Annotated in this window: 50 protein-coding genes (2 of these 50 running past the window's edge); 26 read left to right on the forward strand and 24 right to left on the reverse strand. The window is 58.0% G+C overall.

The features are described 5' to 3' along the window. The 3 genes in view from tamA to BN3796_RS07490 are tightly spaced (at most 2 nt apart) and all read left to right on the forward strand, a layout consistent with a single transcriptional unit that may run on beyond the window. Window positions 1-80, forward strand: partial view of an autotransporter assembly complex protein TamA gene (tamA, locus tag BN3796_RS07480; RefSeq protein ID WP_061707750.1) — the end only. It extends 1,654 nt beyond the left edge of the window; the window shows 80 of its 1,734 coding nt (coding positions 1,655-1,734); its start codon lies off the left edge, out of view; it ends in the stop codon at window positions 78-80. Then, a complete protein-coding gene (tamB, locus tag BN3796_RS07485) occupies window positions 77-3,856 on the forward strand; it encodes an autotransporter assembly complex protein TamB (RefSeq protein WP_061707751.1) in 3,780 nt (1,259 codons plus the stop codon). The genes tamA and tamB overlap by 4 nt, the downstream gene beginning before the upstream one ends. Window positions 3,857-3,858: 2 nt before the next feature. Further along, complete coding sequence (locus BN3796_RS07490) at window positions 3,859-4,203, forward strand: gamma-glutamylcyclotransferase family protein (RefSeq protein ID WP_061707752.1); 345 nt, start codon at window positions 3,859-3,861, stop codon at window positions 4,201-4,203. 94 nt (window positions 4,204-4,297) lie between these two features. On the opposite strand, the gene ppa is transcribed toward BN3796_RS07490, so the two are convergent. After that, entirely contained in the window at window positions 4,298-4,828 is a 531-nt protein-coding gene (gene ppa, locus BN3796_RS07495; RefSeq protein WP_061707753.1) for an inorganic diphosphatase, read from the reverse strand. A gap of 308 nt (window positions 4,829-5,136) precedes the next feature. Between ppa and ytfQ the strand changes: the two genes are divergently transcribed. The 5 genes from ytfQ to BN3796_RS07520 all read left to right on the forward strand — a co-directional run bounded on the left by ytfQ (window position 5,137) and on the right by BN3796_RS07520 (window position 11,589). Further along, window positions 5,137-6,093, forward strand: coding sequence for a galactofuranose ABC transporter substrate-binding protein YtfQ (gene ytfQ, locus BN3796_RS07500; RefSeq protein WP_061707754.1), 957 nt, complete (start codon window positions 5,137-5,139; stop codon window positions 6,091-6,093). Window positions 6,094-6,406: 313 nt separating this feature from the next. Continuing rightward, window positions 6,407-7,909: a galactofuranose ABC transporter, ATP-binding protein YtfR gene (gene ytfR, locus BN3796_RS07505; RefSeq protein ID WP_061707755.1), complete on the forward strand. Its 1,503-nt coding sequence runs from the start codon at window positions 6,407-6,409 to the stop codon at window positions 7,907-7,909. A gap of 10 nt (window positions 7,910-7,919) precedes the next feature. Then, the gene (ytfT, locus tag BN3796_RS07510) at window positions 7,920-8,945 is read left to right on the forward strand and encodes a galactofuranose ABC transporter, ATP-binding protein YtfT (protein ID WP_148381772.1); all 1,026 of its coding nucleotides are present in this window, start codon (window positions 7,920-7,922) and stop codon (window positions 8,943-8,945) included. Further along, window positions 8,932-9,933, forward strand: a complete 1,002-nt coding sequence (yjfF, locus tag BN3796_RS07515) for a galactofuranose ABC transporter, permease protein YjfF (protein WP_061707757.1) — start codon at window positions 8,932-8,934, stop codon at window positions 9,931-9,933. Before ytfT ends, yjfF begins: the two co-directional genes overlap by 14 nt. A gap of 93 nt (window positions 9,934-10,026) precedes the next feature. After that, window positions 10,027-11,589: a methyl-accepting chemotaxis protein gene (locus BN3796_RS07520; protein WP_061707758.1), complete on the forward strand. Its 1,563-nt coding sequence runs from the start codon at window positions 10,027-10,029 to the stop codon at window positions 11,587-11,589. A 54-nt stretch (window positions 11,590-11,643) separates the two neighbouring features. On the opposite strand, the gene fbp is transcribed toward BN3796_RS07520, so the two are convergent. After that, window positions 11,644-12,642: a class 1 fructose-bisphosphatase gene (gene fbp, locus BN3796_RS07525; RefSeq protein WP_061707759.1), complete on the reverse strand. Its 999-nt coding sequence runs from the start codon at window positions 12,640-12,642 to the stop codon at window positions 11,644-11,646. 196 nt (window positions 12,643-12,838) lie between these two features. Here fbp and mpl point away from each other — a divergent pair, with 196 nt between their 5' ends. Then, on the forward strand, window positions 12,839-14,212 hold the full coding sequence (gene mpl / locus BN3796_RS07530; RefSeq protein WP_061707760.1) for a UDP-N-acetylmuramate:L-alanyl-gamma-D-glutamyl-meso-diaminopimelate ligase: 1,374 nt from the start codon (window positions 12,839-12,841) through the stop codon (window positions 14,210-14,212). Between the two features lie 487 nt (window positions 14,213-14,699). On the opposite strand, the gene yjgA is transcribed toward mpl, so the two are convergent. Then, window positions 14,700-15,251: a ribosome biogenesis factor YjgA gene (gene yjgA / locus BN3796_RS07540; protein WP_061707762.1), complete on the reverse strand. Its 552-nt coding sequence runs from the start codon at window positions 15,249-15,251 to the stop codon at window positions 14,700-14,702. 94 nt (window positions 15,252-15,345) lie between these two features. Between yjgA and pmbA the strand changes: the two genes are divergently transcribed. From pmbA to BN3796_RS07600, 12 genes are all read left to right on the forward strand, one after another. After that, the gene (gene pmbA, locus BN3796_RS07545; protein WP_061707763.1) at window positions 15,346-16,698 is read left to right on the forward strand and encodes a metalloprotease PmbA; all 1,353 of its coding nucleotides are present in this window, start codon (window positions 15,346-15,348) and stop codon (window positions 16,696-16,698) included. 37 nt (window positions 16,699-16,735) lie between these two features. Continuing rightward, window positions 16,736-17,122, forward strand: a complete 387-nt coding sequence (gene cybC / locus BN3796_RS07550; protein WP_061707764.1) for a cytochrome b562 — start codon at window positions 16,736-16,738, stop codon at window positions 17,120-17,122. A 313-nt stretch (window positions 17,123-17,435) separates the two neighbouring features. Next, on the forward strand, window positions 17,436-17,774 hold the full coding sequence (locus BN3796_RS07555) for a glycine dehydrogenase (RefSeq protein ID WP_148381773.1): 339 nt from the start codon (window positions 17,436-17,438) through the stop codon (window positions 17,772-17,774). Window positions 17,775-17,784: 10 nt separating this feature from the next. Next, entirely contained in the window at window positions 17,785-18,147 is a 363-nt protein-coding gene (locus BN3796_RS07560) for an SFCGS family glycine-rich protein (RefSeq protein ID WP_061707766.1), read from the forward strand. Window positions 18,148-18,149: 2 nt separating this feature from the next. After that, window positions 18,150-18,449: a DUF4312 family protein gene (locus BN3796_RS07565; RefSeq protein ID WP_061707767.1), complete on the forward strand. Its 300-nt coding sequence runs from the start codon at window positions 18,150-18,152 to the stop codon at window positions 18,447-18,449. 23 nt (window positions 18,450-18,472) lie between these two features. Beyond that, window positions 18,473-19,249, forward strand: coding sequence for a DUF4311 domain-containing protein (locus BN3796_RS07570; protein WP_061707768.1), 777 nt, complete (start codon window positions 18,473-18,475; stop codon window positions 19,247-19,249). 13 nt (window positions 19,250-19,262) lie between these two features. Beyond that, window positions 19,263-19,904, forward strand: coding sequence for a DUF4310 family protein (locus BN3796_RS07575; RefSeq protein WP_061707769.1), 642 nt, complete (start codon window positions 19,263-19,265; stop codon window positions 19,902-19,904). Window positions 19,905-20,008: 104 nt separating this feature from the next. Beyond that, the gene (locus BN3796_RS07580) at window positions 20,009-21,142 is read left to right on the forward strand and encodes an amidohydrolase/deacetylase family metallohydrolase (protein ID WP_061707770.1); all 1,134 of its coding nucleotides are present in this window, start codon (window positions 20,009-20,011) and stop codon (window positions 21,140-21,142) included. Then, window positions 21,126-22,244, forward strand: coding sequence for a DgaE family pyridoxal phosphate-dependent ammonia lyase (locus BN3796_RS07585; protein ID WP_061707771.1), 1,119 nt, complete (start codon window positions 21,126-21,128; stop codon window positions 22,242-22,244). The genes BN3796_RS07580 and BN3796_RS07585 overlap by 17 nt, the downstream gene beginning before the upstream one ends. Then, window positions 22,241-22,978, forward strand: a complete 738-nt coding sequence (gene dagF / locus BN3796_RS07590) for a 2-dehydro-3-deoxy-phosphogluconate aldolase (protein ID WP_061707772.1) — start codon at window positions 22,241-22,243, stop codon at window positions 22,976-22,978. The genes BN3796_RS07585 and dagF overlap by 4 nt, the downstream gene beginning before the upstream one ends. 202 nt (window positions 22,979-23,180) lie before the next feature. After that, window positions 23,181-24,326 carry a lactonase family protein gene (locus BN3796_RS07595; RefSeq protein WP_061707773.1) on the forward strand — a complete coding sequence of 382 codons (1,146 nt, stop codon included), beginning with the start codon at window positions 23,181-23,183 and terminating at the stop codon, window positions 24,324-24,326. A gap of 19 nt (window positions 24,327-24,345) precedes the next feature. Further along, window positions 24,346-26,256 (forward strand): BglG family transcription antiterminator, encoded by a 1,911-nt coding sequence (locus tag BN3796_RS07600; RefSeq protein WP_061707774.1) that lies wholly within the window; start codon window positions 24,346-24,348, stop codon window positions 26,254-26,256. On the opposite strand, the gene nrdG is transcribed toward BN3796_RS07600, so the two are convergent. From nrdG to treR, 5 genes are all read right to left on the reverse strand, one after another. Continuing rightward, window positions 26,253-26,717, reverse strand: coding sequence for an anaerobic ribonucleoside-triphosphate reductase-activating protein (nrdG, locus tag BN3796_RS07605; RefSeq protein ID WP_061707775.1), 465 nt, complete (start codon window positions 26,715-26,717; stop codon window positions 26,253-26,255). The genes BN3796_RS07600 and nrdG overlap by 4 nt on opposite strands. A 328-nt stretch (window positions 26,718-27,045) precedes the next feature. Next, window positions 27,046-29,184, reverse strand: a complete 2,139-nt coding sequence (gene nrdD / locus BN3796_RS07610; RefSeq protein ID WP_061707776.1) for an anaerobic ribonucleoside-triphosphate reductase — start codon at window positions 29,182-29,184, stop codon at window positions 27,046-27,048. 372 nt (window positions 29,185-29,556) lie between these two features. Further along, entirely contained in the window at window positions 29,557-31,212 is a 1,656-nt protein-coding gene (treC, locus tag BN3796_RS07615; RefSeq protein WP_061707777.1) for an alpha,alpha-phosphotrehalase, read from the reverse strand. A gap of 51 nt (window positions 31,213-31,263) precedes the next feature. Further along, on the reverse strand, window positions 31,264-32,682 hold the full coding sequence (treB, locus tag BN3796_RS07620; protein ID WP_061708818.1) for a PTS trehalose transporter subunit IIBC: 1,419 nt from the start codon (window positions 32,680-32,682) through the stop codon (window positions 31,264-31,266). A 122-nt stretch (window positions 32,683-32,804) separates the two neighbouring features. After that, window positions 32,805-33,752: a trehalose operon repressor TreR gene (gene treR / locus BN3796_RS07625; protein WP_061708819.1), complete on the reverse strand. Its 948-nt coding sequence runs from the start codon at window positions 33,750-33,752 to the stop codon at window positions 32,805-32,807. A 191-nt stretch (window positions 33,753-33,943) separates the two neighbouring features. On the opposite strand from treR, the gene mgtL reads away from it, so the two are divergent. The 3 genes from mgtL to BN3796_RS07635 all read left to right on the forward strand — a co-directional run bounded on the left by mgtL (window position 33,944) and on the right by BN3796_RS07635 (window position 39,785). Next, window positions 33,944-33,997: a mgtA regulatory leader peptide MgtL gene (mgtL, locus tag BN3796_RS21160; protein WP_148381796.1), complete on the forward strand. Its 54-nt coding sequence runs from the start codon at window positions 33,944-33,946 to the stop codon at window positions 33,995-33,997. A gap of 141 nt (window positions 33,998-34,138) precedes the next feature. Further along, window positions 34,139-36,847, forward strand: coding sequence for a magnesium-translocating P-type ATPase (mgtA, locus tag BN3796_RS07630; protein WP_061707778.1), 2,709 nt, complete (start codon window positions 34,139-34,141; stop codon window positions 36,845-36,847). 556 nt (window positions 36,848-37,403) lie between these two features. Beyond that, entirely contained in the window at window positions 37,404-39,785 is a 2,382-nt protein-coding gene (locus tag BN3796_RS07635; protein ID WP_061707779.1) for a beta-N-acetylhexosaminidase, read from the forward strand. A gap of 273 nt (window positions 39,786-40,058) precedes the next feature. Here BN3796_RS07635 and gbpA read toward each other — a convergent pair whose 3' ends face one another. From gbpA to arcA, 10 genes are all read right to left on the reverse strand, one after another. Continuing rightward, window positions 40,059-41,510 carry an N-acetylglucosamine-binding protein GbpA gene (gene gbpA / locus BN3796_RS07640; RefSeq protein WP_061707780.1) on the reverse strand — a complete coding sequence of 484 codons (1,452 nt, stop codon included), beginning with the start codon at window positions 41,508-41,510 and terminating at the stop codon, window positions 40,059-40,061. Between the two features lie 134 nt (window positions 41,511-41,644). Then, a complete protein-coding gene (gene ridA / locus BN3796_RS07645) occupies window positions 41,645-42,031 on the reverse strand; it encodes a 2-iminobutanoate/2-iminopropanoate deaminase (protein WP_061707781.1) in 387 nt (128 codons plus the stop codon). Between the two features lie 78 nt (window positions 42,032-42,109). Next, window positions 42,110-42,571: an aspartate carbamoyltransferase regulatory subunit gene (pyrI, locus tag BN3796_RS07650; protein WP_061707782.1), complete on the reverse strand. Its 462-nt coding sequence runs from the start codon at window positions 42,569-42,571 to the stop codon at window positions 42,110-42,112. A 13-nt stretch (window positions 42,572-42,584) separates the two neighbouring features. Then, window positions 42,585-43,517, reverse strand: a complete 933-nt coding sequence (gene pyrB, locus BN3796_RS07655; protein ID WP_061707783.1) for an aspartate carbamoyltransferase — start codon at window positions 43,515-43,517, stop codon at window positions 42,585-42,587. 2 nt (window positions 43,518-43,519) lie between these two features. Then, entirely contained in the window at window positions 43,520-43,711 is a 192-nt protein-coding gene (locus BN3796_RS20050; protein ID WP_073885152.1) for a pyrBI operon leader peptide, read from the reverse strand. 43 nt (window positions 43,712-43,754) lie between these two features. Then, window positions 43,755-44,234, reverse strand: coding sequence for an arginine repressor (locus BN3796_RS07660; RefSeq protein ID WP_061707784.1), 480 nt, complete (start codon window positions 44,232-44,234; stop codon window positions 43,755-43,757). Window positions 44,235-44,337: 103 nt separating this feature from the next. Further along, window positions 44,338-45,741 carry a YfcC family protein gene (locus BN3796_RS07665; RefSeq protein ID WP_061707785.1) on the reverse strand — a complete coding sequence of 468 codons (1,404 nt, stop codon included), beginning with the start codon at window positions 45,739-45,741 and terminating at the stop codon, window positions 44,338-44,340. A 46-nt stretch (window positions 45,742-45,787) separates the two neighbouring features. Further along, window positions 45,788-46,792 carry an ornithine carbamoyltransferase gene (argF, locus tag BN3796_RS07670; protein ID WP_061707786.1) on the reverse strand — a complete coding sequence of 335 codons (1,005 nt, stop codon included), beginning with the start codon at window positions 46,790-46,792 and terminating at the stop codon, window positions 45,788-45,790. A 166-nt stretch (window positions 46,793-46,958) separates the two neighbouring features. After that, the gene (gene arcC / locus BN3796_RS07675; protein WP_061707787.1) at window positions 46,959-47,870 is read right to left on the reverse strand and encodes a carbamate kinase; all 912 of its coding nucleotides are present in this window, start codon (window positions 47,868-47,870) and stop codon (window positions 46,959-46,961) included. 10 nt (window positions 47,871-47,880) lie between these two features. Further along, on the reverse strand, window positions 47,881-49,101 hold the full coding sequence (arcA, locus tag BN3796_RS07680) for an arginine deiminase (protein ID WP_061707788.1): 1,221 nt from the start codon (window positions 49,099-49,101) through the stop codon (window positions 47,881-47,883). Window positions 49,102-49,774: 673 nt separating this feature from the next. Here arcA and BN3796_RS07685 point away from each other — a divergent pair. After that, the gene (locus tag BN3796_RS07685; RefSeq protein ID WP_061707789.1) at window positions 49,775-50,227 is read left to right on the forward strand and encodes a YhcH/YjgK/YiaL family protein; all 453 of its coding nucleotides are present in this window, start codon (window positions 49,775-49,777) and stop codon (window positions 50,225-50,227) included. Between the two features lie 42 nt (window positions 50,228-50,269). Here BN3796_RS07685 and BN3796_RS07690 read toward each other — a convergent pair whose 3' ends face one another. The 3 genes from BN3796_RS07690 to BN3796_RS07700 are packed head-to-tail and all read right to left on the reverse strand — an operon-like array spanning window position 50,270 to window position 54,438. After that, a complete protein-coding gene (locus tag BN3796_RS07690; RefSeq protein WP_061707790.1) occupies window positions 50,270-51,250 on the reverse strand; it encodes a fimbrial protein in 981 nt (326 codons plus the stop codon). Between the two features lie 12 nt (window positions 51,251-51,262). Next, window positions 51,263-53,746, reverse strand: coding sequence for a fimbrial biogenesis outer membrane usher protein (locus tag BN3796_RS07695; protein ID WP_061707791.1), 2,484 nt, complete (start codon window positions 53,744-53,746; stop codon window positions 51,263-51,265). A gap of 14 nt (window positions 53,747-53,760) precedes the next feature. Then, the gene (locus tag BN3796_RS07700) at window positions 53,761-54,438 is read right to left on the reverse strand and encodes a fimbrial assembly chaperone (RefSeq protein WP_061707792.1); all 678 of its coding nucleotides are present in this window, start codon (window positions 54,436-54,438) and stop codon (window positions 53,761-53,763) included. 253 nt (window positions 54,439-54,691) lie between these two features. On the opposite strand from BN3796_RS07700, the gene BN3796_RS07705 reads away from it, so the two are divergent. Then, complete coding sequence (locus tag BN3796_RS07705; protein ID WP_000019450.1) at window positions 54,692-55,672, forward strand: IS5-like element ISKpn26 family transposase; 981 nt, start codon at window positions 54,692-54,694, stop codon at window positions 55,670-55,672. Window positions 55,673-55,772: 100 nt separating this feature from the next. Here the strand turns inward: BN3796_RS07705 and yehD are convergent, their stop codons facing one another. The 3 genes from yehD to argL form a co-directional block, all read right to left on the reverse strand. Next, complete coding sequence (gene yehD, locus BN3796_RS07710; protein ID WP_061707793.1) at window positions 55,773-56,240, reverse strand: fimbrial protein YehD; 468 nt, start codon at window positions 56,238-56,240, stop codon at window positions 55,773-55,775. 340 nt (window positions 56,241-56,580) lie between these two features. Next, on the reverse strand, window positions 56,581-57,585 hold the full coding sequence (gene argF, locus BN3796_RS07715; protein WP_061707794.1) for an ornithine carbamoyltransferase: 1,005 nt from the start codon (window positions 57,583-57,585) through the stop codon (window positions 56,581-56,583). Beyond that, window positions 57,555-57,671, reverse strand: partial view of a putative translational regulatory protein ArgL gene (gene argL / locus BN3796_RS21165; protein ID WP_407681202.1) — the 3' portion only. The gene runs 30 nt beyond the window's last position; 117 of the gene's 147 nt are visible here — the last part of the coding sequence; the start codon falls outside the window, past its right edge; its stop codon occupies window positions 57,555-57,557. Before argL ends, argF (BN3796_RS07715) begins: the two co-directional genes overlap by 31 nt.

Below are 57,671 nucleotides of genomic sequence, written 5' to 3' on the forward strand. Positions count from 1 at the left end.
AGCTCGATTTTGCCGTACCGGTTGGCGATAAAGAGGAGCACGGTTTGCAGTTCTACATCGGTCTGGGGCCAGAATTATGAGTTTATGGAAGAAGATAAGCCTCGGGGTTCTGATTTTTATCGTGCTGCTGCTGGGGGCGGTGGCGTATCTGGTGGGCACCACCTCGGGCCTGCATCTGCTGTTTAAGGCGGCGAACCGCTGGGTGCCGGGGCTGGAGATAGGCCAGGTCACGGGCGGCTGGCGCGATCTGCGCCTCAAAAACGTCCGCTACGAGCAGCCTGGCGTGGCGGTTAAGGCCGGGGAGTTTCACCTGGCGGTAAAGCTGGTCTGCCTGCGCGACAGCAGCCTTTGCGTTAACGATCTGTCGCTCAAAGATCTGTTTGTCACCATTGATTCGGACAAAATGGCGAAATCGGAGCAGGTAGAAGAAGAGGAGGATAGCGGCCCGCTGGATCTCTCCACTCCCTATCCGGTCACGCTTAGCCGGGTGGCGCTCAATAATGTGAATATCAAAATCGACGATACCACCGTCTCGGTCATGGATTTCTCCTCCGGCCTGCGCTGGCAGGAGAAAAACCTGACCCTTACGCCAACCTCCCTGCAGGGGCTGCTGGTCGCCCTGCCGAAGGTGGCGAAAGTGGCGCAGGAAGAGGTGGTGGAGCCGAAAATTCAGAACCCGCAGCCGCAGGAGAAGCCGCTTGGCGAGACGCTAAAAGATCTCTTCTCGAAGCCCGTCCTGCCGGAGATGACCGACGTCCATCTGCCGCTTAACCTCAATATTGAGGCGTTCAGGGGGGAGCAGTTGCGCCTGACCGGCGACACGGATCTGACGGTCTTTAACCTGTTGCTGAAGGTGAGCAGCATCGACGGCAATATGAAGCTCGACGCGTTTGATATCGATACCAACCAGGGGAGCGTGAACGCCACCGGCACCGCCGAGCTGCGCGACAACTGGCCGGTGGATATTACCCTCAACAGCGCGCTCAATATCGACCCGCTCAAGGGCGAAAAGGTGAAGCTGAAGATCGGCGGCGCGATGCGCGAAAAACTGGAGTTCGGGGTGAACCTTTCCGGCCCGGTGGATATGGTATTGCGCGGGCAGACGCAGCTGGCGGAAGCCGGACTGCCGCTTAACCTGGAGCTGGTGAGCGAGCAGCTCTACTGGCCCTTTACCGGCGAGCGGCAGTACCAGGCGGACGATCTGAAGCTGAAGCTCAGCGGCAAAATGACCGACTACACCCTCTCGTTCCGCACGGCGGTGAAAGGGCAGAGCGTGCCTCCCGCCACCATCACCCTGGATGCAAAGGGCAATGAACAGCAGATCAACCTCGACAAGCTCACCATCGCGGCGCTGGAGGGGAAAACCGAGCTGACCGCGCTGCTCGACTGGCAGCAGGCGATAAGCTGGCGCGGCGAGCTGAAGCTCGACGGCATCAACACCGCCAAAGAGGTGCCGGACTGGCCCTCGAAGCTTGACGGGCTGATCAAAACCCGCGGCAGCCTCTACGGCGGCAGCTGGCAGATGGAGGTGCCGGAGCTGAAAATCACCGGCAACGTGAAGCAGAACAAAGTTGATGTGGAAGGTTCGCTGCGGGGCAACAGCTACCTGCAGTGGGTGATTCCGGGGCTGCACGTGGCGCTGGGGCGTAACTCCGCTGATATTAAGGGCGAACTGGGGGTAAAAGATCTCAATCTTGATGCCGTTATCGATGCCCCTAATCTCGACAACGCCCTGCCAGGGCTTGGCGGTACGGCAAAAGGGCTGGTGAAGGTGCGCGGTACGGTAGAAGCGCCGCAGCTTCTGGCTGATATCACCGCGAGCGGCCTGCGCTGGCAGGAGCTCTCTGTTGCCCGCGTACGGGTCGAGGGCGATATCAAATCCACCGATCAGATTGCCGGTAACCTGAACGTGCGCGTGGAGCGGATCGCCCAGCCGAACCTCAACCTCCGGCTGGTGACCCTGGAAGCGAAGGGGAGCGAAAAGCAGCACGATCTTCAGCTGCGGGTCGACGGCGAGCCTGTCTCCGGGCAGCTGCACCTGACGGGCAGTTTCGACCGGCAGGCGACGCGCTGGAAAGGGCAGCTCGATAACACCCGTTTCAGCACCCCGGTCGGGCCGCTGGTCCTCTCCCGCGCGATTGCCCTCGATTATCGCAACGCGGAGCAGAAGATCAGCATCGGACCGCACTGCTGGACCAACCCGAACGCCGAGATCTGCGTGCCGCAGACTATCGACGCGGGGGCGGAAGGGCGCGCGGTGATCAATCTCAACCGCTTCGATCTGGCGATGGTTAAACCCTTTATGCCTGATGAGACGAAGGCCAGCGGTATCTTTAGCGGCAAAGCGGACGTGGCCTGGGACACCACCAAAGAGGGGCTGCCGCAGGGCAGCGTGACGCTCTCAGGACGTAACGTGCGGGTGACGCAGATAATCAACGATGCGGCGCTGCTCGTCGCGTTCGATACGCTTAACCTCAACGCCTCGCTGCAAAATAACCGTGCCGAGCTGGCCTGGCTCGTGCGTCTGGTCAACAACGGCCAGTTCGACGGCAAAGTGGAGGTCAGCGATCCGCAGGGGCAGCGTAACCTCGGCGGCAACGTCAACCTGCGCAATTTTAACCTGTCGATGATTAACGCCATCTTTGAACGCGGGGAGAAGGTGTCGGGGCTGCTTAACGCCAACCTGCGCCTGGGCGGCAACGCGCAAAGCCCGCAGCTGTTCGGGCGGATGCAGCTTGGCTCTATTGATGTCGACGGCAACTTTATGCCGTTTGATATGCTGCCAAGCCAGGTGGCGATGAACTTCAACGGCTCCAGCTCCACGCTTTCAGGGGTAGTACGTACGCAGCAGGGCCAGATCAACCTGAGCGGCGATGCGGACTGGAGCCAAATCGACAACTGGCGGGCGCGTATTGCGGCAAAAGGGAGCCGGGTGCGGGTGACCGTGCCGCCGATGGTCCGTCTGGATCTCTCGCCGGACGTGGTGTTTGAAGCCACGCCGAGCCTCTTTACCCTCGACGGCAACGTGGATGTGCCCTGGGCGCGCATCGTGGTCCATGAGGTGCCGGAGAGTGCGGTTGGCGTCTCCAGTGATGAAGTTTTGCTCAATAATAATCTGAAACCGGTTGAGCAACAGAGCGCAAGCATACCGATCAATAGTAATCTTACTGTGCACGTGGGTAACAACGTTCGCCTGGACGCATTTGGGCTGAAGGCGAGACTCACAGGCGATCTGAAGGTGGCGCAGGATAAACAGGGGCTGGGCCTTAACGGACAGATCACGATCCCGGAGGGGCGTTTCCACGCCTATGGTCAGGATCTGATTGTCCGTAAAGGGGAGCTGCTCTTCTCCGGCCCGCCGGACCAGCCGCTGCTGAACATTGAGGCCATCCGTAACCCTGAAGCGACCGAAAACGACGTTATCGCCGGGGTACGCGTCACCGGCTCTGCCGACGAACCGAAGGCGGAGATCTTCTCCGACCCGGCCATGTCGCAGCAGGAGGCGCTCTCTTATCTTCTGCGCGGGCAGGGGCTCGACAGCCAGCAGAGCGACAGCTCGGCGATGGCCTCCATGCTGGTTGGCCTGGGGGTTGCACAAAGTGGTAAGGTTGTGGGTAAAATCGGCGAGACGTTTGGCGTGACCAATCTGGTACTCGATACCCAGGGTGTCGGCGACTCATCCCAGGTGGTGGTCAGCGGCTATGTACTGCCGGGTCTGCAGGTGAAATATGGCGTGGGGATCTTTGACTCATTAGCAACTCTCACGTTACGCTATCGCCTGATGCCTAAGCTATATCTGGAAGCAGTGTCTGGCGTAGATCAGGCACTCGATCTGCTCTATCAGTTTGAGTTTTAGCAATGCGAATATTTGTCTACGGCAGTTTACGAACGAAGCAAGGCAACAGTCACTGGATGACGAATGCCCAGTTGCTGGGTAATTACAGTATCGATAACTACCAGCTCTACAGTCTGGGCCACTATCCAGGCGCGGTTCCGGGAAACGGGACGGTACAGGGTGAAGTCTATCGTATTGATAATGCCACGCTTGCCGAACTTGATGCCTTACGCACCAGGGGCGGTGAATACGCGCGCCAGTTGATCCAGACGCCCTACGGGAGTGCATGGATGTATGTCTATCAGCGTCCGGTCGACGGCCTGACGCTGATTGAAAGCGGTAACTGGTTGGACAGGGACCCGTCCTGATAACAGAAATCGCCACCTTCGGGTGGCGTTTTTTTTCTGCTGGCCAGAACGTAAAAAGCCCCGACTCGCGGGGCTTTAAAGAGAGGGGGAAGAATTACTTCTTCTTCGCGCGCTCGAAAGAGGCAACGATTTCAGCTTTCGCCGCTTCTGCGTTGTCCCAGCCGTCCACTTTCACCCATTTGCCTTTTTCGAGATCTTTGTAGTGCTCGAAGAAGTGGGCGATCTGCGCTTTCAGCAGTTCCGGCAGGTCGTTCACATCTTTAATGTGATCGTACTCTTTGCTCAGCTTGGTGTGCGGTACCGCAACCAGTTTCGCATCTTCACCGGCTTCGTCGGTCATTTTCAGAACGCCAACCGGACGGCAGCGGATCACGGAGCCCGGCTGCAGCGGATACGGAGTCGGGACCAGCACGTCAACCGGGTCGCCATCCAGAGAGAGGGTGTGGTTGATGTAGCCGTAGTTGCACGGATAGAACATCGCGGTAGACATGAAGCGGTCAACGAAGAGCGCGCCGGTGTCTTTGTCGATTTCGTATTTGATAGGATCTGCGTTAGCCGGGATCTCAATAACCACGTAGATATCTTCCGGCAGTTCTTTACCCGCAGGGACGTTGAGTAAGCTCATGTCTGTTTCCTTAGAATATGTAGCAAACGAGTGGCGAGTATTATAGCCAACTCGCGCGGAATGTCTCCGCCTCTTTTCGCCACAATCGCATCTGGCTGACCTTTTTCAAAGCCGTTCCATAACCGGAAAATCCATAAACTCAGCCGCTTTTTTCATGCAAAAATGAAAGCGATTACAAACATGTGATTAACATTTAATTCACTTTTCTGAAGTGTGATGCAACGCAATTCGCTACATTTTCGATTGTCTATAGTTTCCCCGCAGAACATCTTTTGACCAACAATAACTCACCCTACGAGGACGTTCTTATGTGGAAGCGCTTACTTCTTGTCACAGCAGTTTCAGCAGCCATGTCGTCTATGGCGATGGCCGCCCCGCTCACGGTAGGCTTTTCTCAGGTGGGCTCGGAGTCCGGGTGGCGCGCCGCCGAGACCAACGTCGCCAAAAGCGAGGCTGAAAAACGCGGCATCACGCTGAAAATTGCCGACGGTCAGCAAAAGCAGGAAAACCAGATCAAAGCGGTGCGCTCGTTCATCGCGCAGGGTGTGGACGCCATCTTTATCGCGCCGGTCGTGGCCACCGGCTGGGAGCCGGTACTGAAGGAGGCCAAAGATGCGGAGATCCCGGTCATCCTGCTCGATCGTTCCATTGATGTAAAAGACAAATCTCTCTATATGACCACCGTCACCGCCGACAACGTGCTGGAAGGCAAAATGATCGGCGACTGGCTGGTAAAACAGGTGGGTGGCAAGCCCTGTAACGTCGTGGAGTTACAGGGGACGGTAGGCGCGAGCGTCGCGATCGATCGTAAGAAAGGGTTCGCGGAGGCTATTGCTAAAGCGCCAAACATCAAAATTATCCGCTCGCAATCCGGCGACTTTACCCGCAGCAAGGGTAAAGAGGTGATGGAGAGCTTCATCAAGGCGGAAAACAACGGCAAAAATATCTGCATGGTCTTTGCGCATAACGATGACATGGTCATCGGCGCGATTCAGGCTATCAAAGAGGCGGGCCTGAAGCCGGGCAAAGATATCCTCACCGGCTCTATCGACGGCGTGCCGGATATCTATAAAGCGATGATGGACGGGGAGGCCAACGCCAGCGTCGAGCTGACGCCGAACATGGCCGGCCCGGCTTTCGACGCGCTGGAAAAATTCAAAAAAGATGGCACCCAGCCTGAGAAGCTGACCATCACCAAATCGACCCTCTACCTGCCGGATACGGCAAAAGAGGAGTTAGAGAAGAAGAAAAACATGGGCTACTGATCCAGTGAAATTACCGGGTGGCGCTGTGCTTACCCGGCCTACGATACTGAGGCCATTCCTGCCCCTCACCCCGGCCCTCTCCCCACAGGGGAGAGGGAAAAAAGCGAGCGGCAGAGCATTTATTACAGGCACCGACCATCCCCTCTCCCCTCTGGGGAGAGGGAGAAAAGCGAGTGGCAGAGCATTTATTACAGGCACCGACCATCCTCTCTCCCCACAGGGGAAAGGGAGAAAAGCGAGCGGCAGAGCATTTATGACAGGCACTGACTATCCCCTCTCCCCTCCGGGGAGAGGGTTAGGGTGAGGGGAAATTATGCGCACCGAACAACACCAGGAAATCCTCCGCACCGAGGGTTTAAGCAAGTTCTTCCCCGGCGTAAAGGCGCTGGATAACGTTGACTTCAGCCTGCGGCGGGGGGAGATCATGGCATTGCTCGGCGAAAACGGGGCCGGAAAATCGACCCTGATCAAAGCGCTGACCGGCGTCTACCACGCCGATCGCGGCACCATCTGGCTGGAGGGGAACGCCATTGCGCCAAAAAACACCGCCCACGCCCAGCAGCTCGGGATCGGGACGGTCTATCAGGAGGTCAACCTGCTGCCGAATATGTCAGTGGCGGACAACCTGTTCATTGGCCGCGAGCCAAAACGCTTTGGCCTGATCCGTCGCCGGGAGATGGAGAGGCACGCCGCCGCGCTGATGGCCTCCTACGGTTTCTCCCTCGACGTGCGTGAGCCGCTCAACCGCTTTTCGGTGGCGATGCAGCAGATCGTCGCCATCTGCCGGGCGATCGATCTTTCCGCCAAAGTGCTGATCCTCGATGAACCCACCGCCAGCCTGGATACCCAGGAGGTGGAGATGCTCTTTACCCTGATGCGGCAGCTGCGCGATCGGGGAGTGAGCCTGATCTTCGTAACCCACTTTCTCGATCAGGTCTATGAGGTCAGCGATCGTATCACCGTTCTGCGTAACGGCAGCGTGGTGGGCTGTCGCGAAACGCGCGAGCTGCCGCAGATCGAGCTGGTGAAGATGATGCTGGGCCGCGAGCTGGAGTCCGGTGCGTTGCAGCGCGCGGGCCGCACGTTGTTAAGCGACAAACCGGTGGCCGCATTTCAGGGCTTTGGTAAAAAAGGGCTCCTCGCGCCGTTCGATCTGCAGGTCCGTCCCGGCGAGATTGTCGGGCTGGCGGGGCTGCTGGGATCGGGTCGCACCGAAACCGCCGAGGTGATCTTCGGCATCAACCCCGCCGACAGCGGCAGCGCGTTCATCAGGGGCAAGCCGCAGAGGCTGGGCTCCCCGCAGAAGGCCTCCTCGCTTGGCATCGGTTTTTGCCCGGAAGATCGGAAAACCGACGGTATTATCGCCGCCGCCTCGGTGCGGGAAAATATCATTCTGGCGCTCCAGGCCCAGCGCGGCTGGCTGCGCCCCATTCCCCGTAAAGAGCAAAACGCCATTGCCGAACGCTTTATCCGCCAGCTTGGCATCCGCACTCCCAGCGCGGAACAGCCGATCGAATTTCTTTCCGGCGGCAACCAGCAGAAGGTGCTGCTCTCGCGCTGGCTGCTGACCAAACCGCAATTCCTGATCCTCGACGAGCCGACGCGCGGCATCGACGTGGGCGCTCATGCGGAGATCATCCGCCTTATCGAAACGCTCTGCGCCGACGGGCTGGCGCTGCTGGTGATCTCCTCGGAGCTGGAGGAGCTGGTGGGCTATGCGGATCGCGTCATTATCATGCGCGATCGACGGCAGGTGGCGGAGATCCCGCTGGATGAACTCTCCGTTCCGGCGATCATGAACGCCATTGCGGCGTAAGGAGACAAGGGTGATGCCCCGTTCGCTTTCTCAGACCAGCGCGCCGAAGCGCCGCTTTAGCTGGCCCACCGGCACGCCGCAAATAGCGGCGTTGCTGCTGGTGCTGCTGGTGGACAGCCTCGTTGCGCCGCACTTTTTCCAGATTACCCTTCAGGATGGCCGCCTGTTCGGCAGCCCGATTGATATCCTCAACCGCGCCGCGCCGGTGGCGCTGCTGGCGATAGGCATGACGCTGGTGATCGCCACCGGCGGGATCGATCTCTCCGTGGGGGCGGTGATGGCGATTGCCGGGGCGACCGCCGCGTCGATGACCGTGGCGGGCCATAGCCTGCCGGTGGTGCTGCTCGCCGCGATTGGCTCCGGAGTGGTGGCCGGGCTCTGGAACGGCGTGCTGGTGGCTATTCTTAAAATCCAGCCCTTTGTCGCCACCCTGATCCTGATGGTGGCCGGGCGCGGGGTGGCGCAGCTTATCACCGCCGGTCAGATCGTCACCTTCGATTCACCTGCGCTCTCCTGGATCGGCAGCGGCAAACTGCTGCTCTTCCCGACGCCGGTCATCCTCGTTCTCGTCACCCTGGTTCTCTTCTGGCTTTTCACCCGCAAGACGGCGCTCGGCATGTTTATCGAAGCGGTGGGGATCAATATTCGCGCCGCCAAAAACGCCGGGGTCAGCACGCGGCTGATCGTGATGCTCACGTATGTATTAAGCGGCGTCTGCGCGGCTATCGCCGGGGTGATTGTAGCGGCGGATATTCGCGGGGCGGACGCCAACAACGCCGGATTGTGGCTGGAGCTGGATGCTATTCTGGCGGTTGTTATCGGCGGCGGCTCGCTGATGGGCGGGCGTTTTAACCTGCTGCTGTCGGTGGTGGGGGCGCTCATTATTCAGGGGATGAATACCGGTATTCTGCTGTCGGGCTTTCCGCCGGAACTCAACCAGGTGGTGAAAGCGGTCGTCGTGCTCTGCGTGCTGGTTGTCCAGTCGCCGCGCTTTATCAGCATCATAAAGGGGATTCGCGGACATGATAAAACGTAACCTGCCGCTGATGATTACGCTCGGCGTCTTTGTGCTGGGCTATCTTTACTGCCTGACGCAGTTTCCCGGCTTTGCCTCGACGCGCGTCATCTGCAACATCCTTACCGATAACGCCTTTCTGGGGATAATCGCCGTCGGGATGACCTTTGTGATCCTCTCCGGCGGCATCGATCTCTCCGTGGGATCGGTGATCGCCTTTACCGGCGTCTTTCTCGCTAAAGCGATTGGCTTCTGGGGGTTATCACCGCTGATCGCCTTTCCACTGGTGCTGGTCATGGGGGCCGCCTTCGGCGCCTTTATGGGGCTTTTGATCGACGCTCTGAAGATCCCGGCCTTTATCATCACCCTGGCGGGCATGTTCTTCCTGCGTGGGGTGAGCTATCTGGTGTCGGAAGAGTCGATCCCGATTAACCACCCTGTCTACGATACCCTCTCCAGCCTGGCGTGGAAGATCCCGGGCGGCGGGCGGCTGAGCACCATGGGACTGCTGATGCTCGGGGTGGTGGTGATCGGTATTTTTCTGGCCCACCGTACCCGCTTTGGCAACCAGGTTTACGCCATTGGCGGCAACGCCACCTCGGCCAGCCTGATGGGGATCTCGACCCGCAGCACCACGATCCGGATCTACATGCTCTCCACGACGCTGGCGACGCTGGCGGGCATCGTCTTTTCGGTTTATACCCAGGCGGGCTATGCGCTGGCGGGGGTGGGGGTGGAGCTGGACGCCATCGCCTCGGTGGTGATCGGCGGCACGCTGCTGAGCGGCGGCGTCGGTACGGTGCTCGGTACGCTGTTTGGCGTGGCGATCCAAGGGCTTATCCAGACCTACATCAACTTTGACGGCACCCTCAGCTCGTGGTGGACGAAGATCGCCATCGGCATTCTGCTGTTTATCTTTATCGCGCTTCAGCGCGGGCTGACGGTAGTGTGGGAGAACCGCCAAAGCGCGCCGGTGACCCGCGTTGGAATAGCGCCGCCTGAGAGTTAAACGGCTGAAATTGCATAAAGAGTAAACTTTTTCCGGTAGCGACCGATAACCTTAATTTCTGTCCAGACATCTCTCGCTACCGGAAATAACATCATGCTGAAAACGCTATCGATTCGTACCGGCTTGCTTTCGTTACTGGCCGTTATGACCTTTCTGCTGCTGCTTGTCAGCGGCATTGGCATTTATGCCCTTACCCAAAGTTCATCTGCTCTCCAGCGCATCAACCACCTTCAGGGGGAACAGCTTACGCAGCTTAACGCGGGCTATACCCTGATCCTGCGCGCCCGCAACGAAGCCGGCCAGGCCGTGCGGCTGATGGAGATTGGCATGCTGGACGATGCGGCGAAGTCTGTGAAGAACATCGACAGTGAAGTGGCGCAGGCGCGACAGCGTCTGGCAGCGGTTATTGGCAGCGGGCTGGACGATGCGCAGGGGCAGGCGCTGCTGAAGAAGCTGGCGGCGAGCTTTGCGGCCTATAATACCCAGGGGATCACGCCGATGCTGACGGCGCTGAGCCAGCAGAGCGCGGATGATTATTACGATCTGCTGGAAAATAAGCTTATCCCGGTGTCGCGCCAGTTCGACAACGATATGCAGGCGCTTCAGGCCTGGAGCGAAGCGCGCGGCAGGGCGGAGGTAAAAGCCGTTCACGCCAGTAAAAACCGCGTCATGCTGCTGATTGTTATCGCCGCGCTGCTGACCGCGGGCATCATCGTGCTGGCATGGCTGGCGCTGCGCCATATGTTGCTTAAACCGCTCTCCGCTTCTGTCGCCCAGCTTGAACATGTGGCGGCAGGCGATCTCACCCACGGGCCGAACGAACCGGCCAGCCGGGAGATTAATCGACTCAACGCCGCTATAGAGGGGATGCGGCAGTCGCTGATGAGTTCGGTGATGCGCGTGCGTGATGCCAGCGCGCAGATTGATACCGGCAGCCGCGAGTTGAGCGCCGGCAATATGCATCTGGCCCAGCGCACCGAATCGACCGCCACCTCCCTGGAGCAGACGGCGGCGAGCATGGAGCAGATCACCGCCACGGTGCGCCAGAACGCCGACAACGCCGGGCAGGCGCACGCGCTCGCGAAATCGGTCTCCGATACCGCCGATCGCGGCAGCGAGATGGTCTGCTACGTGATAGAGAAAATGCGCGATATCTCCGGCAGTTCAAACCGTATCGCCGACATTCTCGGTGTGATCGACGGCATTGCCTTCCAGACCAATATTCTGGCGCTCAACGCCTCCGTGGAAGCGGCGCGGGCCGGGGAGCAGGGGCGCGGCTTTGCGGTGGTGGCGGGCGAAGTTCGTAACCTCGCGAGTCGCAGCGCCGAGGCGGCAAAAGAGATCCGCACGCTGATTAGCGATTCGCAGACGCAGGTAAGCGAAGGCAGCGAGCTAGCGCAGCAGGCGGGGGAAACGATGGATGAGATCGCCAGCGAGGTGATGCGGATGACCAGCCTGATGCGCGAGATTGCCAGCGCGTCGCAGGAACAGAGCCGCGGCATTGAACAGGTGAATATCGCCGTCAGCCAGATGGATGAGACCGCCCAGCAGAACGCCGCCCTGGTGCAACAATCCTCCGCCGCGACCCGCTCGCTGGAGGAGCAGTCCCACGCCTTAATCGACGCGATGGCGACTTTTAAACTGCAGACGGCGTAACTTCAAAACGCAGGCCGGATAAGGCGAAGCTCCCCATCCGGCCTGTGAAGGGGATTACGCGTCCGGGAACTCGCGAATAAACCGTTCCACATCGTCCACCATATGGTCATTGCCGACGAAGAACGAGCGGCGCTGATGCAGACTCTGCGGGATAATATCCAGGATACGCTCTTTACCGTCGCTCGCTTTGCCGCCCGCCTGCTCCGCTAAAAAGGCCATCGGGTTGCACTCATACAGCAGGCGCAGCTTCCCTTCCGGGTGGCTGGCGGTGCTGGGGTAGAGATAGATGCCGCCTTTCAGCAGGTTGCGGTGGAAATCCGCCACCAGCGAGCCGATATAGCGGGAGGTGTAAGGCCGCTGGGTGGACTTATCCTCTTCCTGGCAGAACTTGATGTACTTCTTCACGCCGTTTGGAAACCGGATGTAGTTCCCTTCGTTAATGGAGTAGGTTTTGCCCTTTTCCGGGAAGCGCATGCGCTCCTGGCTCAGACAGAATACGCCCAGCGAAGGATCATAGGTAAAGGCGTGAACACCGCAGCCGGTGGTGTAGACCAGCATGGTGGAAGAGCCGTACACCACGTAACCCGCGGCGACCTGCTTGTTGCCAGGCTGCAGGAAATCCTCTTCCGTCACCGGGGTGCCCACCGGCGTGACGCGACGGTAGATAGAAAAAATGGTGCCCACAGAGACGTTGACGTCGATGTTGGAGGAGCCGTCCAGCGGGTCCATCAGCACGACATACTTGGCGTGTTCGCAACCCTCGAAGACGACAATCTCATCTTCCTCTTCTGAAGCGATGCCCGCCACGATATCGCGCGCTTTAAGCGCCGCTTTCAGCTTCTCATTGGCGAACAGATCGAGTTTTTGCTGCACCTCGCCCTGCACGTTTTCGGCGCCGCTGGCACCCAGAATATCGACCAGACCGGCCTTGTTAATATCGCGGTGGATGATCTTTGCGCCGAGCTTTATTGCCGACAGCAAAGCAGTGAGCTCACCGGTAGCGTGCGAAAACTCGTGCTGCTTTTCGACAATAAATTCACCTAACGTTTTCATAACACTTTCCCTGCATTTTATGTGGAGTAAAGCGGTCGGATAATGAGTAAGGCAGAACAGCAACAATCTTAACAAATATTCAAAACATCGCGCAGTGGTGAATCGCGCCAGCAAAATACGGATTTACCCGAAATGCGTTTCTCACAGGCCAGACATGCGGGTAAAATGTGCGGCACTTTAAAGAAGGAAGTGACGTATGCGCATTCATATATTGGGAATTTGTGGCACGTTTATGGGCGGGCTGGCGATGCTGGCGCGTGCTTTAGGCCACGAGGTGACGGGTTCGGACGCCAATGTGTATCCGCCGATGAGCACGCTGCTGGAAAAGCAGGGCATTGATCTGATTCAGGGTTACGACGCGGCCCAGCTCGATCCCGCGCCGGATCTGGTTATCATCGGCAACGCCATGACCCGCGGCAATCCCTGCGTGGAAGCGGTACTGGAACGTAATATTCCTTACATGTCCGGCCCGCAGTGGCTGCATGACTTTGTGTTACGCGACCGCTGGGTGCTGGCGGTGGCCGGTACGCACGGCAAAACCACCACCGCCGGCATGGCGACCTGGATTCTGGAAGCGTGCGGCTATAAGCCTGGCTTTGTGATTGGCGGCGTGCCGGGCAACTTCGAGGTCTCCGCGCGTCTGGGCGACAGCCCGTTCTTCGTCATTGAGGCGGACGAATATGATTGCGCCTTCTTCGACAAGCGCTCCAAGTTTGTCCACTACTGCCCGCGTACGCTGATCCTCAACAACCTTGAGTTTGACCACGCGGATATTTTTGACGACCTGAAAGCGATTCAGAAGCAGTTCCACCACCTGGTACGTATCGTACCGGGGCAGGGGCGCATCATCCTGCCGGAACACGACATCAACCTGAAGCAGGTGATGGCGATGGGCTGCTGGAGCGAGCAGGAGCTGGTGGGCGATCAGGGCCACTGGCAGGCGAAAAAGCTGACCACCGACGCCTCCGAGTGGGAAGTGTGGCTGGACGGTGAAAAAGTGGGTGAGGTGAAGTGGAGCCTGGTGGGCGAGCACAACATGCACAATGGCCTGATGGCGATTGCCGCCGCGCGCCATGTGGGCGTTCAGCCCGCCGATGCGGCGCACGCGCTCGGCTCGTTCATTAACGCTCGTCGTCGTCTGGAGCTGCGCGGCGAAGCCAACGGCGTGACGGTGTATGACGATTTCGCCCATCACCCGACGGCGATCCTGGCCACGCTTGCCGCGCTGCGCGGTAAAGTCGGCGGCACGGCGCGCATTCTGGCGGTACTGGAGCCACGCTCTAACACCATGAAGATGGGGATCTGCAAAGATGACCTGGCGCCGTCGCTCGGACGCGCCGACGAGGTGTTCCTGCTTCAGCCGCAGCACATTCCGTGGCAGGTGGCGGAGGTGGCGGAAGCGTGCGTCCAGCCGGCCCACTGGCATGCGGATGTCGATACGCTGGCGGAGATGGTGGTCAAAACCGCGCAGCCGGGGGATCACATTCTGGTGATGAGCAACGGCGGGTTCGGGGGGATTCATCAGAAACTGCTGGACGGGCTGGCGAAAAAGGCGGCGGCAGCGGAGTAAGGGCTTCCCCTCACCCTAACCCTCTCCCCAAAGGGGAGAGGGAACCGATCGAGCATGTTTTCTCCCTCACCCCAGAGGGGAGAGGGAACCGATCGAGCATGTTTTTCTCCTTCACCCCAAAGGGGAGAGGGAACCGATCGAGCGCGTTTTTCTCCCTCACCCCAGAGGGGAGAGGGAACCGATCGAGCACGTTTTTCTCCCTCGCCCCAGAGGGGAGAGGGAACCGATCGAGCACGTTTTTCTCCCTCACCCCAGAGGGGAGAGGGAACCGATCGAGCACGTTTTTCTCCCTCACCCCAGAGGGGAGGGGGAACCGATCGAGCTTAACGCGGCGTACTTACCACAGTGAGTGGAGCGTGGGGGGTCCCCCTCTCCCCTCTGGGGAGAGGGCCGGGGTGAGGGGCAGTCAGCTACGCTTACCCGTCCCATCACCGCCCGTAGGCCGGATAAGGCGTTTACGCCGCCATCCGGCGCAAAACCGCGGCGCTTACGCCTCGTTCTCCGCCAGTTCGCGCAGATACTGGAAAATCAGGCGCGCAGATTTTGGCGGCTTATTTCCCTCTTTCTCTTTCTTCGCGTTGCGGATAAGCGAACGCAGCTGCTGGCGGTCGGCATCCGGCCAGAGGTTCAGCACCTCGGCCACCGCGTCGTCGCCTTCTGAAATCAGACGGTCGCGGATCTGCTCCAGCTTATGAAACAGCGCAACCTGCTGGTTGTGGCGGTTTTTCAGCTTATCCAGCGCCTGGCGGATCGGCTCCACGTCGCGGTTTCGCAACATCTTACCAATCAGCTGCAGCTGGCGGCGGCGGCCCTCTTTCTTGATGCGTTGCGCCAGCTCGATCGCTTCCCGCAGATCCGGGTCCAGCGGGATCTTATCCAGCGCGTTTTTACCCAGCTCTACCATCTCGGCGCCAAGCTGTTTTAACTCTTCGGCGTCGCGTTTGATTTCACTTTTACTGACCCAGATGATCTCATCATCGTCGTCATCGATCTCATCACCGGGAACGTCGTCGAGCCAGTCGTCGGGCTGCTTAGTCATGTCAGGCTCCTTAAAAAAGAGGCTAATGTTACCAGTTAAGAGGCGCACTGAAAAACGGTTCTCTGTTAGACTTCAGATAACTCTCTCTTACAGTATGGCATTTGCGATGAAAGTAACCTCACAAGTAGAAGCGCAGCGTAAGATTCTGGAAAACGCGGTCTCCACGGCGCTCGAACTCGCTTCAGGGAAGTCAGACGGCGCGGAAGTGTCAGTCAGCAAAACCACCGGTATCAGCGTCAGCACCCGCTACGGCGAGGTGGAAAATGTTGAATTTAACAGCGACGGCGCGCTCGGCATCACCGTCTATCACCAGAATCGCAAAGGCAGCGCCTCTTCAACCGATTTAAGCCCGGAGGCGATTTCGCGCACCGTGCAGGCGGCGCTGGATATTGCCCGCTATACCTCGCCAGACCCCTACGCGGGCGTGGCGGACAAAGATCTGCTGGCCTTCGACGCGCCGGATCTGGATCTGTTCCACCCGGCGGAGATCTCCCCGGATGAAGCGATCGACTACGCCGCCCGCGCCGAGCAGGCCTCGCTCAATGCCGATAAACGCATCACCAACACCGAAGGCGGCAGTTTTAACAGCCACTACGGCATCAAAGTATTCGGCAACAGCCACGGCATGCTGCAGAGCTACTGCTCAACCCGCCACTCCCTCTCCAGCTGCGTTATCGCCGAGGCGGACGGGGATATGGAACGGGATTACGCCTATACCCTTGGCCGCGCGCTGGGCGATCTGCAGTCGCCGGAGTGGGTAGGGGAAGAGTGCGCCCGCCGCACCCTCTCGCGCCTGTCGCCGCGTAAGCTCTCCACTATGAAAGCGCCGGTGATTTTCGCCAATGAAGTGGCGACCGGGCTGTTTGGCCATCTGGTGGGGGCGATTGCGGGCGGTTCCGTTTATCGTAAATCGACCTTCCTGCTCGACTCGCTGGGCAAACAGATCCTGCCGGAGTGGCTGACCATAGAAGAACATCCGCACCTGCTGAAGGGGCTGGCCTCCACGCCATTCGACAGCGAAGGGGTACGCACCGAGCGCCGGGATATTATCAAAGATGGCATCCTTACCCAGTGGCTGCTGACTAACTACTCCGCGCGCAAGCTGGGACTGAAAAGCACCGGCCACGCGGGCGGTATCCACAACTGGCGCATCGCCGGGCAGGGGCTGAGCTTTGAGCAGATGCTGAAAGAGATGGGCACCGGCCTGGTGGTTACCGAGCTGATGGGCCAGGGAGTGAGCGCGATTACCGGGGATTACTCTCGCGGTGCGGCGGGTTTCTGGGTGGAAAATGGCGAAATCCAGTACCCGGTCAGCGAGATCACCATCGCTGGCAACCTGAAGGATATGTGGCGCAATATGGTCACCGTCGGTAACGATATCGAAACGCGCAGCAATATACAGTGTGGTTCAGTGTTGCTGCCCGAAATGAAAATCGCCGGTCAATAAAAGAGCGTTTTGTTAATAATAAAAAAGGAAGCAAGCAATGCGTAAACACCTGTTAGCGATCGTCGCCGCCTCCACGCTGGTTCTCGGCTCTGCGGCGTTTGCCGCCGATCTGGAAGATGATATGGATATCCTGAACCAGAACCTGAAAGTGGTGCAGAAAACGGACAATGCGGCAGAGATGAAGGAAGCATTAACCCATATGCGCGCCGCAGCGCTGGACGCGAAAAACGCGACGCCGCCTAAGCTGGAAAATAACGCCCCGGACAGCGCCGAAATGAAAGATTACCGCCACGGTCTTGATGTACTGATAGGCCAGATCGACGGCGCGCTGAAGCTTGCCGGTGAAGGCAAAGTGAAAGAAGCCCAGGCGGCGGCCGACCAGTTTGTGGCTACCCGCAACACTTATCACAAGAAATACCGTTAACCGACCGATTGCTTTCAAACAACCGACGGGAGCCACGGCTCCCGTTTTTTTGCGCCGTAATAAGTAAACCCTATCGCCGTCACATTTCTGCTACCCCACGGCAGGACGTTTTCGTTTTCTCTTTGCCCGTTTGGCTGTGCGAATACGTGATGTCCATCACGCCATACCAGTGGTTTATCCCCGCGGCGGTCAATTTTGTGGCACGGATCACTGCCGCCCATCTCCTTTCCACTTCGAAGTGGAAAACACCTCGCTACAAACCTTTAACGTATGAGGTTAGCGTTACTCCAGAGCCATTAACGGGGTAAGACGAGTGATTAACGGAGCGGTAATGAACGATGTTGGAGACCAGGCGGCGCAAACCTCGCAGCTCGCTGACACCATGCTACAGCAGGTATTTGCGCTGCTTGCCCGCCACCGCATCATCCCCAATGAGGTCCAGGTACAGATGCTGACCTCGCACGTTCGCGCAATGGCGCACCGGTCGGTGACCGGCGAGCCGCTGCCGGAGGTTGAGCCAGAGCTGTTTGACGAAATTTCAGCAGAATCAATGCGGCTTGCCCGCGAGGTGGTGGCGCAGTTTGGCAATCTTCCCGACGAAGAGGCCTGGCTGCTCTCCGTCCACTTTGAAGTCGCAAAAGAGAACCTTTAAGGAGCAACACATGGAACAGATTACAGTCGTGATTGGCGATCGCCTGGGTAAAGGCCAGAAAGTGGCGGCCGGCGTGGAGAAAGCGGGCGGCCGTGCGGTGGTGGTACCGGGCGTGGCGGCGGACATGAAGCTTGGCGACGTGATGAAAACCGAGAACGCCACCTTCGGCATCTCCTTCTGCGGCAGCGGCGGCGCGGGGGCGATTACCGCCCAGAACAAGTATGGCTACAAGGCCAAATATGGCATGCGTTCCGTGGATGAGGGCGTTACCGCCATCAACGAAGGCTGCAACGTGCTGGGCTTCGGCTTTATGGACAAAGAAGAGCTGGGCGAACGTCTGGTGCAGGCGTGGCAGAAGAAGCACGGCGCATAAGCATGAAAGAGCAATTCACCACCACGGTGAGAGTAAAGGGCAAAGGCGAGTCAAAAGCGCGCGCCTTTGCCGACGCGCTGAACCACGTTCAGGCAGCGGTGATGAAAGCGTCGCCGCATATCTTACTGCGTATTGAGCCACAGGATGTGCAGGTTGTTCAGGCGCAAGAAGCGGTGCGTAAAGAGGCTTTTCTGTTCTTCTTTTTGCGCCGGGAAAGACGCACCTACAGCGTGGAGCTGGATGTGACCGTCAACGTGACCGCCATCAATGTCGATAAGGTGGAGTTCGTCACGCATCGCTGAATATTTATCAAAAGGGCAGACTGATGTTCTTAATTATATTAATAAAATCGCTCATTATCGGCGGCCTGGTTGGCGTCGGTGTGGGCGCAGGGGCTGCACGCATGTTTCATGCGCCTACCACGCAAGGTATGGGCGCGTTTCGTACATTGGGGGAGCTGAACTCTTGCGAAGGGGATCCCGCCTCCCATTTCTCTTTCGGTCTGGGGTTCTTCTTTAACGCCTGGGCCTCGTCGGTGGCGGCGGGCTCTTTCACCCAGGATGTCGATCACCGCATCATCCCTAACTGGGGTGCGGCGGCGCTGATGATCAAAAACCGCAACGTCGGCGAGACGCTGCACGATCCACGCAAAATGGCGATCGCCTGCGGCATTATCGGCATGATCGTCGTGACCTTCCTCAACCTGACCGCCTCGTCGGTACCGGAAGCGCTGCAGGTCACCGCCGTGAAGGTACTGGTGCCCGCCGCGAACCTGCTGGTGAACACCGTGATGCCGGTGATCTTCTGGCTGGCGGCCATCGACGCGGGTAAAAAGTCGGGCTTCTGGGCCACCATCTTCGGCGGCGCAGCGCAGCTGATCATGGGTAACGCCGTACCGGGCCTGGTGCTGGGTATCCTGATTGGCAAGGGTGTTGAAGAGAGCGGCTGGAACCACGTCACCAAAGTCATGATGGCGGCTATCGTGCTGCTGTTCGTGCTGAGCGGCTTCTTCCGCGGCTTCGATATGAAGATGATCGAATCCTTCCATCTGACCGTGCCGAACTGGCTCGACATGATCCACAACTCGCTCAGCGGTAAATAACAGGAGCCTCTACATGGAACAGAATAAAGGTTTTTGGTATGCCGACTGGTCGTTCCCGATCTTTGTTGGCCTGCTCTCCTCCGGCGTTTTTGCCGGGACGCACATGTACTACCTCTACGGCATCGGCGCGTTTAACGAAGTGGCCTTCGTGGCGATGCTGAAAGCGGGGATTGATACCGGCGTCTACGGCGCGGTGGCGGCGTTCGGCGCGAGCTTCCTCTTCGCCCGTATTATCGAAGGGTCGCTGGTGGGGATCCTTGATATCGGCGGGGCCATTCAGACCGGTGTGGGTCTTGGCGTCCCGGCGCTGCTGCTGGGCGCGGGGATCATGTTCCCGGTGACCAACTTTATCGCCTCCCTGATTACCGGCCTGGTGATTGGTCTGGCGATTGGTTACGTCATCATCCTGGCGCGTAAGTTCACCATCAACCAGAGCAACTCCACCTACGGCGCGGACGTGATGATGGGGGCGGGCAACGCCTCGGGCCGCTTCCTCGGGCCGCTGATCATCCTCAGCGCCATGACCGCCTCCATTCCGATCGGCGTGGGATCGCTTATCGGCGCGCTGCTTTTCTATATCTGGCAAAAGCCGATCACCGGCGGCGCGATCCTCGGTGCGATGATTTTAGGCTGGCTGTTCCCGGTCGCCCTTTAACACCCGCGGGCAAGGACGATGTTGTAGGCCGGATAAGGCGTAAGCCGCCATCCGGCAAATTATCCCGGCGGGTGAGAAATCGCCCGCTCAACCAGGAGAACCCCATGTTTGATTTACTCCTGCGCCGCGCGCGCCTTGTCGACGATACCCTGACCGATATCGCTATTCAGGAGGGGAAAATTGCCGCGCTGGGCGAGATTGACGCTCCCGCTCACAAGACCGTTGAGCTTAACGGAGAGGTTTTCGTCAGCGCGGGCTGGATTGACTCCCACGTTCACTGCTACCCGAAATCACCGATTTATCACGATGAGCCGGACAGCGTCGGCATCGCCACCGGCGTCACCACCGTGGTGGACGCGGGCAGCACCGGCGCCGACGACGTGGACGACTTCTACGAGATCACCCGCCAGGCCACAACCGAGGTCTTTGCCCTGCTGAATATCTCCCGCGTGGGGCTGATTGCTCAGAACGAGCTGGCGAACATGGCGAACATTGACGCCGATGCGGTGAAGCAGGCAGTCAGGCGCCACCCCGATTTTATCGTCGGTCTGAAGGCGCGCATGAGCAGCAGCGTAGTGGGCGAAAATGGCATTACGCCGCTGGAACGCGCGAAAGCGATCCAGAAAGAGAACGGCGACCTGCCGCTGATGGTGCACATCGGCAACAACCCGCCGAATCTGGATGAAATTGCCGAACTGTTAAGCTCCGGCGACATCATCACCCACTGTTACAACGGCAAACCCAACCGCATTCTGACGCCATCCGGCGAGCTGCGCGCCTCCATCACCTCGGCGCTGAAGCGCGGCGTGCGTCTGGACGTGGGACACGGCACGGCGAGCTTCAGCTTTGAGGTGGCGAAACGCGCCATCGCGATGGGCATCCTGCCGCACACCATCAGCTCAGACATCTACTGCCGCAACCGCATTAACGGCCCGGTGGGGTCGCTTTCGAGCGTGATGTCGAAATTCCTCGCCATCGGCATGTCCCTGCCGCAGGTGATTGACTGCGTCACCGCTAACGCCGCCGATGGCCTGCGCCTGGCGCGCAAGGGCCGCATCCAGCCGGGACTGGACGCTGACCTGACGCTGTTCACGATTAAGCATCAGCCGACGCTACTGACCGATGCGGAAAACGACAGCCTGAGCGCTGAAAAGATACTGGTACCGCTTGCCGCGATCCGCGCGGGCAAGGGCTACATGACCGAACAAGGGAGCACGGAACATGCCTTCGATTTATGAGAAATACCATTTAAAACAGGTGATTAATGCCTCCGGCCGCATGACGGCGCTGGGGGTTTCCACGCCGCGCCCGGAGGTGGTGCAGGCGGCGATGGACGGCATGAATCACTACTTCGAGATGAAAGATCTGGTCAATAAAACCGGAGAATACATCGCCAGGCTGCTGGAGGTGGAAGGGGCGACGGTGGTCTCCTGCGCCTCGGCGGGCATTGCCCAGTCCGTGGCGGCGGTACTGGTGAAAGAGAGCGACTGGCTGCTGGAAAACCTGCACGTCACCCCGATTGAAAACAACGAGATCGTATTGCCGAAAGGCCACAACGTTAACTTTGGCGCGCCGGTGGGCACCATGGTGGCGCTGGGCGGCGGTAAAGTGGTGGAGGCGGGCTACGCCAATGAATGCTCCGCCGACCAGCTGGCGGCGGCGATCACCCCCCGCACCGCGGCGATCCTTTACATCAAATCCCACCACTGCGTGCAGAAAAGCATGCTCAGCGTCGAGCAGGCGGCGGTCGTGGCGCGTAAACACGATCTGCCGCTGATCGTCGATGCGGCGGCGGAAGAGGATCTGCATACCTATTACCGATCCGGCGCTGACCTGGTGATCTACAGCGGCGCGAAAGCGATCGAAGGGCCAACCAGCGGTCTGGTGATCGGCAAAGCGCAATATGTGGAGTGGGTGAAACGCCAGACGGCGGGCATCGGTCGCGCCATGAAGGTGGGCAAAGAGGGCATTCTCGGCCTGACCTGCGCCATCGAACACTACCTGACAGCCACCAAAGAGAGCGGGGCGGAGATGGTGGCGAAGATGACGCCGTTTATCGACGCGCTCAACACCCTGAACGGCGTTACCGCGCGCGTGGTGTGGGACAGCGCCGGGCGCGACATCGCCCGCACTGAGATTAAGTTTGACGAGGCGGTCACCGGTATCCGCACCGGCGAGCTGGTGAATCAGCTTAAGCAGGGGGAGTACGCCATCTACTTCCGCGGCTACAAGGCCAACGAAGGCATTATCGAAGCGGATGTGCGTAGCGTCACCGCTGACCAGCTCGACATTATCTGGCGTCGCATTAGCGAAGTGACAGGAGAGGAGAAAACCGCATGAAACTGACCCCCAATTTTTACCGTGACCGCGTCTGCCTCAACGTGCTGGCAGGCTCGAAAGCCAACGCCAGCGCCATTTACGAGGCGGCAGAAGGCCATGTGCTGGTGGGCGTGCTCTCCAAAAATTACCCTGACGTGGCGAGCGCGGTGGCGGATATGCGCGAGTATGCTCAACTGATTGATAACGCGCTCTCCGTGGGGCTGGGGGCGGGTGACCCGAACCAGTCGGCGATGGTGAGCGAGATCTCCCGTCAGGTACAGCCGCAGCACGTCAACCAGGTCTTTACCGGCGTGGCCACCAGCCGCGCGCTGCTTGGGCAGAACGAGACGGTGGTCAACGGCCTGGTCTCGCCCACCGGCACCGTCGGGATGGTGAAAATCTCCACCGGGCCGCTGAGCAGCAAAGCGCCGGACGGCATTGTGCCGGTGGAAACGGCGATTGCCCTGCTGAAGGATTTCGGCGGCAGCTCGATTAAGTATTTCCCGATGGGCGGCCTGAAATGCCGGGAGGAATACAAAGCGGTAGCGGAAGCCTGCGCCCGTCACGACTTCTGGCTGGAGCCGACCGGGGGAATCGATTTGGACAACTTCGAAGAGATTTTGCAGATTGCGCTAGAGGCGGGAGTGAGCAAAATCATTCCGCATGTTTATAGTTCGATTATCGATAAAGCGAGCGGCGACACGCGCCCGGACGATGTGCGCCAGCTGCTGGCGATGACGAAGAAGCGGGTGTAGTCAGACTTGCCCCTCACCCCGGCCCTCTCCCCAGAGGGGAGAGGGGGAAAATAGTGCCCCGGCCCGAACGGCACCCGCAGGGAAAAGTGTGCTCGCTCGGTCCTCTCTCCATAAGGCAAAAGCGGGCTCGATCGGTCCCCTCTCCCCTTTGGGGAGAGGGTTAGGGTGAGGGGAACAACCACACAACGCCACAGGAGCAACCATGCACACCCGCACTCTGCTTGCCGCATCACTTTCGCTACTCGCCACCGCAGCCGTCGCCCAGACGCAGTACGCCTGGGTGGGGACCTACAACCCCAACGGCGAAGGGCTGTACCGCTTTACCGTTGACCCGCAAACCGGCGCGCTTAGTAACAAAACGCTGGTAAGCAAACTGCCAAACGCCGCGCAGCTTACCGTCTCACACGACGGCAGCACGCTCTATCTCGCCAGTGAAGTGGAACAGGGTGTCGTACAGGCGCTGCGCGTCGACAAAAACGGCGAGCTGCATCTGCTTAACCAGGTCGCCTCCGGCGGCGCGGGGCCGGTCTATCTGTCACTCACCCCGAATGGTCGCTATCTGCTGGTGGCCAACTACGTCAGCGGCTCGATCGCCGTCCTGCCGGTGCAGCCGGATGGTTCGCTGGGAGAGGCGACGGATGTGCAGCAGGATAAAGGGGAGCCGGGGGCGGCGAAGCCGGAAGCTGCCGTCGAAGGCAGTTTCGCCATCAGCGATCATAACGGCCCGCACGCCCATATGATCGCCGCCGATCCGGGCGGCAGATTTGTCTACTCCACCGATCTGGGGCTGGATCGGATCTACCAGTATCGCCTCGACGATCGCACGGGCAAATTAACCCCCAACGATCCGCCGTTTATCAGCGCCTCGTCGAAAGGGGCGGGGCCGCGCCATTTCGTCTTTACGCCAAAAGGGGATGGCCTGTGGCTGATTAACGAGGAGGCCTCCACGCTGACCTGGTACGCGCTGGACGCGGCAAATGGCACGCTGAAAGCGGGGAAAACGATCTCCGCGCTGCCGCAGGGTTACAAAGGCACCAGCTTTGCGGCGGGACTCGTGCTGAGCCAGGACGGAGAGCAGCTTTATGTTGCCAATCGTTTGCATAACAGCATCGCGCACTTTACCGTAAAGGCTGACGGCACGCTGATCCACAAGGATGACGTCTGGACGCGCGGCGACTATCCCCGCTCCCTGACGCTGGATAAGAACGGACAATGGCTCTACGTCATGAATCAGCGCAGCGATAACATCACCCGTTTCCGGGTAACCAGCGGGGGCACGCTGCGCTTCGAGCCGGACTATACCCCGGTTGGCAGCCCGTCCCAGATGGTTATTTCATTCACACCTTGAGCAGTAAGAGGATCAGGACGTGCGATTTCCGAACCAACGTTTAGCCCAGCTGTTTGAGATGCTGCAGAACGAGACGCTGCCTCAGGATGAGCTGGCGCAGCGGCTGTCGGTTTCTACTCGCACCGTCAGAGCCGATATCAGCGCGCTCAACGCCCTGCTCGCCGGTCACGGCGCGCAGTTTATCCTTAACCGTGGCAGCGGCTACCGGCTGAAGATCGAAGATGCCGCCCGCTACCGGACGCTGCAGGATAGCCGCCCGCGTGGCCTGCGCATTCCGCGCACCGGGCAGGAGCGGGTGCACTATCTGGTGGTGCGTTTCCTGACGTCAGCTTTTTCCCTCAAGCTGGAGGATCTGGCCGACGAGTGGTTTGTCAGCCGCGCCACGCTGCAGAGCGACATGGTGGAGGTGCGCGAGTGGTTCCATCGTTACAACCTGACGCTGGAAACCCGCCCGCGCCATGGCATGAAGCTTTTCGGCAGCGAAATGGCGATCCGCACCTGTCTCACCGATCTGCTCTGGGAGCTGGCGCAGCAGGATAGCCTCAACCCTCTGGTCACGGAGGTGGCGCTGAACGCGGGGGTACCGGAGCGGCTGGCGGCGGTACTGCATGATACGCTGACGCGCTACCATCTGCGCCTGACCGACGAGGGGGAGCTGTTCGTGCGGCTCTACTGCGCCGTATCGGTAAGGCGCATCAGCGAAGGCTATCCGCTGCCGGAGTTCACCGCTGACGATGTGGACGATAACGTGCGCGACGCCGCGCGGGATATCGCCGCCGCCATCGCCAGCCTGGCCGATAAAACCTTATCCCCCTCGGAAGAGAGCTGGCTGTGCGTGCATATCGCCGCGCGGCAGATCCAGGAGATAGCGCCCAGCGCCATCAATGCCGACGACGAAGAGGCGCTGGTTAACTACATCCTGCGCTACATTAACACCCACTATAACTACAACCTGCTGAGCGATGCGCAGCTGCATGCCGATCTGCTGACCCATATCAAGACCATGATCACCCGCGTGCGCTATCAGATCATGATCCCCAACCCGCTGCTGGAGAACATCAAGCAGCACTATCCGATGGCATGGGACATGACGCTTGCGGCGGTGTCGAGCTGGGGAAAATATACCCCCTACGCCATCAGCGAAAACGAGATCGGTTTTCTGGTGCTGCATATCGGTGTCGGGCTGGAGCGCCACTACAATATCGGCTACCAGCGTCAGCCGCGGGTGCTGCTGGTCTGCGATGCCGGCAACGCCATGGCGCGGATGATCGAAGCGGTGCTGCAGCGCAAATATCCGCAGCTCGAGGTGACCCGCACCGTCACGCTGCGCGAGTATGAGCTTGCCGGAGCGATTAGCGAGGATTTTGTCATCGCCACCGCCCGCATCAGCGAGAAGGCGAAACCGGTGGTCACCATCGCGCCGTTCCCGACCGACTATCAGCTGGAGCAGATTGGCAAACTGGTGCTGGTGGATCGCACCCGCCCCTGGATGCTGGAGAAGTATTTCGACGCCGCCCATTTTCGCATTATCGATACCCCGCTCGATCGCGAGACGTTGTTTCAGACGCTTTGCACGCAGCTGGAGGCGGAGGGATTCGTTGGCGCAGAGTTTCTCGATTCGGTGGTGGAGCGCGAGGCGATTGTCAGCACCATGCTGGGCGACGGCATCGCGCTGCCGCACTCCCTCGGTCTGCTGGCGCAAAAAACGGTGGTCTATACCGTGCTGGCGCCGCAGGGTATCGCCTGGGGCGATGAGACCGCGCATGTCATTTTCCTGCTCGCCATCAGTAAAAGCGAGTATGAAGAGGCAATGGCGATCTACGATATTTTTGTGACGTTTCTGCGCGAGCGGGCAATGACGCGGCTCTGCGCCTGCCGTGATTTTGCGGCCTTCAAAACCGTGGCGATGGAGTGCCTGAGCCGCTTTTAACGCAGATGGTGGACGACCTGGTTGCTGCTGCCGCGCCAGATCAGGGCGGGATCTTTCAGATCCTGGACAAATTTGCCGTCAACCAGCACGTTGATCAGATCCACTACCTGCATCTGTGCGCCGTTAAGTTCATCGATCTTATAGCCGGTCCAGACCCAGATATCCTTGCCCGGACACTCGGCGCGAATGCGCTGCACCAGCTTCAGAATATCCGGCACGTTCTGCGGATGAAGCGGATCGCCGCCGGAGAGGGAAACGCCCTGGCGCCTGATGCGGGTGTCGTTCAGATCGCGGATGATCCGATCTTCCATCTCCTGCGTAAACGGCACGCCTGAATTGAGCCGCCAGGTGCTTTTGTTGTAGCAGCCGGGGCATTCGTGCACGCAGCCTGCGACAAACAGGGTGCAGCGGGTGCCGGGGCCGTTGACGATGTCGACGGGGTAGTACTGGTGATAGTTCATTTTCGCTTCTGTGTGAATGTGCCTGTCGGAACCCTCACCCCGGCCCTCTCCCTGGAAGGGAGAGGGGGAAAGGCGGTCCTGCGTCCGGTTCTGATTCCGCGCTCGGGCTGTCCCCTCTCCCTAAGACGGGCGGTTCTCGGGCTGCCCTCTCCCTAAGACGGGCGGTTCTCGGGCTGCCCTCTCCCTAAGTCGAGCGGTTCTCGGGCTGTCCCCTCTCCCTAAGACGGGCGGTTCTCGGGATGTCCCTTCTCCCTAAGTCGGGCGGTTCTCGGGCTGTCCCCTCTCCCCTGTGGGGAGAGGGTTAGGGTGAGGGGAAACCTCTCCAGCCTTAATCTATCTGCCCGTTCCCCAGATGTTTCACCCGGCGCTTCACCTCTTCCTGCTTGCCGGCGTTAAACGGACGCGCGTCCGGGCTTCCGAGATAACCGCAAACGCGGCGGGTCACCGAGACGCGGGCGGCGTCGTGGTTGCCGCATTTCGGGCAGGTGAAGCCCTTGCTGGTGCACTCGAACTCGCCGGTAAAGCCGCACTCGTAGCACTCGTCGATCGGGGTGTTCGTCCCGTAGTACGGCACGTGCTGATAGCTGTAATCCCAGACATCTTCCAGCGCCTTCAGGTTGTGCTGGATGTTCGGGTATTCGCCGTAGCAGATAAACCCGCCGTTAGCGATGGGCGGATAGGCCGCTTCAAAGTCGATCTTGTCGTACGGGTTAACCTTCTTCTCCACGTCCAGATGGAAGCTGTTGGTGTAGTAACCCTTATCGGTCACGCCGTCCACCACGCCAAATTCAGCGGTATCGAGACGGCAGAAACGGTCGCAGAGGTTCTCGCTTGGCGTGCTGTAGAGGCTAAAGCCGTAGCCGGTCTCCTCTTTCCACTGGTCTACCGCGTCGCGCAACCGCTGGACAATAGCGACCCCTTTCTCACGCAGGGCTTCGCTGTCATAGATATGCTGGTTGCCGAACAGCGCGTTGACCGTTTCGTGAATGCCGATATAGCCCAGCGAAATCGAGGCGCGGCCGTTTTTGAAGATCTCCGCCACGTCGTCGTCCGCCTTCAGACGCACGCCGCAGGCCCCTTCCATATAGAGGATCGGCGCGACGCGGGCTTTTACCCCCTCCAGGCGGGCAATGCGGGTCATCAGCGCTTTACGCGCCAGCCGCAGACGCTCGTCCAGCAGCGTCCAGAAGGCGTTCTCATCGCCTTTCGCCTCCAGGGCGATGCGCGGCAGGTTCAGGCTGATGACCCCGAGGTTGTTACGCCCGTCGTGGATCTGCTCCCCTTTTTCATCTTCCCAGACGCCCAGGAAGCTGCGGCAGCCCATCGGCGTTTTAAAGGAGCCGGTCACCTTCACCACCTGATCGTAGTTAAGAATGTCCGGGTACATGCGCTTGCTCGCACACTCCAGCGCCAGCTGTTTGATGTCGTAGTTTGGATCGCCAGCCTTATGGTTCAGGCCGTCGCGAATGGCGAAAACCAGTTTCGGGAAGACGGCGGTTTTGCGGTTCTTACCCAGCCCGGCGATGCGGTTGCGCAGAATAGACTGCTGGATCAGGCGCGACTCCCAGCTGGTGCCCAGCCCAAAACCGAAGGTGACAAACGGCGTCTGGCCGTTGGCGGTGTGCAGGGTGTTCACCTCATACTCCAGCGACTGGAAGGCGTCATAACACTCTTTTTCAGTGCGGGAGCGGGCGTAGCTGTCCGCATCCGGGATCTGCCACTCCTGGGCCACTTTTTGATGCTTTTTAAAGCTTTCGGCGACAAACGGCGCCAGCACTTCGTCGATGCGGTTGATGGTGGTGCCGCCGTAGATATGGCTGGCCACCTGGGCGATGATCTGGGCGGTCACCGCCGTGGCGGTGGAGATCGATTTTGGCGGCTCAATCTCGGCGTTCCCCATCTTAAAGCCCTGGGTCAGCATCCCCTTCAGGTCGATCAGCATGCAGTTGAACATCGGGAAGAACGGGGAATAGTCGAGATCGTGATAGTGGATCTCGCCGCGCTCGTGCGCCTGCACCACGTCACGCGGCAGCAGGTGCTGACGGGCGTAGTGTTTGGCAACGATGCCCGCCAGCAGGTCGCGCTGGGTCGGGATCACTTTACTGTCTTTATTGGCGTTTTCGTTAAGCAGCGCCGGGTTGGTCTGCTCCACCAGGCCGCGGATCTCCTGGTTCAGACGACCGCGTTTTTCACGCTGGATATCGCGATCGTGGCGGTATTCAATATAGGCGCGCGCCAGCTGCTTGTATGGACCGGACATCAGCTGATTTTCAACGGCAGTCTGGATCTCGTTGATATCGACCTGGCTGCGGCCGTTCATCTGCTGACTGACGATTTCTGCGACGGTGGCGCAGTAATCTGCGTCATCGACTCCCGCTGCTTTAGCTGCACGCAGAATCGCTTCCTGAATGCGCTCTGATTTAAACGGCACTTTACAGCCATCTCGTTTCATCACATGCGGTGTCATGATCACTCCATTTTAAAAACAGGTTATCCACAGAGGTGGAGAAATATGCACGGGACGGAACCTCAATCATCCCGGCAACTTCCCGTGTCCCCTACGTGATTTATCCACAATTCCGGCCAGCGTGCTCGCCGTCTTTTATAAGGAAGAGTAGACGATGAATACTAGATGTAGGGGCGGAGCGCATTTTAAGTGCTACATATAGTGATTTGCATCAAACATGTTTGCGATTTTTTTGATTCAGGACAAGGTAAAAAAGAGAGAGTACAAACGGCGGGCGTTGCAGGCTTTGTAAATTATCCAGGCAGATAAATGATTAATTATTCAACAAAATGGCAGGTCCGGCATTGGCGCCGGGCCTGCTCAGATGTTGCATTAACCCTGGAGCCACCATACCGCCTCGTAGGGACGCAGGGTCATGGCCTGGGGCGTGGCGGGGGTCTCCTCGTAGTTGCCGAGCAGAACGCGCCATTCGCCGTCTGTACCCTCCGGCTGCCACGGCTGGCTCTCCAGGCTCAGGTTAGCGACCACCAGCAGGGTTTGCCCCTGCCAGCGGCGGCGGTAGCACCAGATAGCGGGATGGGCAGGGAGCAGATCCACATAATCCCCCCACGTCAGCACCGGCTGCGTTTTACGCAGGCTAATGAGCGTCTGGTAGGTATAGAAGATGGAGTGTTTATCCTCCAGCGCCGCCGCCACGTTAATCTCCCTGTAGTTATCGCACAGCCCAATCCAGGGCTCGCCGGTCGTAAAGCCGCCGTTCGGGCCGGCGTCCCACTGCATGGGGGTGCGGCTGTTGTCGCGGGATTTACTCGCCAGTATCGCCAGGAGATGGTCAGGATCGTGGCCGCTCGCCCGCAGCAGGGCGAACATGTTGTGGCTCTCCACATCCTTGTAGTCGGTGATACGCTTAAAGTGCGGGTTGGTCATGCCTATCTCTTCGCCCTGGTAGATATAGGGCGTCCCCTGCATGCCGTGCAGCACCATGCCGAGCATCTTGGCGGCGGGCAGACGGTAGCGCCCCTCGTCGCCGAAGCGCGAAACAATGCGCGGCTGGTCGTGGTTACACCAGAACAGCGCGTTCCACGCCAGGTTGTGCATACCCTGCTGCCAGTGGTTAAAGATAGCCTTCAGCGCCACAAAATCCGGCCGGGCGAGGGTCCACTTCTCACCCTGCGGGTAGTCCACCTTCAGGTGGTGGAAGTTAAAGGTCATGGAGAGTTCGCGCCCGTCGAGCGCCGCATACTCCTGACAGTGCTCCAGCGAGGTGGAGGACATCTCCCCCACGGTCATCAGGTTGCGCGGGGTAAAGACATCGCGGCTCATCTCCCGCAGGTATTCATGGATGCGCGGGCCATCGGTATAAAAGCGCCTGCCGTCGCCGTGCTCGTCGTCCGGAAAGCCCTGATCTTTCGAGATAAGGTTGATCACATCCAGACGCAGGCCGTCGACGCCGCGATCGGCCCAGAACTCGCACACTTTTTTCACCTCGGCGCGCACCGCCGGATTCTCCCAGTTCAGATCCGCCTGTTCCGGGGCGAAGAGATGCAGATAATACTGCTCGCTCTCCGCGTGCCAGCGCCAGGCGCTGCCGCCAAACTTGGAGAGCCAGTTGTTGGGGCAGGTCTCCGGCACGCCGTCGCGCCAGATGTAAAACTGCCGGTAGGGGCTCTCTTTATTGAGCGCCTCGCGAAACCAGGCGTGCTGCGTGGAGGTATGGTTGAACACCATGTCGAGCACGATGCGGATATCGCGCTGGTGCGCCTGCCTGACCAGCTCGTCAAAATCGTCGAGCGTGCCGTAGGCCGGGTCGATGGCGAGGTAATCTGCCACGTCATAGCCGTTATCCACCTGCGGAGAGATATAGAAGGGCGTCAGCCAGATGGCGTCGATGCCCAGGGTTTTCAGGTAATCCAGGCGGCGGGTAACGCCGCGCAGATCGCCGGTGCCGCGTCCGGTGGTGTCCTGAAAGCTCTTAGGGTAGATCTGATAGATAACGCCGTTTTGCCACCAGTGGGGGAGGTTATTCATAGTGCGTTCCTGCAAATGCGAAGGGGCGCAACGGCGCCCCAAAAGAGGAGGTTAAATAATTTGTAGCGCACCCTGACGAAACTTGCGCTGATAAACGACCGTGGTAAGCACCATCGGGATAATAATCGCCACCGCCATCGCCAGCGCGTAGACCTGCCAGTAAGCGGGCTGGATGGAGAGAATACCCGGCAGGCCGCCCACGCCGATGCCGTTGGCCAGTACCCCGTTGAGGCCGCAGAGCAGCCCTGCAAGGCCGGAGCCAATCATCGCGCACAGCATCGGGAAGCGGTATTTCAGGTTAATGCCGTACATCGCCGGTTCGGTCACGCCGAGGTAGGCGGAGATGGCCGCCGGAACGGAGATCTCGCGCTCGTTATGTTTGCGGCTGACCAGAATAATGCCGGTGACCGCCGAAGCCTGGGCGATATTCGACAAGGCGATAATCGGCCAGACCGGGGTGCCGCCCAGGCTCTGGATCATCTGCATGTCGATGGCAAGGGTGGTCTGATGCACGCCGGTAATCACCAGCGGCGCGTAGAGGAAGCCAAACAGCGCGGCGCCGATGGGGGCGAAGCTGCCGGTCAGCAGGTGACGCACCGCGAAGGCCACGCCGTCGCCAATCATGCGGCCAAACGGGCCGATAAAGGCGTGGGCGAGAAAGACCGCCAGAATCAGCGAGCAGACCGGCACCACCACCAGGTAGAGATAATCCGGCACGATGCGTTTCAGGCGCGTCTCAATAAAGCCGAGCGCCAGCCCCGCCAGCAGTGCCGGAATGACCTGCGCCTGATAGCCCACTTTGGCGATGGTAAACAGGCCAAAATTCCAGATCTCCGGCGTCTGCTGACCAAGTAAGTAAGCGTTCATTAACTGCGGAGAGACGAGGGTAACGCCCAGCACGATGCCGAGGATCGGGGTGCCGCCCATTTTGCGCACCGCCGACCAGCAGATCCCCACCGGTAAATAGAAGAAGATCGCTTCGCCAATCAGCCACAGGAAGTCATATATGGTTTTCAGCGCGGGATAGAGCTGCGCCAGGGTTTTGCCGTCGCTCATCGGCACATCGCCGATGACGTTACGAAAGCCCAGAATCAGACCGCCGCTAATCAGCGCAGGCAGCAGCGGAAAGAAGATCTCCGCGAAGTGGGAGATCAGCTGCTCGTGCCATTTCATATTCTGGCGCGCCGCCTTCTTCGCCTGCTCTTTATCCGCCGAGGAGTGGCCGGTCGTCGCCAGCAGCGCCTTGTAGTAATCGCCCACTTCGGTACCGATCACCACCTGAAACTGCCCGGCATTGGTGAAACAGCCTTTCACCATGGAGAGCTCTTCAATCGCTTTCGGATTGGCTTTGGCCGGATCGTTGAGCACAAAGCGCAGGCGGGTAATGCAGTGTGACACAGTCGCGATATTCTCACGGCCGCCAACCAGCACGATCAGCTGGTCGATCTCGGTTTGTTTTACTTTGCTCATCATGAAGCCTCATGACACGTGGGAAGGTTATCATCTGAGCGCAAGCCTACTCGCTCCGCTTAAAACAGAAAACGGGAACGTTCCCGAAATTGGGCGGCGATCACAATAAACCGTGGGGAGAGTCAGGCGAGGGTGGCGGGAATGACGATCTGGCGCGGCTCGCTGCGCCCGTTAATCTGCGCAATCAGCTGGGCGGCAGCCTGTCGGCCCGCCTCGGCGTAGCCCGGGTCGACGGCGATAATTTCCGGGTGGAGAAACTTCATCAGCGGCGTGTTGCCGACGCTTGCCAGCTGCACAGAGTCGATACGCTTTTCTTGTAAGTACTTACTCGCGCCAAGCGCCAGGGTATCCGTGGCGCAGACCAGCGCGGTGGTCTGCGGCGTCAGCACGCTGGCCGTCTGATCGTAGCCCTGTTTCATCGCCAGCCCCGGCAGAGAGGCGACCGCCGGGAGGGCGTGCTTTTTGCAAAAGCTCAGGTAGGCTTCATGGCGGCGCTTGCCGGTGGTGACGTCGCTGTGCGGTACGCCAAGATAGCTGATATTGCGGTGATCCTGCGCGTAAAGACGCTCCATCAGCGTGGTGATCGCCCCTTCATCGTCATAGCAGACGGAGGCCATGCCGCCCGCGTCGCGGGCCAGCATCACCAGCGAGGATCGCCAGGGGCGGAGCGTCTCTTCCCGGATGCCGGTAAAGCCAAACAGCACCACGCCATCAATGTTGCGGCGCCTGAGCATGCCGAGATGCTCCTCCACCAGCTGCGGGGAAAACTGGCTCTCCATCATGATGGGATCGTACCCCTGCTCATAAAAGACGGGCAGCATGGTCTGAACGGCGAGATTTTCCGAGAGGGAGTCCAGACGGGAAACAATAATGGCGACCACCTTGTCGCTCTGGCCACGCATCGCCCGCGCGGAGCGGGAGGGAGAAAAGCCGTGCTGATTCATCACCGCCTCGACGCGCTCCCGCGTCCGCTCGCTGACGCCGCTTTCGTTATTCAGCACGCGGGAGACGGTGGATTTCCCCACGCCGCTTAAACGCGCGATGTCTTTGATTGTGAGACGGTTCTGCATCATCATTTTCCTGTTAAAGTCCCGGCATTAAAAAAGAGCCTAATGCTATCGCCACAATCAGCAATGGGCAAAGTCTGGTTTACGTCTGGTTTATTTTGACGGGCGTATGATACCGCCCGAATTGCCACAAAAGGTATGGTTAAATCCGTATACTGCGCGGCGACTTACCTTTTTTACTTACCGGAGGCTATATGGACCCTGATCCCGCCCCTCTCCCGCGACGGAGAACCTTCTCATTCCGGTAAGCCTGTTCATCGTCTTACCGGATGCGTAAGACGGTGACGTTCTGAACGTCCCCGTATAACTATTTTAGTGCCCTTCAGGTACGGACTTGTCGTGCCTGAAGGCCAGGCTGCGCGCTCCCTTCAGCGCGCGGGGGACTTTTTATGCTGAAAAATATTACCCGGCAGCTCCAGGCGCTGCTGAGCCGCCACCTGCCGCATCGTCTCGTACAGCGCGATCCGCTGCCTGATGCGAAAAACCTCACCGGGGCCGCCCTGCCGGCCTCTCTGACGGAGCAGTGCCTGAAGGCGGCTGCGATGGATGAAAAAGCGGTCTGGGACGCCTTTGGCAGCCACCCGGAAGGGCTTAATGCCGCCGAGGTGGAGCAGAGCCGCGCCACCCATGGCGATAACCAGATCCCGGCGCAGAAGCCAGCGCCGTGGTGGGTCCATCTCTGGCTCTGCTACCGCAACCCGTTCAACCTGCTGCTCACCGCGCTGGGGATTATCTCCTACGCCACGGAAGATCTCTTCGCCGCAGGCGTCATCGCCCTGATGGTGGGTATCTCCACGCTGCTGAACTTTATTCAGGAGGCGCGCTCCACCCGCGCCGCGGACGCGCTGAAGGCGATGGTCAGTAATACCGCCACCGTACTGCGCGTGATCAATGAGCAGGGCGAAAGCGCGTGGCTCGAGCTGCCCATTGACCAGCTGGTACCTGGCGACGTCATTAAACTGGCGGCGGGGGATATGATCCCGGCGGACCTGCGCATTGTGCAGGCGCGTGACCTTTTTGTCGCCCAGGCCTCGCTCACCGGCGAATCCCTGCCGGTGGAGAAGGTGGCGCAGAGCCGCAACCCGCAGCAGGGCAACCCTCTGGAGAGCGATACCCTCTGCTTTATGGGCACCAACGTGGTGAGCGGCTCCGCCCAGGCGATCATCATCGCCACCGGCGGTAACACCTGGTTCGGCCAGCTGGCCGGTCGCGTTGGCGAGCAGGAGAGCGAGCCGAACGCGTTCCAGAAGGGGATTGGCCGCGTCAGCATGCTGCTGATCCGCTTTATGATGGTGATGACACCCATCGTGCTGCTGATCAACGGCTATACCAAGGGTGACTGGTGGGAGGCGGCGCTGTTTGCGCTCTCCGTGGCTGTCGGCTTAACGCCGGAGATGCTGCCGATGATTGTCACCTCCACGCTGGCGCGCGGGGCGGTGAAGCTCTCCCGCCAGAAGGTGATTGTTAAACACCTCGACGCCATCCAGAACTTTGGCGCGATGGATATCCTCTGCACCGATAAAACCGGCACCCTGACCCAGGATAAAATCGTGCTGGAGGATCATACCGATATCTCCGGCAAGGTGAGCGAGCGGGTGCTGCATACCGCATGGCTCAACAGCCACTACCAGACCGGGTTGAAAAATCTGCTGGATGTCGCGGTGCTGGAAGGGGTGGATGAGGCGGCGGCGCGTGCGCTCTCTGCCCGCTGGCAGAAGGTGGATGAGATCCCCTTCGACTTTGAACGTCGCCGGATGTCGGTAGTGGTGAGCGAACAGCCGGAGGTACATCAGCTTATCTGCAAAGGGGCGCTGCAGGAGATCCTCAACGTCTGCCAGCAGGTGCGCTACAACGACGAGATCGTGCCGCTGGACGAGACCATGCTGCGGCGCATCAAACGCGTGACCGATAACCTGAACCGTCAGGGGCTGCGCGTGGTGGCGGTGGCGAGTAAAGTGCTGCCTGCTCGCGAAGGGGATTACCAGCGCATCGACGAATCGGACCTGATCCTCGAAGGGTATATCGCGTTCCTCGATCCGCCGAAAGAGACAACGGCGCCTGCGCTGAAAGCGCTGAAGGCGAGCGGTATCACCGTGAAGATCCTCACCGGCGACAGCGAGCTGGTGGCGGCGAAGGTCTGCCGCGAAGTGGGGCTGGATGCGGGCGAGGTGGTCACCGGCAGCGAGATCGAAACGCTCTCCGATGACGAGCTGGCCGGGCTGGCAAAACGCACCACGCTCTTTGCCCGCCTGACGCCGATGCATAAAGAGCGCATCGTCACCCTGCTGAAGCGCGAGGGTCACGTGGTGGGCTTTATGGGCGACGGCATCAACGACGCGCCCGCGCTGCGTGCGGCGGATATCGGTATCTCCGTCGACGGTGCGGTGGATATCGCCCGGGAAGCGGCCGACATCATCCTGCTGGAGAAAAGCCTGATGGTGCTGGAAGAAGGGGTGCTGGAGGGGCGTCGTACCTTCGCCAACATGCTGAAATATATAAAAATGACCGCCAGCTCTAACTTTGGTAACGTCTTTAGCGTGCTGGTGGCGAGCGCCTTCCTGCCGTTTCTGCCGATGCTGCCGCTGCACCTGCTGATGCAGAACCTGATGTACGATCTCTCTCAGGTGGCGATTCCGTTTGATAACGTGGATGAAGAGCAGATCCAGCAGCCGCAGCGCTGGAACCCGGCGGATTTAGGGCGCTTTATGCTCTTCTTTGGGCCGATCAGTTCGATTTTCGACATTCTGACCTTCTGCCTGATGTGGTTTGTATTCCACGCCAACACGCCGGAGCACCAGACCCTGTTCCAGTCCGGCTGGTTTGTGGTGGGGCTGCTGTCGCAAACGTTGATTGTGCATATGATCCGCACCCGTCGTATTCCGTTTATTCAGAGCCGCGCCGCCTGGCCGCTGATTATCATGACCGGGCTGGTGATGACGCTGGGCATCGCGCTGCCCTTCTCGCCGCTGGCGGGCTACCTGCAGCTTCAGGCGCTGCCGCTCAGCTACTTCCCGTGGCTGGTGCTGATTCTGGCGGGGTATATGGTGCTGACGCAGACCGTGAAGGGTATTTATAGCCGCCGCTACGGGTGGCAGTAATTCCCCTCACCCTGACCCTCTCCCCAGAGGGGAGAGGGGACAGATCGAGCGCGGTGTTGATTGCCCCTCACCCTGACCCTCTCCCCGGAGGGGAGAGGGGACAGATCGAGCGCGGTGTTGATTGCCCCTCACCCTGACCCTCTCCCCAGAGGGGAGAGGGGACAGATCGAGCGCGGTGTTGATTGCCCCTCACCCTGACTCTGTCCCAGAGGGGAGGGGGGACAGATCGAGTGTGGTGTTGATCGCCCCTCACCCTGACCCTCTCCCCAGAGGGGATAGGGGACAGATCGAGCGCGGTGTTGATTGCCCCTCACCCTGACCCTCTCCCCGGAGGGGATAGGGGACAGATCGAGCGCGGTGTTGATTGCCCCTCGCAAGTCGGATGTGGTTTTCCCCCTCTCCCCTCTGGGGAGAGGGCCGGGGTGAGGGGAAACCCTGCAATTCCTCCCAAATTCAACAACCTGTGATCCCCGTCGCGCTCTTCCCTTGACGACAATTTATACGCATGTTAACAGAATGTTTTGCCTGATTTCGGCCCGTCAGATAAGGAACATTCATGTTACGCTCCAGCCTCTTCACCGCCGGGCTTTTGCTCGGTGCCAGCGCCTTCGCCGCTCCGGCGGGGGATCTGCCGCTCATGCCCTGGCCTGCAAAGGTCGAACGTCCTGCCGCTCAGGGCGCCCTGATCCTCAGCAACGACCTCGCCGTCAGCGTAACCGGTGACGATCCCGGCGATATCGCTGGCCGTCTGCGCGAGCGGCTCGCCCTGCAAACCGGCTGGACGCTGAGGCCGCAGGCCGCCTCTGATAAGGCGATTATCCGGATCAATATTGCCAGAAAGGTGAAGCCGCAGCCGCTGCCGGATAGCGACGAAAGCTACCGGCTCGTCGTGGATGCCAGCGGCGTGAACATTACCGCTAATACCCGCTTCGGCGCGCTGCGCGCCATCGAAACCCTGCTCCAGCTGGTGCAGAACGGCGCGAAAAATACCGCGGTGCCGTGGGTAACGATTGACGACGCCCCGCGCTTCCCCTGGCGCGGGCTGCTGCTCGACTCCGCGCGACACTTCATCCCGCTGGAGGATATCAAACGGCAGATCGACGGCATGGCGGCGGCGAAACTCAACGTTCTCCACTGGCATCTGACAGACGATCAGGGGTGGCGTTTTAGCTCGACCCGCTACCCGAAACTGACGCAGCTGGCCAGCGACGGGCTGTACTACACGCCGGAGCAGATGCGGGAGGTGGTGCGCTACGCCAGCGAGCGCGGGATCCGCGTGGTGCCAGAAATCGATATGCCGGGCCATGCGTCGGCGATTGGTGTCGCCTATCCCGAGCTGATGAGCGCTCCCGGCCCGTATGAGATGGAGCGCCACTGGGGCGTGCTGAAGCCGGTGCTCGATCCAACCAAAGAGGCGACCTACGCCTTTGCTGAGGCGATGGTCAGCGAACTGGCGGCCATCTTCCCGGATCCCTATCTGCATATCGGCGGCGATGAAGTTGACGACACGCAGTGGAAAAACAATCCGGCGATCCAGCAGTTTATGCGCCAGCACAAGCTCACCGACAGCCACGCCCTGCAGGCCTTTTTTAACCGTCGGCTGGAGCTAATCCTAGAAAAGCACCATCGTCAGATGGTGGGCTGGGATGAGATCTACCATCCCGATCTGCCGAAAAGCATTCTGATTCAATCCTGGCAGGGGCAGGATGCGCTGGGAGAGGTGGCGAAACAGGGCTATAAAGGGATCCTCTCAACCGGGTTTTACCTCGATCAGCCGCAAAGTACCGCCTATCACTACCGCAATGAGATTGTCCCTCAGGGGCTGAACGGCGTGGACAAGCTGACCGATAACGACAGCGCCCAGAGCTGGCGCTTCTCCATGCCGCGCCTGAAGGGCAAACCGGTGGAAGGAAGCTTTACGCTGATCAAAGGGGAGTCGGGCTGGCGCGGCTTTATTGATTTCAGCGGCAAATCTCGCCGGGCGGTGCAGAAGATTGAATGGCGCGACGACAGCCAGGTGACTTTTACCGTTGACACCTGGATGGGGGAGACCCGCCCCGTTGTCACCGTCGATAACGATAAGCTGGGCGGCTATTTCCTGGTGGGGAACGTGCGTTATCCCATCACCGGCGAGCGTCTGGAGGCGGTGCCTGCCGGGGTCGCGCCGGTGGTGCCGGATGCGGAGCAGCAGCAGAATCTGCTGGGCGGCGAAGCGGCGCTGTGGGCGGAAAATGTCGCCGCTCCGGTGCTGGATATCAGGCTCTGGCCGCGCGCTTTTGCCGTTGCGGAGCGACTCTGGTCGGCTAAGGAGGTGACCGATATCGACAATATGTACAGCCGCCTGCAGGCGATCGATAGCTGGAGCACGGTGTCGGTCGGTCTGCAGCAGCACAGCCAGCAGCAGAGGCAGTTTACCCGTCTGGCAAACAGCGCCGACACGCTGGCGCTGCAGATCCTCGCCCAGGCGATCGAACCGGCCCAGTACTATACCCGTCAGCACCTTAAGTTTCAGGCCGGTAACTATCATCAGTTCGAGCCGTTAAACCGCTATGCGGATGCCCTGAGCGCCGAGAGCATGACCGTGCGGCAGATGGATAAGTGGGTCGACCGTCTGATAAGCGATGCGGAGGATAGCGAAAGCGCCGACGCGCTGCGCCATCTGTTTAACCGCTGGCAAAGCAACACCAGCGACGCGCTGGCGCTGAGCGAAAACAGCTATCAGCTCCATGCGCTCGGCCCGGTGATTCAGGAGGTGGATAAGCTGGCCGTGATTGGGCTGCGGTTGACCGACCTGGTGGCGCGCCAGGGAACGCTGGACGATCAGGAGATTGCCGCTATTCAGGCCACGCTGGATAACGCGGCGAAGGTGCAGGATGAGGTGGTGATTGCGGCGGTTTATCCGCTGGAAAAACTGCTGCGCGCGACGCGGAATCTGTGACGGAGCGGGGGGGAATACCCCTCACCCCGGCCCTCTCCCCGAAGGGGAGAGGGGGAAAACCGCGCCCGGCGGGGCGGGCCAACACCGCGCTCGATCGGTTCCCTCTCTCCCTCGGGGAGAGGGTCAGGGTGAGGGGCAAGCCAACACCACGCTCGATCGGTTCCCTCTCCCCTTTGGGGAGAGGGTCAGGGTGAGGGGCAAGCCAACACCGCGCTCGATCGGTTCCCTCTCTCCCTCTGGGGAGAGGATTAGGGTGAGGGGCGAGGCGCGCACTCAGTTCTTCAACACCCATGCCTCTTTCCAGTATGGCCCCACGCCCGGTTCATACTGGGTCGCGTAACGGCTCCACTGTTTACAGTAGCCGCTAAACGGCGCAGGCTTACACTGGTAGGTTTTCCCGTCTTTCGGCTGAAGCACCACGGTGCCCGCCTTATAGCTGGCAAGCCCCTCCGGGAAGGTAAAGTCATACTGCCCCGTATGATCGCCCGACGGCGCGTTCTCCAGCATCATATTCAGCACATCCTGGGCGAAGAGGATCCCCGCTTTGTTGGTGGCGTAATATTTCAGCATATGGTGGCCCGCGGTAACGTTATTCAGCGTCATGGCCACATCCTGACCGGCGTTATCCATCTCCTGCTTCAGATAGCCTTTTTCTGCCCCCATGTGGTTCATGACGTGGGCTTCGAAATTGACCTCTCCCCGCGTGTCGATATGAAAGGTGACGGTTGCCTTGCCATGATCGATCGTGCTGTAGCGCAGGTTGGTCAGGGAGATAGACTCATTGACCACCGGCTTCTGCTCCTCATAGGAGATCGCCACCGACTTCAGCGGACTGCCCTCCCGCACATAGACGCTGTTGGCGCCATGAACCGGGCTGACTTCGCCGCTTTCATCGCGCATGCCGGCACGTACGTCGCTCTGGGTCGCGTTGATCTGCTGCGCCAGATCGTACGCCCAGCGGTTCGCATCCCCCTGTTCCGCGGAGGCGATGGTAAGCGTGGTGCGCATGGCGGTCACTTCGCCGTTCGCGTCAAAAAAGCGGGCAATAACCTTGTCACCTTCCTTAAGATTATTACCGGCGATCTGGCCGCTCAGGGTTTTGCTCCACTCGGTCACTTTCCCCGCATCGTCATCCGGCGTCACGTCGCCGCCGTTGCCAAAATCAACATCGATCGCCTGGTAGAAGCTGTTGGCCGTATCGGCAATTTCCCATACCCCATAAATCACCTGATAACCGGTACGCTGCGGCACGTTACAGTTCATCGCCTTGCGCATGGTGGGCGCCTGACCATAGCCATTCACGGAGCAAAACGGCGTCAGCTCAAACTGGTCGCGGGTGAGCGGTTTATTCGGATCCCAGTTCTGTTTCGTGATGTAGTAACGCCAGTTGTTGGTTTTATGCGGGGCGGTGTGATACCAGACAAACTCGTGCGGACCCGGGGTAATAGGGGTTTTGGTCCACGCGTTCAGGCTCTGGCGATCGAGCTGGGAGTAGTTGGCAATACCCGCGCTGGCGAGCTGGCCGTCCGGGGGCATTGTCCCGGAAGGAAAGCCGGAGCTTTTTTCCACGCTCTGCGGCTCATACTGTACGGGACCGCAGTCGATATTTTTTCCCTGCTTGCACATATAAGCGCGGCTGGCCGGGGATTCTATATAACCGTGAGCCAGGGCGGAGGAGGCTACGCTTAATGCCGCCATGGCCAGCGCAATTTTAGAAAGTTTCATATTTAATCCGTTAAAAAGGAGTGGAAGAGCAGAGGGATTGTATTAACGGAGCGTTAAAAAAGAAGGCGGGAAAATGGGTAAAATTACTCAAAAAATAAAGGCGACGTCAGCCGCCTTTATTTCATCATTTACTTTTAGCGACGCACGGCAATCGCTTCGATTTCGATTTTCACATCTTTCGGCAGACGCGCCACTTCCACGCAGGAGCGCGCCGGGAAGGTGGCGTTATGCTCGGTGAAGAAGGCCTCGTAAGTGGCGTTAACGGTGGCGAAATCGTTGAGATCTTTCACAAACACGGTCGTTTTCACAATATCGCCCACCGTCAGCCCGGCGGACTCCACGATCGCTTTGACGTTTTCCAGCGACTGACGCGCCTGGGCGGCCACGTCATCCGGCACCTCGCCGGTTTTCGGGTTAACCGGGATCTGGCCGGAGGTGATGATCATGCTGCCCAGATCAACGCCCTGAACATAAGGGCCAATAGCGGCTGGCGCATTTTCCGTCGCAAGTACTTTAGACATTAGTTTCTCCTGACTTTCAGCACAAAGGGTGATGCTCCCGGCCATTATAGAGAGCCGGGGTCGCATTGCCAGTCTCAATTAATTTGCCAGCACCACATGATGGGAAAAGGCTTTTTCACAATATTTGCACTTCAGGATGATATCGTCCGCGCGCTTTTTCACCGCAAAACTGGAGGAGACCGGCTCCGCATGGCTAATGCAGTTGCTGTTCGGGCAGACCAGCACCTTCTCGATGCGCTCCGGCAGGCTCGGCCGGGATTTCCCCACCACCTCGTAGTCGTCGATGCGGTTAACGGTCGCCTGCGGCGCATAGAGCGCCAGCTGGTTCACCTGCTCCTCGGTCAGGAAGGTATTTTCGATTTTAATCAGATCCTTGCGGCCCATCTCGCCGGACGGCAGGTTCAGGCCGATAGTGATGCGCTGGTCGGTTTCGGTCAGCCGAAAGAGCGACAGCAGCGTAAAGCCCACCTGCGCGGGAATATGGTCAATCACGGTGCCACGTTTGATGGCTTCAACCTGGAGTTTGTTATCGTGCGTCATGGCGGTCTCCCCCTTACAGAGCTAATTCTTTATTCAGGACCAGCGCCAGCAGCGCCTGGCGAGCGAAGATGCCGTTGCCCGCCTGCTGGAAGTACCAGGCGTGCGGCGTTTTATCCACGTCGGTGGTGATTTCATCGACGCGCGGCAGCGGGTGCAGCACTTTCATGTTGCTGCGCGCGCCCTCAAGGTCGCTGGCGCGCAGGATGAATTGCGCCTTCACGTTGGCATATTCCGACGGATCGAGGCGCTCTTTCTGCACACGGGTCATATAGAGAATATCCACGGTGCCGATCACCTCTTCGATGCTCTCGTGCAGGCTCCACGCGATCCCTTTTTCATCGAGCATATCGAGAATGTACTGCGGCATGGCGAGCGCCGCCGGGGCGATAAAGCAGAAGCGGTTGCCGTTGAACTTTGCCAGCGCCTGGGCCAGCGAGTGGACGGTGCGGCCATACTTCAGGTCTCCGACCATCGCGATGTTAAGGTTTTCCAGCCGACCCTGGGTCTCCTGAATGGTGAAGAGATCCAGCAGCGTTTGCGTGGGGTGCTGGTTAGAGCCATCTCCGGCGTTCAGCACCGGCACGTTGCCGGAAAACTCGGTCGCCAGGCGCGCCGCCCCTTCCTGCGGATGGCGCATGACGATGGCATCCACGTAGGTGCTGATGACTGAAATGGTATCCGCCAGCGTCTCGCCTTTCTTGCCAAGCGAGGTGTTGGCACTGTCGGAAAAGCCCACTACGCTTGCGCCCAGGCGGTGCATGGCGGTCTCAAACGAGAGACGGGTACGGGTCGAGGCTTCAAAGAAGCAGGTGGCGATCACTTTGTGCTTGAGCAGTTCCGGCTGCGGGTTGGCTTTTAATTTTGCCGCCGTCTCCAGAACCAGCTCCAGTTCTTCGCGGCTGAGGTCGTTTATGGAAATGATATGTTTTTGATAAAGCGGATTCATGTTTATCTCCTGACGCCGGGCAAAAAAAAGCCCCTCAATTGAGGGGCTTTGGGAATAGAGAGGCAACGGGAGGAAAACGGCAGGCCAGCGTCTGTTTTCAGACGCGGTGAGCGCGTATGTCGTACTCGATTGACCATGCTTCCTCCCGGCAAATTGTCGGGCATTATACGCAGCCCGACCACGGGATCAAGCATTTTGATGCACGCTTTACTCAAAGCAAACGGTTCTTTTTGAATATTAATGCGTTCTGAGTAAATAATTAATTTGCTTATGCACCAGCGCGGTGCGTTTTACCACCCGCGGCGCGACCCAGACAACGCTGCTGCCAGCTACCACGCCCAGGATTTCCGGCATCTGGTGGTAATCCAGGATCCGCGCCACGGCGCGACCATATCCGGCCACGGTATGAATAAGGATAAATTCGCTGTTGTGCTCAACGCTCACCACCATTTCCGAGATAGAGCGGGCGGCATCCGGCGCGGGGCGTAGCTGCGGATTGAGCGTATAGAACTTCTGTCCCTTTGCGTTGCGAATTTTAATCACGCCAAGCAGCCTGAGCAGGCGGGAGACGCTGGACTGGCTGATACTGTCGAAGCCGTGATCCTGTAAATCGCGGCGAATCTCTTCCTGAGAGAGGTAGGTTCTTTCGCTGATCAGACGCTGGCAGACCGCCATCTGTAGCTGTTCTTTGGGAGAGTAGTCACTATATTCCATCATAGTTAAACCTGTGCAGTTGGTGAAGTAAAATGCCCGGAGGCGCCATGCGACCCGGGCAACAAGAGAAAACCAAAGACCGGAAGCGCGGGCGCCACCCGGTAATTCAAATCAGAGCCCCCAGGCTCAGCGTCACCATAATCACCACGGTCAGGATCGCCAGCAGCGGCGCCACCCACTTCAGATAGCGTGCATAAGGCACGCGGGCGATAGCGAGCCCCCCCATAACCACCGCGGAGGTCGGCGTCACCAGGTTGACGATACCGGAAGCGGACTGGTATGCCGTTACCACCAGATCGCGATGAACGTTAGCGAAATCGGCAAGGGGCGCCATGATCGGCATCGTCAGCACGGCCAGACCGGATGATGACGGAACGAGAAAAGACAATACCACTTCCAGCCAGTACATAACGTTGATGAATACGACAGTTGAGAGCCCTGTGACCATATTTTCTGCGCTATGCAGGATGGTATGCGTGATCATCCCCTTGTCCATCACCACCACAATACCGCGGGCAATACCGATAATCAGCGCCACGCCCAGCAGATCCCGCGCGCCGTTGATAAAGGTCGATGTCAGCTCCTCTTCGCTCATTCGCGCAATCAGCCCGACGATAATGGCGCCCGCGAGGAAGACGGCGGAGATTTCGCCCATCCACCAGCCGAGCACCGCCACGCCGTAAATCATCACCGCGAAGGCGAGGGCGAAGATCACCAGAATTACTTTACGTACCGGGGTAAATTCCAGGCCCTCTTCGCTTTTATTGCCGAGGAAGTGGGCCAGGTTCTCCTGCTGTTTATCGGCCACAATCGACAGCGACGGGTCACGACGAACCTTGCGGGCATAACGCATCACCCATGCCACGCAGATGATCCAGCCGATCACCAGCAGCGCTACGCGCAGCATAATGCCGTTGGTGAAGGGGATCCCGGCGGCGTTGGCGGCGATAACCGTGGCGAAGGGGTTAATGGTTGAACCGAGCGTGCCGATCCCGGCGCCCAGCAGCACGGTGGAGGCGGCGACAACCGGATCGAAGCGGGCGGCCAGCATCACCGGGACCAGCAGGGTGTAGAACGGCAGGGACTCTTCAGCCATACCGTAGATGGTGCCGCCTGCGGCGAACAGCGCCATCAGGATCGGGATCATCCACTCTTCACGACCGCGCAGCCTGGCCATCACGCGTTCGATCCCGGCATCAATCGCGCCGGTTTTAGTGACGATCCCCAGGAAGCCGCCGATGATCAGCACAAACAGCGAGACGTCAATCGCGCCCGCCTGGCCGGTATCGGGATCGTAGAGTCCGGCGATCGGCGCCATCAGCACCGATACCAGCCCTTGCGGGTGGGAGGCGACGTGGGCGTAGGTCCCGGCGACAGGCACCTCCTTGCCGAGGGTGGCGTTCATCGCCATCTGGTATTGTCCGGCGGGAACCAGCCAGGTCAGTATCGCCACAACGATAATAAGAAAAAAGAGAATGGTGTAAGCGGAAGGAAATTTGAACTTGCCCATGATGTTCTCCTTACCCCGGCGCGCCTGGCGGCGCGCCGGGCGGTGTTTACTCGCCGAGTGTCGCCACCATGACCGCTTTAATGGTGTGCATGCGGTTTTCCGCTTCGTCAAAGACGATGGAGTTCGGGGATTCGAAGACCTCTTCGGTCACTTCCAGCCCCTTCAGGCCATAGGCCATTTCGATTTCGCGGCCCACTTTCGTATGCTCGTTATGGAACGCCGGCAGGCAGTGCATAAATTTCACGTTCGGGTTGCCGGTCGCCTGGACCACGCGGGCGTTGACCTGATACGGAGTCATCAGGCTGACGCGCTCTGCCCAGGCTTCTTTTGGCTCGCCCATGGAGACCCAGACGTCGGTGTAGAGGAAGTCAACGCCCTGTACCCCTTCTTCCACCTCTTCGGTGAGCATGATGCGTGCGCCGGTCTCTTTAGCGATGACGCGGCACTGTTCCACCAGCCCCGCCTCTGGCCAGAAGGATTTTGGCGCCACCAGACGAATATCCATCCCCATCTTCGCGGCACCCACCATCAGGGAGTTACCCATGTTGTTGCGCGCATCGCCCAGGTAGGCAAAGCTGAGTTGCTGCAGGGTTTTGCCCGGCGAATGTTCCAGCATGGTCATCAGGTCGGCGAGGATCTGGGTCGGGTGGAACTCGTTGGTGAGACCGTTCCAGACCGGCACGCCAGCGTATTCGCCCAGCTCTTCCACGATATCCTGGCCGTAACCGCGATATTCGATTCCGTCATACATCCTTCCCAGCACCCGGGCGGTATCTTTCATTGACTCTTTATGGCCGATCTGGGAACCACTTGGGCCGAGGTAAGTGACCTGCGCCCCCTGGTCAAAGGCTGCCACTTCAAAGGCGCAGCGGGTACGGGTAGAGGTTTTTTCAAAAATCAGGGCAATGTTTTTACCGACCAGATGCTTTTCTTCACGTCCGGCCTTTTTGGCCGCCTTCAGCTCGATGGAGAGATCGATCAGCTGCTGGATTTCCGCCGGGGTGTAGTCCAGCAGTTTGAGGAAGTTGCGGTTTTTAAAATTGGTGGTCATGGGTAAATCCTTTTTTAAATGAATAATGTTGTGTTCCCCTCACCCTGGTCCTCTCCCCAGAGGGGAGAGGGGGCAGCCGGTGCGGTTCCCCCTGGCTTATCGCGAGGGGCTTTTTCACCCTCTCCCCTCCGGGGAGAGGGCAGGGGTGAGGGGTAAGTCTTTGCAATCAGTGGCGAATCAGCGTGCCTCGTTCACCTGCCAGGATCGCCGGGCCGTCCGCCAGCGCGCCGATACCGGCCACGCCGTGGCAGCTCTCCACGAACTGCCGACAGGCGGCGACCTTCGGCCCCATGGAGCCGGCGTCGAACTGAAGGTTGCTGAGCTCCTGCGGTGTCACCTGGGTGAGCGGACGCTGGGTGGGTTTGCCCCAGTCCAGGTAAACCGCGTCGGCATCGGTCAGGATGAGCAGAGCGTCAGCCTCGATCTGGCGGGCCAGCAGCGCGGCGGAGAGATCTTTATCAATCACCGCTTCAATGCCGTGGTAGCCGCTGGCATTCTCCACCACCGGTACGCCGCCGCCGCCGTTACAAATCACCAGATGGTCGCGGTCGATAAGCGCGGCAATGGCGTCGCTCTCCACGATCCGTTTCGGCTGCGGGGAGGGGACCACGCGACGGAAGTAGTTGCCGTCAGCCTTGAAGATCCATCCTTTTTCCGCTTTCATCGCCTCGGCCTGCGCCTGGTCATAAACCGGGCCAATATATTTGGTGGGATGGCTGAACGCCGGATCGGCAGGGTCCACCTCAACCTGGGTTAACAGCACGCTCACCTCGCGCTGCGGAAGATGATTTTTCAGCGACTGCTGGAGCATGTAGCCGATCATCCCCTGGCTCTCCGCCCCGAGAATATCGAGCGGATAGGGGGTGACTTTGTCGTAGGCGCTGTTCTGCAATGCCAGCAAACCGACCTGCGGTCCGTTGCCGTGTACCAGCACCACGCGCCACTGTTCGGTCAGGCCTGCGATGGTGCGCGCGGCAATATCGATATTGTGACGCTGAATTTCCGCTTCCAGCGGCTCGCCGCGTTTGAGCAGGGCGTTGCCGCCAAGGGCAACAACCAGAGTGGGTTTTCTTTCCATGATCGCTCCTTTAAATTCCGTCACGTTCCAGCGGGCAGCTCATGCAGCGTGCGCCGCCGCGACCACGACCCAGTTCGTCGCCAGGGATTGGCAGAACGGTAATACCCGCCTTGTCATATTTCTCGTTGGTCCAGATGTTGCGCTCGTAGCCGATGACGACCCCCGGGCGGACGGTCAGCACGTTATTGGCGTCATTCCACTGTTCGCGCTCCGCTTCGAAGGCATCGCCGCCGGTGGTGATAAGCCGTATCTGGTCGATACCCAGCGCTTTTTCGATAGCGTGCAAGAAGTTCGTTTCCTGAGTACGCTGAATACCACCGCGGCCATCCGGAGTGAGGGTCCAGCAGGGGGCTTCCTGGCGTACCACTTCCGGGTAGACGGAGAAGGTATCCAGATCGATGTGGGTCATAACGGTATCAAGGTGCATGCAGGAGCGGTGCTTCGGCAGCTCAAGGGCGATTACCCGTTCCGCCTGATGATGTTTAAAGAGGCTGTTGGCGAGAAATTCGACTCCCTGCGGGGTGGTGCGTTCAGAAAGACCGATTAATACCGCGCCGCGACCGATAACTAATACGTCGCCCCCTTCAAGGGTGGCGTGATCGTAATTTATATTCTCATCGCCATAATATTTAATGAAGTTTCCGTCAGCAAAAGCGGGATGCCAGCGATAGATAGCGCGCAGGTTATTGGTTTCGCGCTGACGTGCAGGTTTGGCCATCGGGTTAATGGAGACACCATTATAAATCCAGCAGGAGGTATCGCGGGTAAATAAATGGTTGGGCAGCGGCTTCATAATAAAATCATTCGGCGCGTGGGTGTCGACAATCATATTTTTAATGAATGTCGGAATTTCTCCGTAGGTTAAACCGCCGCTTAAACGACGCGCCAATTCACGGTGCGGCATATCCGCCAGCCAGCCGCGCACGTCGCCTGCAAAGGTCGGCCCGAGGCGATAATCAGAAATCTGGGTATCCAGAAGCCAGGTTTTAGCTTCAGCGATATCAAGCGTTTGGGTCAGAAGATCGGTCAGCAGCAGAACTTCCACACCCTGCCCGCGCAGTGTGTTGGCAAAAATATCATGCTCCTCGCCTGCACGCTCCACGGATAATACATCATCAAACAGTAATTCCTGGCAGTTGGAGGGGGTGAGACGTTTTAAGCTTAAATTTGGACGATGCAGCATAACGCTGCGCAATTGACCAATTTCAGAACCAACGTAATGCTTTTCCATAATTATTCCTTCGATTTTTTCAGAATAAAAAGGGCTCTGCTATGAAAGTGATTTTATTCATAGCCATGTAACCGCAGCTCTTTGTTGAAATTAATAATAGGCGGGTTGCAGTTTCTTTTTGTGATATTCCTCACGCGAGACGGGTAATTGGCTCACTGACTTTCAAATGCATGATTAGGGTCAGAGAATAACGAATTGGTGCCGGCAGAGGAATGAATACCTAAGCACTATCCGCTGTGGTTATTTATGTTTGTTATTAATTTGTTTGTTTTTTCAATTGGAAATAATTAGTTAACGCATTGATTTTAAATCTATTTTATTGGAAGGCGGAATGAGTATGCAAATTCTGGAATAATTATTTCTGCATTAGGATAAATCGCAAAATAAATATTTTAAAAGTTGCATAAAAACGAGGCGGTCAGTTTTGTGACGGCGAGAGCATTTTTTTTATAAGTTATGCTAATTCAGTGTGTTAACGGAGCGGGGGATCGGGCCCGGAAGTGGGTTATGCATATCCGCTGAATAATTCGCAGTTTCGCGTTAACAATAAATTAACGTTACATCCAATAACCATGCGCTGGCGCAAATCTTCATCAAAAAGCGGTGGCAGGCTGGCCACGATTTTCGTATAAAAGATAAAAATGAAACAATGTTTTAATCTGAGGACTACATTATGATCGTGGGTAACATTCACCACCTGCAACCCTGGCTGCCGGCAGCGCTACGCCAGGCTATCGAACATGTTAAAGCGCACGTCGACGACGCTACGCCGTGCGGCAGGCATGACATTGACGGCAACGACTGCTTTTATCTGGTCTCTGAAGATATGACCCAGCCGTTTGCCGAGCGCCGCGCCGAGTACCACGCCCGCTACCTCGATATCCAGATTGTGCTGAAAGGGCAGGAAGGGATGACCTTCAGCACCCTCCCGCACGGCGAGCCGGATACCGACTGGCTGGCCGACAAGGACATCGCTTTTCTCCCTGAAGGCGAGCAGGAAAAAACGGTGCTATTAAATGAAGGGGATTTTGTGGTCTTTTACCCCGGCGAAGTGCATAAGCCGCTGTGCGCGGTAGGCAGCCCAGCGCAGGTGCGTAAGGTCGTTGTGAAGATGCGGGTAAACTAATCGGTCCCCCTCTCCCCGTGCGGGAGAGGGCTGCCCGGCGGATCAGTTATAGTCCACGATAAATTTCACCCGGCTCTGCATTTCGCCGGGCTGCAATGCTTCTCCCGGGATGCGCACATAACGGGCGGTGATGGGGAAGGTGTAGGTCGTCTTGAGCTCGGCTCTGTTCTTTATTGACTCCAGCACGTCACCGCGTTTTAAGACTGTCGAGGAATTATCCCTGAAGATCTGAAACCCCACCCCCGTTGCGCCAGGCGATAAGGTATTTTTCAGTATCTGTCCGCTGGTGTCCCAGTCGCCGTCTGCCACCTTAAAGCTGACCGGATTGGTTGAGACGTTATGGACGCCGTCGCAGGTGAGTTGCAGCTCGGTTTTCCCCGTCTCGGTATTTTTGCCGGTGAGCATATTGTTTATGGTGGTAGGGGGCATATTGATGGTGTACTGATGCTGGGTGAAACGGCAGGTGGTGGGTTTGTGTGTGAATGTTAAAGTTAAGTATTGTCCGTAGGAGACATCTCGATTTAGCTTCCCCGTAAATAAACAATAAAGCCATGAAAAGAAATTATTGCCACAGGAGTTGGTTGTAAGAAAACTTATAGCGGCATCTTTGCGCTCATAACTATTGCTGGTCGTTTTATCATTAGAAGTGTTGGAATTAACATATTCAGCCTTAAGCGTGAAAGGCCTTTGATTAAATTGTTCCTGCGTCGTAGTTTTGTTATTGCCGATAGTGACAGGAAATGCATCGTTAGTTATATTGATTTTTACAAAAATCGATTTTGATGAAGTGTTGTCTGTAAATTCAATGATGTAATCTTTAAATGGCGTGGTGAAATACATTTTGTCGCCCGACGTGTTGCAGCGAAATTCATCATTTAAATTTGTGCTGAATTGAGTTGTATAACTACCATCGGTCATATCAATATCAATATTTTGGGATGCAACTGTATTACCGCCGAGCGTACAGCCTGCCTGCCCCGATAAAGGAAGTAATAAAAGAATTACCAGCAAAACGTGTTTCATATCCATCCCTTTCTATCGGCAAGTATAAGTTTTATTTTCATCAATCTGCTTATCAAGCGTGATGGTGCAGAATTGCCCTTGCTGTTTATCCGTTGCGATGCGCAGCGCCGCCGGAACCTCATCAGAGCGGATAAAGATCTGGCTTCCCTGGCCGACCAGACCAATGTTGTTGCCGTTCAGATCTTCCACCTCATAACCAAAGGTTAAGGGTTCACCATCCGCACGACGCGCCTGTAGCCAGGCGAGCTTCCGCCTGTCGGTTTCAAATTCGGTCATCACCACCGCGCCGCGATAAGGCACCGTACCCTGACGGTTGCCGCGCAGCCCGACCTCGCTCTCTGATTGAGAGAGATCCAGGGTTAAGAAATTTTCCCGGTAGGGCGTCAGGCTGTCGTAAATGGCGTAGCCCCGGGCGTCGGTACGCAGGTATTGATGGCCCTGCACCGCGGCATCTTCCAGCCCGGGGGCTTTAATAATCGCCAGCGTATCGGAAAGCCGGTTAGTGAGGGCGATGCCATCAGACCAGGCCACCACGCCGCCCTGAATATTGGCGCTGGCCTGCTGGTATTTATTCGACTGGCTGTAGCTGCCGTTCAGGGTGGCGAGCGGAGCCAGCCACGTCAGGCCGCCGCCTGCGGTGGTTTCCCTGTTCTGCTGGCTGTGGCTCAGGTTGGCATTGAAGTTATACTGGTCGCGACTGCCGAAGGTCCCCGTCAGGCTGGTATTATTCGACTCATATCCCCCCTCATCAAAGGTCGTGGAGTTGGAGAGGTGCATATCCCGGCGGGCGATATCGCTGTTATCGCGCCACGATAACGGCACCGAGAAATAGAGGTTAAAACGCTTATCTTCCTGGTTATCGCTGTCGTAGGTCTGGCTGGCCGACAGGGTATAGCTTACGCGACCGAGCGTATTGCTGTAGCTTACCTGGTAATCCTTGCCGGTACCGCTCCGCCCCCAGTAATCACGCCATAGCCCGCTGATGGCCAGCTGACCCCACCCCTCCGGCAGCGCCTGGTTAACGTTGAGGGTAAAACTGTTTTTACGTCCAAAGTCGTCCCGATAGTAATCCGCGATATCATAGATATCGTCGTCATGATGGTACTCATTTTTATTGTTGGCCCAGACGTAGTCGTTAAAGGTGCGGTAATTTCGTGAGGAGTAACGATAGGCTGCCAGCGAGAAATGGGTTGAGGAGTGGGGGAAATATTTGTTCCAGGCCACCTGATAGCTTTCCCCCTCAAAGAGATCCCCGTTATCCTGTTTGCTGCGCGACCGGGTGCCGTCGATGGATACCGCGCCGATGATAGTGTTCCAGGCCGAGCCCAGCGTCCAGGCGTGATAATCATCGGCAAGCATGGCGCCGCCATAGAGGCTGAACAGATTATTGACCCCTACCTGCAGCGTGGACTGCAAAAAATCCGCCTGCGCCGACGCCCCTTCGATATCGCTGCGCCCGGCAGAGAAATCATATTTCACTACCCCCGGCTGCAGCATGTTCGGCACCGTTGAATAGGGCACGACGTAACGCGATACCGAACCGTCCGCCTCTTTAATGCTGACATCCAGATCGGCGCCACCGCCTGCCAGCTGCAGATCTTCTATTTCAAACGGGCCGGGCGGCACCTCCTTTTGATAAACCACAAAGCCGTTTTGCTCCACCGTGACCAGCGCGTTACTCTGAGCGATGCCGCGCACTACCGGGGCGAAGTTTTGCCTGGAGTGTGGCAGCATCTGCATATCGCGCGCGAGCCGCACGCCACGAAAGCGCACTGAATCAAAAATATCCGAACCGGTGTATATATCCCCTGCCTGCAGGTTGCCCAGAATCTCCGGGATCCCCCGCTCCAGATAGAGGGTATTGCTTTTCCACTTTCCGCTTTCGTCTTCACTTTTCGTAAAGTTGAGGCTGGAGTGAAGCTGCCAGCCCAGCAGATTCAGACCGCTGATAAAGCTGGCATAGCTGCTTTTATCCTCTCCACCCTCTTTATAATGGCTGTAATACTGGCTGGCGTAGTAAGAGCTGTAAAACGCGTTAATCCCCCGATCCCAGGTTTCGGGGGGCATATACCCTTTTTCATACTCCACAACATAGATCTGGGGAACGCTCAGGTTAAGAATAAACTGACCGGTATCAAAGGCGACGCTGCCGCCCTGCACGACGGTATTAAGCGGGACGCACTCAACGGATTTATCCAGACTGAGTTTATCGAGCTTTATGCCGATATTTTCAATTTGCTCGCGGGTTAAACAGGTCTGGTCAATATCCTCGGGCACGGTAATGTTATAGTGACCACGCCACTCGTTATTTAAATAAACGTCCATCTCGTAATCGCCAGGCATGGGCTTGTCGCTGTCGATCTGATAGTCGGAAATTTTTTCTCCCTTTAACCCTCCGACCATAAAATGTGTATCAAACGATTCAACGTCAGCCCATGCCCGAACGGGGCCCAGCAATGCAAACAGAGCAAGGGTGATGGCGTTTATTTTTAACATAATCTATCCTTAGATTATTGTGTTTTTATTTTCTCGCTCAGGTAGTTTCCATGATCGTCAATCAGCGTAACGGTATAGCTCTGGGCAGTGGTGGCAACGGGTACCGTTATATCTGACCAGGGCGCCAGCAGGCAGGTCGATTTATTCACTTTGTTTTTAACAGCGATAGTCGGAATAGTTATCCAGTTCGCTGAGTTGTTTTTTATATTGACGGCGCCGCCAGCATTTCTGATATTCAGGCGAGAAAAACTTTCTTTATTGACGGCGGTGATCCCCTGCGGGCGGTAGATAAATTTAATACGGTTCTGCAGGGCGAATTTAAGCACGTTTTTATCGGCCATAGCCGGATTATTAGGCGGAATATCGAGCACGTTAAGGTAAAACAGGCTCTCCTTATCTTTGGGAAGGTGGTTAGTGAGCTGTTTGATTTTCAACTGCTGGCCGGAGCCGGGGGCCACGCGGGTGACGGGGGGCGTCAGCATAAAAGGCACGCGGATTTTTTCCGGCGGCTGGCTGGTATCCCCGTCGTCAATCCAGGACTGGACCAGGGAACTTTGCTTGTCATCGTTCATCAGCTGAACGGTAATCTCTTTTCGCTGCGCAGGATAAATAACGCGGGTGCCGTAAATATAGATGCCACTCCATGAGGGGGCCGCTGCGCATGCCAGTAATAGCAAAATAAGCTTTTTCATAATGCGCTGTCCTTAAAGCAGAAAAAAAGGCGGCTCGTCTCCTGCCGCCAAAGGAGAAATTAGTCAGAAACAACGGTTAAGGTTAGAGAGGACGCGACTTTACCTGGTGTAACGGTGCCCGTTGTACGTGCATATTTCGCTGAAAAATTAAGCAGGTAATTTCCATCGGAATCGACTTTTTCTAAGGAAGGTGCGAACAAGTTCCTGATATGAGATCATCATATTCATCCGGAGCGCATCCCAGAGGGACATCATGAGCCATCAACTCACCTTCGCCGATAGTGAATTCAGCACTAAGCGCCGTCAGACCCGAAAAGAGATTTTCCTCTCCCGCATGGAGCAGATTCTGCCATGGCAGAATATGACCGCTGTCATCGAGCCGTTTTATCCCAAGGCGGGCAATGGCCGACGGCCCTATCCGCTGGAGACCATGCTGCGTATTCACTGCATGCAGCATTGGTACAACCTGAGCGACGGTGCCATGGAAGATGCCCTGTACGAAATCGCCTCCATGCGCCTGTTTGCCCGATTATCCCTGGATAGCGCCCTGCCGGACCGCACCACCATCATGAATTTCCGCCACCTGCTGGAGCAGCATCAACTGGCCCGCCAATTGTTCAAGACCATCAATCGCTGGCTGGCCGAAGCAGGCGTCATGATGACTCAAGGCACCTTGGTCGATGCCACCATCATTGAGGCACCCAGCTCGACCAAGAACAAAGAGCAGCAACGCGATCCGGAGATGCATCAGACCAAGAAAGGCAATCAGTGGCACTTTGGCATGAAGGCCCACATTGGTGTCGATGCCAAGAGTGGCCTGACCCACAGCCTGGTCACCACCGCGGCCAACGAGCATGACCTCAATCAGCTGGGTAATCTGCTTCATGGAGAGGAGCAATTTGTCTCAGCCGATGCCGGCTACCAAGGAGCGCCACAGCGCGAGGAGCTGGCCGAGGTGGATGTGGACTGGCTGATCGCCGAGCGTCCCGGCAGGGTAAAAACCTTGAAGCAGCATCCGCGCAAGAACAAAACGGCCATCAACATCGAATACATGAAAGCCAGCATCCGTGCCAGGGTGGAGCACCCGTTTCGCATCATCAAGCGGCAGTTCGGCTTCGTGAAAGCCAGATACAAGGGGCTGCTGAAAAACGATAACCAACTGGCGATGTTATTCACCCTGGCCAACCTGTTTCGGGTGGACCAAATGATACGTCAGTGGGAGAGATCTCAGTAAAAACCGGAAATAACGCCAGAAATGGTGGAAAAAATAGCCTAAATAGGCTGATTCGATGTGTTTGCGGGAAAAAAATCGGCCCAGATCCGCGAAATTTTAATCAGCGAGTCAGCTTGGGAAGAAATGACCTGCTTATTCGCACCTTCCCTAAAGGAATTCTATCGCTGACGCTGGGTTTGATGTCAGCAGAGTTAACGGTAACAGAAAATCCAACTCCCTCAGCGTCAGCAGTGTTAATTGTAATGTCTTTGCCATCAAGAAATTGTGTTTTTGAGACGGTAAGATAAGGCACGTGCCCCTCGGGAAGATTTGCACAGTTTATTTTCAATGGCATTACAGTTTGGTTTTCATAACCTTCGTAAGACTGCCATTCTTGTGTTGCAATTATTGAAGCAGAGCTGACAGGGTTCATTTGAATTATGGCTTCATTGTTATCAATAAATTTACAGGTAGAACCGACAACTTCGCCATTAATGATTAGTTTGCCACTTTCATAGTCATCAGCAAAAGCCCCCGCACTAACAAAAAGAGCAGAGAGTACAGCAGCGGTAACCAGTGAACGCTTCATAGTATCTTCCTTAATAGGGTTATTTCTCATTGTTAAGAGACGTGAGCTCCTGATTAAGGATTTTCACATGAAAGCTCGTTATCGCAATGTGAATGCAATGTTTTTTTGATTAAAAACAAATTATTTGATGCAATATAGTTGCAACAAATATCTATCATGAATATATTCGTAAGGATAATAAATTGCGGTGAATTATCTTTTAAGCATTCATTGCAATGATGATATAGCCGCTTAATTAAGCGCTGAGCCGGGCAATACGTATGGTTCAGGAGAGATCGGCAGAGGGAAAACGTCTGGCGGACAAGTTCCCTCTCCGCCAAATGGAGAGGGAGCAGGGCGATTACTCTCCGAGCGTCGCCACCATAACGGCCTTGATGGTGTGCATCCGGTTCTCCGCCTGATCAAAGACGATGCTGGCGGCGGACTCAAACACCTCATCCGTCACCTCCATACCGCCGTGCAGATTAAACTCTTTCGCCATCTGCTGGCCGAGCGTGGTCTGGTCGTCGTGGAAGGCGGGCAGGCAGTGGAGGAACTTCACGTCAGGGTTGCCGGTCAGCGCCAACATTTCGCTGTTCACCTGATAACCGCGAAGCAGCGCGATACGCTCCGCCCACTTCTCCTTTGGCTCACCCATCGACACCCATACGTCGGTGTAGATAAAGTCCGCGCCTTTTACCCCGGCGGCGACATCTTCCGTCAGGGTAATTTTGCCGCCGTTTTGCTGCGCCAGCGCGCTGCATTCCGCCACCAGGCTGGCATCCGGCCAGCACGCTTGCGGCGCGACGAGACGCAGATCCAGCCCCATCAGCGCTGCCGCCTCCAGCATGGAGTTGCCCATGTTGTTACGCGCGTCGCCCGCGTAGACCAGCGTCATCTCGTGGAAGGCTTTGCCCGGCAGATGTTCCTGCATGGTCAGCAGATCCGCCAGCAGCTGGGTGGGATGGAACTCGTTGGTCAGCCCGTTCCAGACCGGCACGCCCGCATACTCGGCCAGGGTTTCGACCACCTCCTGACCGTGACCGCGGTACTGAATACCGTCATACATCCGCCCGAGCACGCGGGCAGTATCCTTAATTGACTCTTTATGCCCAATCTGGCTGCCGCTCGGCCCGAGATAAGTGACGCGAGCGCCCTGGTCATAAGCGGCAACTTCGAAAGAGCATCGAGTACGGGTGGAGTCTTTTTCGAAGATGAGCGCGATATTTTTGCCAGTAAGCTTCTGGACTTCCTTGCCTTTTTTCTTGTCATCCTTGAGCTGAGCGGCCAGCGCCAGCAGGGAGGCGATTTGTGCCGGGGTAAAATCGAGCAGTTTTAAAAAGTGCTTTTTAAACAATTCTGACATGCTTTCCTCACATGGCTACTGCCAGTTTTTGAATTAAAATTCACTTTATCTGTGTAATTATTCATTTGCAACCCCAGGGAATAAAT

The sequence above is a fragment of the Pseudenterobacter timonensis genome (genome assembly GCF_900021175.1).
Lineage (GTDB): Bacteria > Pseudomonadota > Gammaproteobacteria > Enterobacterales > Enterobacteriaceae > Enterobacter > Enterobacter timonensis.

Coding starts and splice junctions, on each gene's coding strand:
- nrdG (WP_061707775.1), bottom strand. CDS start 26,717: ATGAACTATCACCAGTACTACCCCGTCGACATCGTCAACGGCCCCGGC.
- BN3796_RS20050 (WP_073885152.1), bottom strand. CDS start 43,711: ATGCTTGATCCCGTGGTCGGGCTGCGTATAATGCCCGACAATTTGCCG.
- mgtA (WP_061707778.1), top strand. CDS start 34,139: ATGCTGAAAAATATTACCCGGCAGCTCCAGGCGCTGCTGAGCCGCCAC.
- BN3796_RS07575 (WP_061707769.1), top strand. CDS start 19,263: ATGGAACAGAATAAAGGTTTTTGGTATGCCGACTGGTCGTTCCCGATC.
- pyrI (WP_061707782.1), bottom strand. CDS start 42,571: ATGACGCACGATAACAAACTCCAGGTTGAAGCCATCAAACGTGGCACC.
- nrdD (WP_061707776.1), bottom strand. CDS start 29,184: ATGACACCGCATGTGATGAAACGAGATGGCTGTAAAGTGCCGTTTAAA.
- yjgA (WP_061707762.1), bottom strand. CDS start 15,251: ATGACTAAGCAGCCCGACGACTGGCTCGACGACGTTCCCGGTGATGAG.
- mpl (WP_061707760.1), top strand. CDS start 12,839: ATGCGCATTCATATATTGGGAATTTGTGGCACGTTTATGGGCGGGCTG.
- BN3796_RS07665 (WP_061707785.1), bottom strand. CDS start 45,741: ATGGGCAAGTTCAAATTTCCTTCCGCTTACACCATTCTCTTTTTTCTT.
- gbpA (WP_061707780.1), bottom strand. CDS start 41,510: ATGAAACTTTCTAAAATTGCGCTGGCCATGGCGGCATTAAGCGTAGCC.
- BN3796_RS07690 (WP_061707790.1), bottom strand. CDS start 51,250: ATGAAACACGTTTTGCTGGTAATTCTTTTATTACTTCCTTTATCGGGG.
- dagF (WP_061707772.1), top strand. CDS start 22,241: ATGAAACTGACCCCCAATTTTTACCGTGACCGCGTCTGCCTCAACGTG.
- pyrB (WP_061707783.1), bottom strand. CDS start 43,517: ATGAATCCGCTTTATCAAAAACATATCATTTCCATAAACGACCTCAGC.
- pmbA (WP_061707763.1), top strand. CDS start 15,346: ATGGCATTTGCGATGAAAGTAACCTCACAAGTAGAAGCGCAGCGTAAG.
- arcC (WP_061707787.1), bottom strand. CDS start 47,870: ATGGAAAGAAAACCCACTCTGGTTGTTGCCCTTGGCGGCAACGCCCTG.
- yjfF (WP_061707757.1), top strand. CDS start 8,932: ATGATAAAACGTAACCTGCCGCTGATGATTACGCTCGGCGTCTTTGTG.
- ridA (WP_061707781.1), bottom strand. CDS start 42,031: ATGTCTAAAGTACTTGCGACGGAAAATGCGCCAGCCGCTATTGGCCCT.
- tamB (WP_061707751.1), top strand. CDS start 77: ATGAGTTTATGGAAGAAGATAAGCCTCGGGGTTCTGATTTTTATCGTG.
- ytfR (WP_061707755.1), top strand. CDS start 6,407: ATGCGCACCGAACAACACCAGGAAATCCTCCGCACCGAGGGTTTAAGC.
- BN3796_RS07695 (WP_061707791.1), bottom strand. CDS start 53,746: ATGTTAAAAATAAACGCCATCACCCTTGCTCTGTTTGCATTGCTGGGC.
- yehD (WP_061707793.1), bottom strand. CDS start 56,240: ATGAAGCGTTCACTGGTTACCGCTGCTGTACTCTCTGCTCTTTTTGTT.
- BN3796_RS07705 (WP_000019450.1), top strand. CDS start 54,692: ATGAGCCATCAACTCACCTTCGCCGATAGTGAATTCAGCACTAAGCGC.
- BN3796_RS07570 (WP_061707768.1), top strand. CDS start 18,473: ATGTTCTTAATTATATTAATAAAATCGCTCATTATCGGCGGCCTGGTT.
- BN3796_RS07685 (WP_061707789.1), top strand. CDS start 49,775: ATGATCGTGGGTAACATTCACCACCTGCAACCCTGGCTGCCGGCAGCG.
- BN3796_RS07660 (WP_061707784.1), bottom strand. CDS start 44,234: ATGATGGAATATAGTGACTACTCTCCCAAAGAACAGCTACAGATGGCG.
- treB (WP_061708818.1), bottom strand. CDS start 32,682: ATGAGCAAAGTAAAACAAACCGAGATCGACCAGCTGATCGTGCTGGTT.
- BN3796_RS07700 (WP_061707792.1), bottom strand. CDS start 54,438: ATGAAAAAGCTTATTTTGCTATTACTGGCATGCGCAGCGGCCCCCTCA.
- BN3796_RS07595 (WP_061707773.1), top strand. CDS start 23,181: ATGCACACCCGCACTCTGCTTGCCGCATCACTTTCGCTACTCGCCACC.
- BN3796_RS07490 (WP_061707752.1), top strand. CDS start 3,859: ATGCGAATATTTGTCTACGGCAGTTTACGAACGAAGCAAGGCAACAGT.
- argF (WP_061707786.1), bottom strand. CDS start 46,792: ATGACCACCAATTTTAAAAACCGCAACTTCCTCAAACTGCTGGACTAC.
- argF (WP_061707794.1), bottom strand. CDS start 57,585: ATGTCAGAATTGTTTAAAAAGCACTTTTTAAAACTGCTCGATTTTACC.
- BN3796_RS07565 (WP_061707767.1), top strand. CDS start 18,150: ATGAAAGAGCAATTCACCACCACGGTGAGAGTAAAGGGCAAAGGCGAG.
- ppa (WP_061707753.1), bottom strand. CDS start 4,828: ATGAGCTTACTCAACGTCCCTGCGGGTAAAGAACTGCCGGAAGATATC.
- treR (WP_061708819.1), bottom strand. CDS start 33,752: ATGCAGAACCGTCTCACAATCAAAGACATCGCGCGTTTAAGCGGCGTG.
- BN3796_RS07580 (WP_061707770.1), top strand. CDS start 20,009: ATGTTTGATTTACTCCTGCGCCGCGCGCGCCTTGTCGACGATACCCTG.
- BN3796_RS07560 (WP_061707766.1), top strand. CDS start 17,785: ATGGAACAGATTACAGTCGTGATTGGCGATCGCCTGGGTAAAGGCCAG.
- cybC (WP_061707764.1), top strand. CDS start 16,736: ATGCGTAAACACCTGTTAGCGATCGTCGCCGCCTCCACGCTGGTTCTC.
- BN3796_RS07635 (WP_061707779.1), top strand. CDS start 37,404: ATGTTACGCTCCAGCCTCTTCACCGCCGGGCTTTTGCTCGGTGCCAGC.
- treC (WP_061707777.1), bottom strand. CDS start 31,212: ATGAATAACCTCCCCCACTGGTGGCAAAACGGCGTTATCTATCAGATC.
- BN3796_RS07585 (WP_061707771.1), top strand. CDS start 21,126: ATGCCTTCGATTTATGAGAAATACCATTTAAAACAGGTGATTAATGCC.
- ytfQ (WP_061707754.1), top strand. CDS start 5,137: ATGTGGAAGCGCTTACTTCTTGTCACAGCAGTTTCAGCAGCCATGTCG.
- arcA (WP_061707788.1), bottom strand. CDS start 49,101: ATGGAAAAGCATTACGTTGGTTCTGAAATTGGTCAATTGCGCAGCGTT.
- fbp (WP_061707759.1), bottom strand. CDS start 12,642: ATGAAAACGTTAGGTGAATTTATTGTCGAAAAGCAGCACGAGTTTTCG.
- BN3796_RS07520 (WP_061707758.1), top strand. CDS start 10,027: ATGCTGAAAACGCTATCGATTCGTACCGGCTTGCTTTCGTTACTGGCC.